54 protein-coding genes and 6 pseudogenes (2 of these 60 only partly in view) are annotated in these 55,258 nt (G+C 62.8%); 31 read left to right on the plus strand and 29 right to left on the minus strand.

What is annotated here, in order from left to right:
* On the minus strand, window positions 1-224 hold the 5' end (the start) of the coding sequence (locus tag ACF8MI_RS26455; protein WP_060497050.1) for a sorbosone dehydrogenase family protein. 1,069 nt of this gene lie to the left of the window's left edge; 224 of the gene's 1,293 nt are visible here — the first part of the coding sequence; it begins with the start codon at window positions 222-224; its stop codon lies off the left edge, out of view.
* The gene (locus ACF8MI_RS26460) at window positions 221-649 is read right to left on the minus strand and encodes a DUF2231 domain-containing protein (RefSeq protein WP_200929419.1); all 429 of its coding nucleotides are present in this window, start codon (window positions 647-649) and stop codon (window positions 221-223) included. The genes ACF8MI_RS26455 and ACF8MI_RS26460 overlap by 4 nt, the downstream gene beginning before the upstream one ends.
* Window positions 650-811: 162 nt before the next feature.
* Here ACF8MI_RS26460 and ACF8MI_RS26465 point away from each other — a divergent pair, with 162 nt between their 5' ends.
* Window positions 812-1,111 carry a hypothetical protein gene (locus ACF8MI_RS26465; protein ID WP_082426311.1) on the plus strand — a complete coding sequence of 100 codons (300 nt, stop codon included), beginning with the start codon at window positions 812-814 and terminating at the stop codon, window positions 1,109-1,111.
* A 348-nt stretch (window positions 1,112-1,459) separates the two neighbouring features.
* On the opposite strand, the pseudogene ACF8MI_RS26470 reads toward ACF8MI_RS26465, so the two are convergent.
* Window positions 1,460-1,651: pseudogene (locus ACF8MI_RS26470) on the minus strand (SAM-dependent methyltransferase); the annotation flags it as partial.
* Between the two features lie 99 nt (window positions 1,652-1,750).
* Window positions 1,751-3,937 (minus strand): OsmC domain/YcaO domain-containing protein, encoded by a 2,187-nt coding sequence (locus ACF8MI_RS26475; RefSeq protein ID WP_060497052.1) that lies wholly within the window; start codon window positions 3,935-3,937, stop codon window positions 1,751-1,753.
* Between the two features lie 244 nt (window positions 3,938-4,181).
* Here ACF8MI_RS26475 and ACF8MI_RS26480 point away from each other — a divergent pair, with 244 nt between their 5' ends.
* The 4 genes from ACF8MI_RS26480 to ACF8MI_RS26495 are packed head-to-tail and all read left to right on the plus strand — an operon-like array spanning window position 4,182 to window position 9,283.
* Window positions 4,182-4,637, plus strand: a complete 456-nt coding sequence (locus ACF8MI_RS26480) for a (2Fe-2S)-binding protein (RefSeq protein ID WP_060497053.1) — start codon at window positions 4,182-4,184, stop codon at window positions 4,635-4,637.
* Window positions 4,637-6,886: a molybdopterin cofactor-binding domain-containing protein gene (locus ACF8MI_RS26485; RefSeq protein ID WP_200929420.1), complete on the plus strand. Its 2,250-nt coding sequence runs from the start codon at window positions 4,637-4,639 to the stop codon at window positions 6,884-6,886. Before ACF8MI_RS26480 ends, ACF8MI_RS26485 begins: the two co-directional genes overlap by 1 nt.
* An 18-nt stretch (window positions 6,887-6,904) precedes the next feature.
* Entirely contained in the window at window positions 6,905-8,248 is a 1,344-nt protein-coding gene (locus ACF8MI_RS26490) for a cytochrome c (protein WP_060497055.1), read from the plus strand.
* 12 nt (window positions 8,249-8,260) lie between these two features.
* The gene (locus ACF8MI_RS26495) at window positions 8,261-9,283 is read left to right on the plus strand and encodes an XdhC family protein (protein ID WP_200929422.1); all 1,023 of its coding nucleotides are present in this window, start codon (window positions 8,261-8,263) and stop codon (window positions 9,281-9,283) included.
* Here ACF8MI_RS26495 and ACF8MI_RS26500 read toward each other — a convergent pair whose 3' ends face one another.
* From ACF8MI_RS26500 to ACF8MI_RS26515, 4 genes are all read right to left on the minus strand, one after another.
* Complete coding sequence (locus tag ACF8MI_RS26500; RefSeq protein ID WP_060497057.1) at window positions 9,284-10,072, minus strand: ABC transporter substrate-binding protein; 789 nt, start codon at window positions 10,070-10,072, stop codon at window positions 9,284-9,286.
* A 182-nt stretch (window positions 10,073-10,254) separates the two neighbouring features.
* Window positions 10,255-10,896 carry a LysE family translocator gene (locus tag ACF8MI_RS26505; RefSeq protein WP_104834588.1) on the minus strand — a complete coding sequence of 214 codons (642 nt, stop codon included), beginning with the start codon at window positions 10,894-10,896 and terminating at the stop codon, window positions 10,255-10,257.
* A 51-nt stretch (window positions 10,897-10,947) separates the two neighbouring features.
* On the minus strand, window positions 10,948-11,148 hold the full coding sequence (locus ACF8MI_RS26510; protein WP_060497059.1) for a DUF1289 domain-containing protein: 201 nt from the start codon (window positions 11,146-11,148) through the stop codon (window positions 10,948-10,950).
* Between the two features lie 8 nt (window positions 11,149-11,156).
* Entirely contained in the window at window positions 11,157-11,474 is a 318-nt protein-coding gene (locus ACF8MI_RS26515; RefSeq protein ID WP_060497060.1) for a hypothetical protein, read from the minus strand.
* A 316-nt stretch (window positions 11,475-11,790) separates the two neighbouring features.
* On the opposite strand from ACF8MI_RS26515, the gene ACF8MI_RS26520 reads away from it, so the two are divergent.
* Complete coding sequence (locus tag ACF8MI_RS26520) at window positions 11,791-13,539, plus strand: BCCT family transporter (protein ID WP_104834587.1); 1,749 nt, start codon at window positions 11,791-11,793, stop codon at window positions 13,537-13,539.
* 68 nt (window positions 13,540-13,607) lie between these two features.
* Here the strand turns inward: ACF8MI_RS26520 and ACF8MI_RS26525 are convergent.
* The 3 genes and pseudogenes from ACF8MI_RS26525 to ACF8MI_RS26535 all read right to left on the minus strand — a co-directional run.
* Window positions 13,608-13,838 (minus strand): annotated as a pseudogene (locus ACF8MI_RS26525) (winged helix-turn-helix domain-containing protein); the annotation flags it as partial.
* 42 nt (window positions 13,839-13,880) lie between these two features.
* On the minus strand, window positions 13,881-14,207 hold the full coding sequence (locus ACF8MI_RS26530; protein ID WP_223623905.1) for a hypothetical protein: 327 nt from the start codon (window positions 14,205-14,207) through the stop codon (window positions 13,881-13,883).
* A 100-nt stretch (window positions 14,208-14,307) separates the two neighbouring features.
* Complete coding sequence (locus tag ACF8MI_RS26535) at window positions 14,308-15,660, minus strand: OprD family porin (protein ID WP_200929423.1); 1,353 nt, start codon at window positions 15,658-15,660, stop codon at window positions 14,308-14,310.
* A gap of 270 nt (window positions 15,661-15,930) precedes the next feature.
* Between ACF8MI_RS26535 and ACF8MI_RS26540 the strand changes: the two genes are divergently transcribed.
* Window positions 15,931-16,581, plus strand: coding sequence for a TIGR04211 family SH3 domain-containing protein (locus ACF8MI_RS26540; protein WP_060497064.1), 651 nt, complete (start codon window positions 15,931-15,933; stop codon window positions 16,579-16,581).
* Window positions 16,582-16,642: 61 nt separating this feature from the next.
* Here the strand turns inward: ACF8MI_RS26540 and ACF8MI_RS26545 are convergent, their stop codons facing one another.
* Window positions 16,643-16,915, minus strand: a complete 273-nt coding sequence (locus tag ACF8MI_RS26545) for a hypothetical protein (RefSeq protein WP_060497065.1) — start codon at window positions 16,913-16,915, stop codon at window positions 16,643-16,645.
* 118 nt (window positions 16,916-17,033) lie between these two features.
* Window positions 17,034-17,162, minus strand: a pseudogene (locus ACF8MI_RS26550) (LysR family transcriptional regulator); the annotation flags it as partial.
* On the opposite strand from ACF8MI_RS26550, the pseudogene ACF8MI_RS26555 reads away from it, so the two are divergent.
* Together ACF8MI_RS26555 and ACF8MI_RS26560 are read left to right on the plus strand one after the other, a co-directional pair.
* Window positions 17,102-17,873 (plus strand): annotated as a pseudogene (locus ACF8MI_RS26555) (SDR family NAD(P)-dependent oxidoreductase). The pseudogenes ACF8MI_RS26550 and ACF8MI_RS26555 sit on opposite strands and share 61 nt — an antisense overlap.
* Before the next feature lie 18 nt (window positions 17,874-17,891).
* The gene (locus ACF8MI_RS26560) at window positions 17,892-18,086 is read left to right on the plus strand and encodes a 2-hydroxymuconate tautomerase family protein (protein ID WP_200929424.1); all 195 of its coding nucleotides are present in this window, start codon (window positions 17,892-17,894) and stop codon (window positions 18,084-18,086) included.
* A gap of 24 nt (window positions 18,087-18,110) precedes the next feature.
* Here ACF8MI_RS26560 and ACF8MI_RS26565 read toward each other — a convergent pair whose 3' ends face one another.
* The gene (locus ACF8MI_RS26565) at window positions 18,111-18,992 is read right to left on the minus strand and encodes a LysR family transcriptional regulator (protein ID WP_200929425.1); all 882 of its coding nucleotides are present in this window, start codon (window positions 18,990-18,992) and stop codon (window positions 18,111-18,113) included.
* Between the two features lie 116 nt (window positions 18,993-19,108).
* On the opposite strand from ACF8MI_RS26565, the gene argC reads away from it, so the two are divergent.
* Both argC and ACF8MI_RS26575 read left to right on the plus strand, forming a co-directional pair.
* Complete coding sequence (gene argC / locus ACF8MI_RS26570; protein ID WP_104834584.1) at window positions 19,109-20,050, plus strand: N-acetyl-gamma-glutamyl-phosphate reductase; 942 nt, start codon at window positions 19,109-19,111, stop codon at window positions 20,048-20,050.
* 81 nt (window positions 20,051-20,131) lie between these two features.
* Window positions 20,132-20,818 carry a GNAT family N-acetyltransferase gene (locus ACF8MI_RS26575; protein ID WP_104834583.1) on the plus strand — a complete coding sequence of 229 codons (687 nt, stop codon included), beginning with the start codon at window positions 20,132-20,134 and terminating at the stop codon, window positions 20,816-20,818.
* Window positions 20,819-20,923: 105 nt separating this feature from the next.
* Here the strand turns inward: ACF8MI_RS26575 and ACF8MI_RS26580 are convergent, their stop codons facing one another.
* The 5 genes from ACF8MI_RS26580 to ACF8MI_RS26600 all read right to left on the minus strand — a co-directional run bounded on the left by ACF8MI_RS26580 (window position 20,924) and on the right by ACF8MI_RS26600 (window position 25,413).
* Entirely contained in the window at window positions 20,924-21,679 is a 756-nt protein-coding gene (locus ACF8MI_RS26580; RefSeq protein WP_060497070.1) for an ABC transporter permease, read from the minus strand.
* Window positions 21,679-22,884, minus strand: coding sequence for an ABC transporter substrate-binding protein (locus tag ACF8MI_RS26585; protein ID WP_200929426.1), 1,206 nt, complete (start codon window positions 22,882-22,884; stop codon window positions 21,679-21,681). The genes ACF8MI_RS26580 and ACF8MI_RS26585 overlap by 1 nt, the downstream gene beginning before the upstream one ends.
* The gene (locus tag ACF8MI_RS26590) at window positions 22,871-23,692 is read right to left on the minus strand and encodes an ABC transporter ATP-binding protein (RefSeq protein ID WP_060497072.1); all 822 of its coding nucleotides are present in this window, start codon (window positions 23,690-23,692) and stop codon (window positions 22,871-22,873) included. The genes ACF8MI_RS26585 and ACF8MI_RS26590 overlap by 14 nt, the downstream gene beginning before the upstream one ends.
* Window positions 23,689-24,753, minus strand: a complete 1,065-nt coding sequence (locus ACF8MI_RS26595) for an acyl-CoA dehydrogenase family protein (protein ID WP_060497073.1) — start codon at window positions 24,751-24,753, stop codon at window positions 23,689-23,691. Before ACF8MI_RS26595 ends, ACF8MI_RS26590 begins: the two co-directional genes overlap by 4 nt.
* A 99-nt stretch (window positions 24,754-24,852) precedes the next feature.
* Window positions 24,853-25,413 (minus strand): carboxymuconolactone decarboxylase family protein, encoded by a 561-nt coding sequence (locus ACF8MI_RS26600; RefSeq protein ID WP_060497074.1) that lies wholly within the window; start codon window positions 25,411-25,413, stop codon window positions 24,853-24,855.
* A gap of 102 nt (window positions 25,414-25,515) precedes the next feature.
* On the opposite strand from ACF8MI_RS26600, the gene ACF8MI_RS26605 reads away from it, so the two are divergent.
* The gene (locus ACF8MI_RS26605; protein ID WP_060497075.1) at window positions 25,516-26,427 is read left to right on the plus strand and encodes an AraC family transcriptional regulator; all 912 of its coding nucleotides are present in this window, start codon (window positions 25,516-25,518) and stop codon (window positions 26,425-26,427) included.
* Between the two features lie 56 nt (window positions 26,428-26,483).
* Here ACF8MI_RS26605 and ACF8MI_RS26610 read toward each other — a convergent pair whose 3' ends face one another.
* Window positions 26,484-27,023, minus strand: coding sequence for an Rrf2 family transcriptional regulator (locus ACF8MI_RS26610; protein WP_200929427.1), 540 nt, complete (start codon window positions 27,021-27,023; stop codon window positions 26,484-26,486).
* A 257-nt stretch (window positions 27,024-27,280) separates the two neighbouring features.
* Between ACF8MI_RS26610 and ACF8MI_RS26615 the strand changes: the two genes are divergently transcribed.
* The gene (locus ACF8MI_RS26615; RefSeq protein WP_060497077.1) at window positions 27,281-28,477 is read left to right on the plus strand and encodes an NAD(P)/FAD-dependent oxidoreductase; all 1,197 of its coding nucleotides are present in this window, start codon (window positions 27,281-27,283) and stop codon (window positions 28,475-28,477) included.
* 232 nt (window positions 28,478-28,709) lie between these two features.
* Complete coding sequence (locus ACF8MI_RS26620) at window positions 28,710-30,335, plus strand: methyl-accepting chemotaxis protein (RefSeq protein WP_156868185.1); 1,626 nt, start codon at window positions 28,710-28,712, stop codon at window positions 30,333-30,335.
* A gap of 52 nt (window positions 30,336-30,387) precedes the next feature.
* Here ACF8MI_RS26620 and ACF8MI_RS26625 read toward each other — a convergent pair whose 3' ends face one another.
* Window positions 30,388-31,794: a cytosine permease gene (locus ACF8MI_RS26625; RefSeq protein ID WP_104834580.1), complete on the minus strand. Its 1,407-nt coding sequence runs from the start codon at window positions 31,792-31,794 to the stop codon at window positions 30,388-30,390.
* 316 nt (window positions 31,795-32,110) lie between these two features.
* Between ACF8MI_RS26625 and ACF8MI_RS26630 the strand changes: the two genes are divergently transcribed.
* The 10 genes from ACF8MI_RS26630 (at window position 32,111) to ACF8MI_RS26675 (ending at window position 41,669) form a co-directional block, all read left to right on the plus strand.
* Complete coding sequence (locus ACF8MI_RS26630; RefSeq protein WP_060497080.1) at window positions 32,111-32,596, plus strand: flavin reductase family protein; 486 nt, start codon at window positions 32,111-32,113, stop codon at window positions 32,594-32,596.
* A 75-nt stretch (window positions 32,597-32,671) separates the two neighbouring features.
* Window positions 32,672-33,712 carry an LLM class flavin-dependent oxidoreductase gene (locus ACF8MI_RS26635; RefSeq protein WP_060497081.1) on the plus strand — a complete coding sequence of 347 codons (1,041 nt, stop codon included), beginning with the start codon at window positions 32,672-32,674 and terminating at the stop codon, window positions 33,710-33,712.
* 282 nt (window positions 33,713-33,994) lie between these two features.
* A complete protein-coding gene (locus ACF8MI_RS26640; RefSeq protein ID WP_003256068.1) occupies window positions 33,995-34,591 on the plus strand; it encodes an amino acid synthesis family protein in 597 nt (198 codons plus the stop codon).
* A 69-nt stretch (window positions 34,592-34,660) separates the two neighbouring features.
* A complete protein-coding gene (locus ACF8MI_RS26645) occupies window positions 34,661-35,494 on the plus strand; it encodes an alpha/beta fold hydrolase (RefSeq protein ID WP_060497082.1) in 834 nt (277 codons plus the stop codon).
* On the plus strand, window positions 35,491-36,972 hold the full coding sequence (locus ACF8MI_RS26650) for an aldehyde dehydrogenase (protein WP_060497083.1): 1,482 nt from the start codon (window positions 35,491-35,493) through the stop codon (window positions 36,970-36,972). The genes ACF8MI_RS26645 and ACF8MI_RS26650 overlap by 4 nt, the downstream gene beginning before the upstream one ends.
* A gap of 12 nt (window positions 36,973-36,984) precedes the next feature.
* Window positions 36,985-37,470 carry a flavin reductase family protein gene (locus ACF8MI_RS26655; protein WP_392518113.1) on the plus strand — a complete coding sequence of 162 codons (486 nt, stop codon included), beginning with the start codon at window positions 36,985-36,987 and terminating at the stop codon, window positions 37,468-37,470.
* A 115-nt stretch (window positions 37,471-37,585) separates the two neighbouring features.
* The gene (locus ACF8MI_RS26660; RefSeq protein WP_200929428.1) at window positions 37,586-37,975 is read left to right on the plus strand and encodes a carboxymuconolactone decarboxylase family protein; all 390 of its coding nucleotides are present in this window, start codon (window positions 37,586-37,588) and stop codon (window positions 37,973-37,975) included.
* Window positions 37,976-38,063: 88 nt separating this feature from the next.
* On the plus strand, window positions 38,064-38,816 hold the full coding sequence (locus ACF8MI_RS26665) for a GntR family transcriptional regulator (protein ID WP_003256074.1): 753 nt from the start codon (window positions 38,064-38,066) through the stop codon (window positions 38,814-38,816).
* 2 nt (window positions 38,817-38,818) lie between these two features.
* Complete coding sequence (locus tag ACF8MI_RS26670) at window positions 38,819-39,382, plus strand: NUDIX hydrolase (protein WP_060497086.1); 564 nt, start codon at window positions 38,819-38,821, stop codon at window positions 39,380-39,382.
* 103 nt (window positions 39,383-39,485) lie between these two features.
* The gene (locus tag ACF8MI_RS26675; protein ID WP_104834578.1) at window positions 39,486-41,669 is read left to right on the plus strand and encodes a GAF domain-containing protein; all 2,184 of its coding nucleotides are present in this window, start codon (window positions 39,486-39,488) and stop codon (window positions 41,667-41,669) included.
* A gap of 22 nt (window positions 41,670-41,691) precedes the next feature.
* Here ACF8MI_RS26675 and ACF8MI_RS26680 read toward each other — a convergent pair whose 3' ends face one another.
* Window positions 41,692-42,324 carry a LysE family translocator gene (locus ACF8MI_RS26680; protein WP_104834577.1) on the minus strand — a complete coding sequence of 211 codons (633 nt, stop codon included), beginning with the start codon at window positions 42,322-42,324 and terminating at the stop codon, window positions 41,692-41,694.
* Window positions 42,325-42,390: 66 nt separating this feature from the next.
* Window positions 42,391-43,005 (minus strand): LysE family translocator, encoded by a 615-nt coding sequence (locus ACF8MI_RS26685; RefSeq protein ID WP_060497089.1) that lies wholly within the window; start codon window positions 43,003-43,005, stop codon window positions 42,391-42,393.
* A gap of 112 nt (window positions 43,006-43,117) precedes the next feature.
* Here ACF8MI_RS26685 and ACF8MI_RS26690 point away from each other — a divergent pair, with 112 nt between their 5' ends.
* Both ACF8MI_RS26690 and ACF8MI_RS26695 read left to right on the plus strand, forming a co-directional pair.
* Entirely contained in the window at window positions 43,118-43,570 is a 453-nt protein-coding gene (locus ACF8MI_RS26690) for an Lrp/AsnC family transcriptional regulator (RefSeq protein WP_060497090.1), read from the plus strand.
* A gap of 414 nt (window positions 43,571-43,984) precedes the next feature.
* Window positions 43,985-45,397 (plus strand): cytosine permease, encoded by a 1,413-nt coding sequence (locus tag ACF8MI_RS26695; protein ID WP_060497091.1) that lies wholly within the window; start codon window positions 43,985-43,987, stop codon window positions 45,395-45,397.
* A 64-nt stretch (window positions 45,398-45,461) separates the two neighbouring features.
* Here ACF8MI_RS26695 and ACF8MI_RS26700 read toward each other — a convergent pair whose 3' ends face one another.
* From ACF8MI_RS26700 to glnT, 5 genes are all read right to left on the minus strand, one after another.
* Entirely contained in the window at window positions 45,462-46,763 is a 1,302-nt protein-coding gene (locus ACF8MI_RS26700) for an ammonium transporter (RefSeq protein ID WP_019097855.1), read from the minus strand.
* A gap of 57 nt (window positions 46,764-46,820) precedes the next feature.
* Complete coding sequence (locus ACF8MI_RS26705) at window positions 46,821-48,146, minus strand: FMN-binding glutamate synthase family protein (protein WP_060497092.1); 1,326 nt, start codon at window positions 48,144-48,146, stop codon at window positions 46,821-46,823.
* A gap of 15 nt (window positions 48,147-48,161) precedes the next feature.
* A complete protein-coding gene (locus tag ACF8MI_RS26710) occupies window positions 48,162-48,836 on the minus strand; it encodes a protein glxC (protein ID WP_200929429.1) in 675 nt (224 codons plus the stop codon).
* Window positions 48,837-48,863: 27 nt separating this feature from the next.
* On the minus strand, window positions 48,864-49,769 hold the full coding sequence (locus tag ACF8MI_RS26715) for a glutamine amidotransferase family protein (protein ID WP_060497094.1): 906 nt from the start codon (window positions 49,767-49,769) through the stop codon (window positions 48,864-48,866).
* Between the two features lie 128 nt (window positions 49,770-49,897).
* Window positions 49,898-51,232, minus strand: coding sequence for a type III glutamate--ammonia ligase (glnT, locus tag ACF8MI_RS26720; RefSeq protein WP_019097857.1), 1,335 nt, complete (start codon window positions 51,230-51,232; stop codon window positions 49,898-49,900).
* Window positions 51,233-51,579: 347 nt separating this feature from the next.
* Here glnT and ACF8MI_RS26725 point away from each other — a divergent pair, with 347 nt between their 5' ends.
* The 3 genes and pseudogenes from ACF8MI_RS26725 to ACF8MI_RS26735 all read left to right on the plus strand — a co-directional run.
* Complete coding sequence (locus ACF8MI_RS26725; protein ID WP_060497095.1) at window positions 51,580-52,173, plus strand: cupin domain-containing protein; 594 nt, start codon at window positions 51,580-51,582, stop codon at window positions 52,171-52,173.
* A gap of 77 nt (window positions 52,174-52,250) precedes the next feature.
* Window positions 52,251-52,570 (plus strand): annotated as a pseudogene (locus tag ACF8MI_RS26730) (EamA family transporter); the annotation flags it as partial.
* Window positions 52,534-52,802: pseudogene (locus tag ACF8MI_RS26735) on the plus strand (aldo/keto reductase); the annotation flags it as partial. The pseudogenes ACF8MI_RS26730 and ACF8MI_RS26735, both read left to right, overlap by 37 nt.
* Here the strand turns inward: ACF8MI_RS26735 and ACF8MI_RS26740 are convergent.
* Entirely contained in the window at window positions 52,771-53,676 is a 906-nt protein-coding gene (locus ACF8MI_RS26740) for a LysR family transcriptional regulator (protein WP_060497097.1), read from the minus strand. The pseudogene ACF8MI_RS26735 and the gene ACF8MI_RS26740 sit on opposite strands and share 32 nt — an antisense overlap.
* A 111-nt stretch (window positions 53,677-53,787) precedes the next feature.
* Between ACF8MI_RS26740 and ACF8MI_RS26745 the strand changes: the two genes are divergently transcribed.
* Window positions 53,788-54,849 (plus strand): YeiH family protein, encoded by a 1,062-nt coding sequence (locus tag ACF8MI_RS26745; RefSeq protein ID WP_060497098.1) that lies wholly within the window; start codon window positions 53,788-53,790, stop codon window positions 54,847-54,849.
* A 148-nt stretch (window positions 54,850-54,997) separates the two neighbouring features.
* Window positions 54,998-55,258: the 5' portion of a nucleotide 5'-monophosphate nucleosidase PpnN gene (gene ppnN, locus ACF8MI_RS26750; protein WP_060497099.1), read on the plus strand. The gene runs 1,113 nt beyond the window's last position; 261 of the gene's 1,374 nt are visible here — the first part of the coding sequence; it begins with the start codon at window positions 54,998-55,000; its stop codon lies beyond the right edge, outside the window.

Genomic DNA, 55,258 nt, shown 5'->3' on the forward strand with positions numbered 1-55,258 from the left:
TTCAGGTCGGTAGCGATGGCCGTGATGCTGAAGCCTTCCGGCACAGTCGGTTTCTGCTCACCCCAGGCAACCGGCCGAGCAATCCTCATGCTTGGCAGCAAGCTGCGCTCGGGGGCTGGCAGCTTCGGGTCCGGGCCCAGCGCCTGGGTCGCCTCACCATCGCCGCCGCACGCACTCAACAACAAAGCCACGCCCAACAGGCTCAACGCATGCAAAGGCTTCATGCTGCACCTCCTGAGCGCAAGTTGCTCAAGCCGGTCCAGGCAGCGATTACCGCGAGCACCGTGACGATTGCCGACAGCACCAGCCCGGATGGCATCACCGCCCAAGCATCCTTGGCATGTTCAAAGGCATTGATCAGGCCGAGTACCCAGGTCATCAGCAACAGCACGAAGTACAGCGTCGGTCGCCCACTTTTGCGCGCTGCCCGGATCAGATTGGCCAGCGCGAATAAAAGTGCCAGCCCGCAGAACACCAGCCCACCGGCGATCAACCAGGCGGCGAAGTTGCTCCATTGGATCTGGTAGCTGTTCAGGTAGGCGATGTCGCTTAGCAATGCGCCGAGAAACAGCGGCGCACTGCCGGCCAGCAGCAAGGCGTGAAGCGGGCTGGGTGTAAAACGATAGAGGGTTTGGTCAGGTGTGGTCACAGTGCCTCCTTTTCATTCAGTGACCCAAGGACTGATGGGCTATTGCCACCAGGCACGCACAGGTTGCGCTAAGCAAAGGAGCCCTGTGGCGGCGCGATAGTTCACCGTTTCGCTGGAATGAAATATCCTGCAAGGTATTTGGCACCTGCCCCAGGAGCAGACATGTTTAGCAAAATCAAAGACGCGCACGCCCCCTTTGCACTGACCACCCTGCTCGCCTTTTGCCTGGCACTCACTGCTGGCTGCTCCAGCAAAAACAGCCAGGCACGCTATACAGCTTCTACCGTAGGCTCAAACTGCTTTGCCAAAGCGGTCCCCTCAGCCGGAGAAGGCGGTTTGGCGTGGGGGAATACCCTGAACATTGCCCGCCAGAAGTCGTTGAACAACTGCGTGCGCTATGCCACCCGGTCAGGAGGCACGCCTAGAACGTGTCAAGTGGTGATGGCCAAGTGCAAAAATTAAGAGTTTATGCACTACCAATAAAAACGGAACCTTACTACAAGTATAACCAAGCTGTCCTACTGCATTAAACACCACAACTATCAGACTCAAAACCCGACAACATACTCTTACACTTCCCGCCTCGACGCTCCTGCCTTAATCAAGGCAATGTCCTGCACTTGAAGATCAGCTGAAGATTCATTCACCACACTTCATTGATCAAGAAAGTTTCATTCTCCAACCAACTGCCTTTCTGGGCCGTGCTGTTCCCTTACAACTTGACCGTCGCCATCTGTTGGTACTTCATCTGCAAGCTCTTCAATGTCCGCGCGGCACCGCCACCCGCCGAGGCTTTTGAAAGTGTGCCGGCTAACGCCCGCGAATGATCAGCACCTCAAGGTATGCGCTGGGTACCACCAACGATGAAGGCCCTCCCACATTACTCTCATCCAGCAACTGAGTAAGGTCTCGCTCCAAAGCACTGGGCTTCTCCGTATCCAGCGAAGCAAACGCCTTGTGCATCGGCCCATACCAGGTACGAAACACCTCAATGAAATGCGCCATGTGTAGCCAAGCAGTTGGGGCTGCTACGCAGCCCCAAGGCTTAACTGACTGGCACCACGGCGAACCCGCTTACACGGTGTCTATGGGAGCGCTTACTCAGGCGAACCTGGCCCGGGCTGCGTGCAGTTTCTTGTAGCTTTCGATCAAGCGCAGGTGGCGATCAAGGCCTTCGAGCTTCATGCTGGTCGGGGTCAGGCCATGGAAGCGTACGCTGCCGTCCACCGAACCCAGCACCGCGTCCATGCGCGCGTTGCCGAACATGCGGCGGAAGTTGGGCTCGTAGTCGTCCATTTCCAGCTCATCATCCAGCACTACTTCCAGCACCACGTTCAGGGCCTGGTAGAACAGCCCGCGCTCGACAGTGTTGTCGTTGAACTGCAGGAACGCCTCGACCAATTCCTTGGCCTCCTCGAAGCGTTGCACTGCCAGGCAGATCAGCAGCTTCAGTTCCAGAATGGTCAGCTGGCCCCACACCGTATTTTCGTCGAACTCCACGCCAATCAGCGTGGTGATGGTGGTGTAGTCATCCACATCGCAGTTGTCCAGGCGCTTGAGCAGCAGCTTCAGGGGGCGGCTTTCAAGGTTGTGCAGGTTGAGGATGTCGGCGCGGAACGACAAGGCGCGGTTGGTGTTGTCCCAGATCAGGTCCTCGACCGGGTAGATTTCCGAGTAGCCCGGCACCAGGATGCGGCAGGCGGTGGCGCCCAGGTTGTCGTAAACCGCCATGTACACTTCCTTGCCCAGGTCTTCGAGGATGCCGAACAGGGTTGCGGCCTCTTGAATATTGGAATCCTCGCCGTGGCCCGAGAAGTCCCACTCGACGAACTCGAAGTCGGCCTTGGCACTGAAGAAGCGCCACGACACCACGCCGCTGGAGTCGATGAAGTGCTCGACGAAGTTGTTCGGCTCGGTCAGGGCGTGGCTTTCGAAGGTCGGCTGCGGCAGGTCGTTCAGGCCTTCGAAGCTGCGGCCCTGCAGCAGTTCGGTAAGGCTGCGCTCCAGTGCCACTTCCAGGCTTGGGTGGGCGCCAAACGAGGCGAATACGCCACCGGTGCGCGGGTTCATCAGGGTCACGCACATGACCGGGAATTCGCCACCGAGCGACGCATCCTTGACCAGCACCGGGAAGCCCTGCTCTTCCAGGCCCTGAATGCCGGCAACGATGGCCGGGTACTTGGCCAGTACGTCCTGCGGCACATCCGGCAGGCACAGCTCGCCTTCGAGGATTTCGCGCTTGACCGCACGCTCGAAGATTTCCGACAGGCACTGCACCTGTGCCTCAGCGAGGGTGTTGCCAGCGCTCATGCCGTTGCTGAGGAACAGGTTTTCGATCAGGTTGGACGGGAAGTACACCACCTGCTCGTCCGATTGACGCACGAACGGCAGCGAGCAGATGCCGCGCGCCGTGTTGCCCGAGTTGGTGTCGTACAGGTGCGAGCCGCGCAGCTCACCGTCGGGGTTGTAGATTGCCAAGCAGTGCTCGTCGAGGATCTCGGCGGGCAGCGCATCGCGTGGGCCAGGCTTGAACCACTGCTCGTTCGGGTAATGCACGAACGGCGCGTTGGCCAGGTCCTCGCCCCAGAACTGGTCGTTATAGAAGAAGTTGCAGTTCAGGCGCTCGATGAACTCACCCAGCGCCGATGCCAGCGCGGCTTCCTTGGTGGCACCCTTGCCGTTGGTGAAGCACATCGGTGACTGCGCATCACGCACATGCAACGACCACACGTTGGGCACGATATTGCGCCACGAAGCGATCTCGATCTTCATCCCCAACCCGGCCAGGATGCCCGACATGTTGGCGATGGTCTGCTCCAGCGGCAGGTCCTTGCCAGGGATGTAGGTGGTGCTGTCCGACACCGGCATCAGCAGGCCCTGGGCATCGGCGTCAAGGTTGTCGACCACTTCGATCACGAACTCGGGGCCGGTCTGTACCACCTTCTTGACGGTGCAGCGGTCGATCGAGCGCAGGATGCCCTGGCGGTCCTTCTCGGAAATGTCTTCGGGCAGCTCGACCTGGATCTTGAAGATCTGGTTGTAGCGGTTTTCCGGGTCGACGATGTTGTTTTGCGACAGGCGAATGTTTTCGGTCGGGATGTCGCGGGTCTGGCAGTACAGCTTGACGAAGTAAGCCGCGCACAAGGCCGAAGACGCCAGGAAGTAATCGAACGGGCCTGGGGCCGAACCATCACCCTTGTAGCGGATCGGTTGGTCGGCGATCACCGTGAAGTCGTCGAACTTGGCTTCGAGACGGAGATTGTCGAGAAAATTGACCTTGATTTCCATGCGGGTTTACCGTGATTTAAGCGTGCAAAACGAAAGTGGCCGGCATTATCCGGGTTTTCAGCCTGGAAGTCCTGTTTACCTCGTCGCTTGCGCATTCCACCGGATTGCTTGCCTGATCCTCTGGACCTGCCCCCGCCACCAGACCAGCGGTCATGTCCCTGTGCTAGCGTTTCTTCTCTGGGGAACAACGTATTCCCCGCCCAGAAAAACACAGCGACAGCAACCGATGATTGGCAGGTGAACCATGGAACTACGCATCAACCAGAAGACCTACCAGGTCGAGGTGGACGCCGATACGCCCCTGCTGTGGGTAATCCGCGACGACCTGGGGCTGACCGGCACCAAGTATGGCTGCGGCCTGGCCCAGTGCGGCGCCTGTTCGGTGCTGGTGGACGGCAACGTGGTACGCGCCTGTGTCACCCCGGTGGCCGGCGTGGTCGGGCGCGAAGTGACGACCATCGAGGCGGTCGAAGCCGATGCCGTTGGCAAACGGGTGGTCGCGGCCTGGGTCGAGCACCAGGTGGCCCAGTGCGGCTACTGCCAGTCCGGCCAGGTGATGGCGGCCACGGCGCTGCTCAAGCACACCCCTAAGCCCAGTGACGCGCAGATCGACGCGGCCATGGTCAACCTGTGCCGCTGCGGCACCTACAACGCCATTCATGCTGCCGTGCATGCGCTGGCCCAAGGGGAGCAGGCCTGATGAACACGCCAGTCGATACACCGGCCGAACTCCTCAAACTGCAAATGGGCGAAACCGTCAACGTGTCACGTCGGCGCTTTCTTGCCGGCACGGCCGTTGGGGCCCTGGTGCTGGGTTTCGGGCTGCCCATGGGGTCGGCACGCGTACAGGCGGCGACTATAGGCGCCCCGCAACGCGGCACCCAAGTGCCCGCGTTTCTGGAAATTCGCCCGGATGGCACGGTGCGCCTGCTCAGCCCCTTCATGGAAGGCGGGCAAGGGCCCTTCACCGCCATGGCGCAGATCGTAGGTGAAGAGCTGGATGTCGACCCTGCCCATTTCGTGGTCGACAGCGCCCCACCGGGCGAAGCCTATGTCGTCATGGAAAACGGTATGCGCATCACGGGCGGCAGCATGTCGGTGCGAATGAGCTACCCGACCATGCGCCGCCTGGGTGCCCTCGCCCGGGCCATGCTGCTGCAGGCGGGCGCCCAGCAGCTGGGTGTACGGGTCGATGAGCTCTCCACCACGCCGGGTAACGTAGTACATACCACGACAGGCCGTTCCATCCCCTATGGCGAACTTGCCAGCCGCGCCATGGACCTGCCAGTACCCGACCCGGACAGCGTCAAATTGCGCGACCCCAGCCAGTTTCGCTGGATCGGCAAGCCGGTGCGTCGCCTGGACGCCTACGACAAGTCCACCGGCAAGGCGCAGTACTGCATCGACATCAAGGTCGACGGCATGCTCCACGCCGCCGTGCAGCACGCGCCACGCCTGGGCATGACGGTGGGCAGCCTGCGCAACGAAGAGCAGGTCAAGGCCATGCAGGGTGTGCATTCCGTGCATCAGTTACCGGGTGCTGTCGCCGTGGTCGCCGAACGCTGGTGGCATGCCAAACGCGCGGTGGAGGCTATTCAGGTGGACTGGCAAGAGGCGACCGCCGACACCAAGGTGCGGGCGATGCCGGCAGACTTCTCCAGCGATGGCTGGCGCGAGCACCTGGCCACGGTCGAGGGCCCGGCACGTGATGAGGAGAACGAGGGCGATATCACGGGTGCCTTGAGCAATGCCAAGACCAAGGTCGAGGCCAGCTACCACAACCAGTACCTGAACCATGCCCAGCTGGAACCGCCCTCAGCCCTCGCCCGCTTCAACGCGGACGGCACCCTGGACGTGTGGCTGCCCAACCAGGCACCGGACATGTTCCGCGACGACATTGCCAAGCGTACAGGCCTGGAGGCTGCGCAGATCAACCTGCACTCGCCACTGCTGGGCGGCTTCTTTGGCCGCCACTTCCTGTACGACTCGGCCAACCCCTACCCGCAGGCCATTGCCCTGGCCAAGGCGGTTGGCCGGCCGGTGAAGCTTATCTGGAGCCGCGAAGAGGAATTCCTGCGCGATGTACTGCGCCCGGTCGCCGTGGTGAAATTCCGCGCCGGCCTGGATGCCGACGGCATGCCGGTGGCCCTCGAAGCGGTAAGCGCCACCGAAGGCCCGACCGAGGCCCTGGCCGGCAAGCAAGGTGAAAAGATCGACCCGACCGCGCTTGAAGGGCTGTCGGGCAAGGCCTACGCCATCGCCAACAAGCGCATCGCGCAGATCTACGTAAAAGGCCCGGCCATGCTCGGCTACTGGCGTTCGGTGGGTAACTCGCTGAACGACTTCTTCTACGAGTCGTTCCTCGACGAACTGGCCGACAAAGGCGGCAAGGACCCGTTCGAACTGCGCCTGCACCTGCTGCGCGACAACCCACGCCTGACCAACCTGCTGAACGCGGTCGCCGACCTGTCCGGTGGCTGGAAGCGCGGCCCTTTCACCGCCGAGGATGGCAGCAAGCGAGCACGCGGCGTGGCCATGGCCTCGCCATTTGGCTCGGAGGCGGCAGTCATCGCCGAGGTGTCGATCGAGAACGGGCAGGTGAAGGTGCACGACATCTGGCAGGCCATCGACCCGGGCAGCATCGTCAACCCGGCAATCATCGAGCATCAGGTGCACGGCGCCGTCGCCCTGGGCCTGTCGCAGACGCTGGTGGAAGAGGCGGTATACGTGGATGGCAAACCACGAGCGCGCAATTACGACCTGTACCCGATCCTGCCGCCTTCACGCATGGCCCGGGTGCATGTGCGCATTGTCGAAAGCGGGGCGAAGATGGGCGGCATTGGCGAGCCTCCGTTACCGGCCGTAGCCCCGGCAGTGGCCAACGCCGTCGCGCAACTGACTGGCCAGCGCGTGCGCAGCCTGCCAATGAGCCGCCACACCTTCAGCTGACCGCACAAGGACCGCTCCATGACCCATCGTTTCGCAAGAACCGCTGGCTGGCTGGCGCTGCCGTGCCTGGTCGCGGCAGGCCTGATGGCCTGGTATGTCACCCGTGAGCCTGCCTCGCCGTTCGTCGATGCACAGGCCAGTGCCGCCGACCCGGCGCTGGTCAGCCGTGGCGAGTACGTGGCCCGACTCAGCGACTGCGTGGCTTGCCACAGCCTGCCGGACGGCAAACCGTTCGCCGGCGGGCTGGAAATGGCCACCCCGCTGGGGGCCATCCACGCCACTAACATTACCCCTGATCGCGACAACGGTATCGGCAGCTACAGCCTCGCCGACTTCGACCGCGCCGTGCGCCAGGGTGTCGCGCCCGGCGGCCGGCGGCTGTACCCGGCCATGCCCTACCCGTCCTACGCCAAGCTCAGTGACGACGATGTAAAGGCGCTGTACGCATTCTTCATGCACGGCGTGCAACCGGCCCGGCAGGCCAACCTGGCCAGCGACATCCCCTGGCCGCTGAACCTGCGCTGGCCCATTGCCCTGTGGAATGGCCTGTTCGCAGCCACCACGCCTTACGCCGACAAGGCCGGGCAGGATGCGCTGTGGAACCGGGGGGCCTACATCGTTCAGGGCCCCGGTCACTGTGGCAGTTGCCACACGCCCCGTGGCCTGGCCTTCAACGAAAAGGCGCTGGATGACAGCGGCAAACCATTCCTGGCGGGCGCCCTGCTCGATGGCTGGTACGCACCGAGCCTGCGTGCCGACCACAACACAGGACTGGGGCGCTGGCGCGAAGACGAGATTGCGCAATTTCTCAAAACCGGCCGCAACCGCCATGCCGTCGTGTTCGGCTCGATGACCGAGGCGTTCAACAATTCCACGCAGTTCATGAGCGACGATGACTTGGCGGCCATCGCCCACTACCTGAAATCGCTTCCCGGCGACCCGCAGCGCGACGGGGCGCCGTGGCAGTACGTGGCCGAGTCGGCAGCAACACAGCTCGACAGCCCGGGCGCACATACCTACGTGACCCGCTGCGCCTCGTGCCACGGGCTGGAAGGCAAAGGCCAGGACCAATGGATGCCGCCTTTGGCGGGGGCAACCTCGGCACTGGCAAAAGAAGACGCTTCGGCGATCAACATTACCTTGAACGGTTCGCAGCGGGTGGTGACGGCGGGGTTGCCTGATGCCTACCGCATGCCGGCGTTCCGGGAGCAACTGAATGACCAGGAGATTGCCGATGTGCTGAGCTTCGTGCGCACGGCCTGGGGTAACCTGGGCGGTGCCGTGAATGCACAGGCGGTGGGCACGTTGCGTGGGCACACCGACCCGGCCAGCAGCAGCCCGATCATTTTACATATGCGCTGAACGGGAGCCTCCATGGAAAGCATCGACCTGCTGGTGCTGCGCACCACCCGAGACTGGCTCGCCGCCGGGCACCGCGTCCTGCTGGCCACGGTCGCCCGCACCTGGGGCTCCTCCCCGCGCCCGGTGGGCTCAATGATGGCCTTGCGCAGTGACGGCCGGGTGGTCGGCAGTGTCTCCGGTGGCTGTATCGAGGATGACCTCATTCACCGTTACACCACCGCCTACGGCGGCCCCGGCATGCCCAATGGCCTGCCCCAACTGGTGCGTTACGGCGTCAGCGCCGATGAGGCACACCGTTTCGGCCTGCCCTGTGGCGGCACACTGGAGCTTGTGCTGGAGTTCGCAACGCCGCTGCAGCACCTCGAACGACTGCTGGCCTGCCTCGATATGGGCAGCCTGGTCCGCCGCGGGCTCAACCTGCACAACGGTGATATCAGCCTGACCCCTACCAGCACGCCTGACCTGTTCAGCTTCGATGGCCACCACATGCTCAGCACCCTTGGCCCGGGCTACCGTTTACTGCTGATCGGTGGTGGCGCACTGGCCGAGTACCTGGCCACCATGGCCCTGTTCAATGGTTTCAACGTTTCGCTGTGCGACCCACGCCCTGAGTACACCGCAGGCTGGAACGTGCCCGGCGTCAACCTGCTGGCCGGCATGCCCGACGACGTGGTCCGCGCCTTCGCGCCGGACCTGCGCAGCGCCATCGTCGCCGTCAGCCACGACCCCAAGCTGGATGATCTGGCCCTGCTCGAAGCCTTGCACAGCCCGGCGTTCTACATTGGCGCCATCGGCTCGCGTCGCAACAGCCAGCTGCGCCGTGAACGCCTGATCGAGCACTTCGGTGAAAGCGAGGCGTCGCTGCAACGCTTGCATGGCCCGATTGGCATCTACATCGGCAGCAAGACACCGGCCGAGATCGCCGTCAGCGTCATGGCCGAAATTCTCGCAGCGAAGAACGACGTCACCCTGCCTGGTGCGGTCAACGTGACCCGGGCCAAGCACGCACGGGAGGCCGCGTACCTTCCTCGCTGATCACTGCCACCGCTCCAGGTTCTGCTGCAACAACTGCTGCGGCAATGCCCCGGCCACGATCTTTTCCATTTCCCGCGCCAGCGCTTCACGCAAATGCGGCCGATTGCAGGACGAATCATGCGAAAGCGCCAGGTACAGCCCTTCGCTGGAGATCGGCGGTTCCAGCACCTGCACAGTGCTGGCAATACCCAAGGTGCGCGCCAGTGCCATGCCGGGGTACTGCTCGTACACGACATAGTCGCTGCGTTTGTGCATGAGTTTTTCGAATGCCTGCCTGGCGCTGGGTACCGCTTCGAGGATGAGGTTGGCCCTGGCAAAGTCGTCGAACTGCTGACCGTGGCTGTTGTTGACCAAGGTCCCACCCTTGCGACCTTTCAGGTCTGCCCATTGGTGGTAGGCAAAGGCATGGTCCTGGCGTACCCAGACCACGCTGGGCGTGTGCAGAAATGGCGGGGTGATGAAGTCCATCTGTTGCTGCCGGGCCTGGGTCATGAAGTACCCGGCCATCAAGTCGATCCGGCCGGTGCGCACCTCTTCCTGGGCGCGCGGCCATGGCCCGCCGTAAATCACCTCGATCTCCAGCCCCAACTGCTTGCCCAAGTACTTGAGCAGGTCAGCGTTGGCACCGATCAGTTGCTGGGGGTTTTGCGGGTCGCGCCACAGGTACGGGGGGTATTCCGGGTTGCCGGTGGCGGTCAACCGCCGGCAAGGCTCTTCCGCTACCGCAGCCAACGGCAGCAGCAGGCACGACAACAGGAGCAAGGCGTGGCGAAAGCAACGCTCGATCATCTACAACCCTCGGCACAAGTTACATCCGGTGACCCGGCGTGGTGGCCAAAGGCTGCCACATCCTGTGATCAACTGCAGCATTCATCTTTGCGGGCTGTAGACAGTCTGGACCCTGTGGGAAAAGTAGATGGGCCTTTCATCGGCTAACGATGAAACGGGTTGTCGGTTACCCTCTCCGGCACTCAGGCGCCCTGACGACGCATCGCCAGGATCGCCGCACCAAACCCGATGAAGGTGGTGCCCACCACCCGGCTCACCCAGCGCGACAGCGACGGCCGGGTCAGCACGCCTTTCGCCCGTGCAGCCAGCGCGGCATACAAGCTCAGCGAAACCAGCGACAACGCCACGAAAATACCGGTCAAGGCCAGGAATTGCGGCAACAGTGCGGCCCGTTGGTCGATGAACTGCGGGAACAGCGCCGTGAAGAACATGGTCGCCTTGGGGTTGGTCACTGCGGTAAGGAACGCCGACTTGTAGAGTTTCAGCGGCGAGGGGCGAACCTTGGCCGCCCCCTCGGCCGTAGCCTGCGCCAGCATCGGGCCTTTTTTCAGCAACTGCCGCACACCCAGGTAGAACAGGTAGCCCGCCCCCAGGATTTTCACGGCATTGAACAGCACTTCAGAACTGGCCAGCAGCGCGCCCAGGCCCAGCATGGCGGCTGCCGACAGGCAGAACAGGCCCGAGCCATTGCCCAGCGACGACCAGATCGTGCTGCGCTGGCCATGGGCCAGGCTGTTGTTGATGGCCATGAGGGTGGCGGGGCCGGGGCTGGCGATAGCGATGGCGGCAACCAGGGTAAACGCTAACAGCGAGTGAACATCCATTTTCAGGCTCTTCAGGCAAATCAGGAAAGGCCCTGTACAGGGCGCGAGGGTTCAGTCGGCATTCTGCCGCTTGGCTGCCTTCTTGACGATAGCCTTCATCCGCGTCGCCGCGCGTTGCACGGTGGCCATCTTTTCCGGCCGTTTCATGCCCCGCCACTTGCGGATTTCGTCACGGGTGCGGCCACAGCTCACGCACAGCTCGCTGTTGAGCTGGCATAACGAAACGCAGGGGTTGTCGATGTCTCTGGCCATGCCACCACTCAGCCAGGCAGTTCTGCCCGCGCACGCTCGGCAGCGCTGTGGAACACCTTGCGCACTTCCTCGGCCTTGACCTTGGTCACCGACCTGGCAGCCAGCAGCTCATCAACCACCCGGATGCACTGGCCCAGGGCGGTGTCCAGTTGCTTGGCGTCAGACGCGTCAGCGATATCACCCAGATAGGGAGCGATGAGGTACACGTAACGGTCCTGCAGCTTCAGCGCTGCCAGCGCGTCGAGGGCTTTCTGGAACCGATCGGCAGCGGCAGGGCTCATGCTCAGTTTATCGAAATGAATCAGGCTCACACGATCAGTGGCCATTTTGACGAATCTCCGTTTCCTGGTACGGCCAGGCCCGCAAGCAGCAGCGCTTCTACGGTGCTCGGATGAGCGGGCCCGGGTAATGCCCATCAGGGTACCAGAACCCGAGGCAGAAAGGGCTATTGCCCCCAGAACTAAAAGTATTTGCCAAGTCGCGTAAGGGACGCCCCAGGGCGTTATCGGGACAGGGGCCGCCTTTTCCCGCGCAGGATAATCGCGCCAGCATTCCACCCCGCCGAGGCCGTCATCGAACTCGGTAGCCCACACAACAACAAGCCTGCTCGCGCAGGTAAGCCACAAAGGGGCCTCATCATTCATGGCAAAGGAACACATCACCGAAACGCTCGACCTTGGCGTGACGGACCCCTCGAAAACCGCAGAAGCCCGCCAGGACCGGCATTTCGAGGGCAAACTCGACGGCGTCGTGTTTGGTTTCACCAGCCTCCTGGCAATCGCGTTCGTGCTCTGGGGCTTCCTCAACCAGGCCAGCCTCGCCAGCAGCGCTTCCAGCGCGCAGTCCTGGGTCATTCTCAACTTTGGCTGGTTCTTCGTACTCACATCCACCTTGTTCGTGGTGTTCGTGCTGTGGCTGGCCGCCAGCCGTTATGGCCGGGTGCCACTGGGGCGTGATGGCGAACAGCCTGAATTCCGCACGGTGTCCTGGGTGGCCATGATGTTCAGCGCCGGCATGGGCATCGGCCTGATGTTCTTCGGCGTGGCCGAGCCGCTGTCGCACTATGTGTCGCCGCCGCCGGGCTCGGCCACCGGGCAGACAAGTGAAGCGATGCAGGTGGCCATGGCCACCACCTTGTTCCACTGGACCCTGCACCCTTGGGCCATGTACGCCATCGTCGGCCTGGTGATTGCCTATGGCACCTTCCGCCGTGGCCGCTCACAGCTGATTTCCGCTGCCTTCCGCCCGTTGATCGGCAAGCATGCCAACGGCCCGCTAGGGCGCATGATCGACATGATGGCAATTTTCGCCACGCTGTTCGGCTCGGCCGCCTCATTGGGCCTTGGGGCCCTGCAGATTGCCGGCGGCCTGGAGTACAACGGCTGGATCGAGAGCCCCGGCAAGCTGTTCTACATCTCGATCATCACCCTGCTGACCATTGCCTTCGTCACCTCGGCGGTGTCGGGCATCGGCAAGGGCATTCAGTGGCTGTCCAACACCAACATGGTGCTGGCACTGGTGCTGGCAGTGTTCGTGTTCATGGTCGGCCCGACCTTGCTGATGCTCAACCTGCTGCCGACCTCGCTTGGCATCTACATCAAGATGCTGCCGGAGATGATGGCCCGTACCAACGCCAGCGGCGGTGAGCAAATGAACAGCTGGCTGGCCGGCTGGACCGTGTTCTACTGGGCCTGGTGGATTTCCTGGACACCGTTCGTGGGCATGTTCATCGCACGCATCAGCCGCGGCCGCACCATTCGCCAGTTCGTTACCGGTGTACTGCTGGTGCCCAGCCTGGTCAGCCTGGTGTGGTTCACCATTTTTGGCGGTGCGGCCATCGATGCCGTACGCGAAGGCGCGTTCCAGCTGGCCAATGGCGCTGTCAACAGCAACCACGCGCTGTACCAGTTGCTGGACAGCTATCCACTGGCCTCAGCGACCTCGGTGCTGGTGATGATCCTGGTGGGCATCTTCTTCGTTTCGGGTGCCGACGCCGCCTCGCTGGTGATGGGCACACTCTCGGAACATGGCACCACCGCGCCCTCGCGGCGCACGGTGATTTTCTGGGGCGCGCTGACCGGTACCGTGGCGGCGATCATGCTGGCGATTGGCGACCCGCGGGACCCGGGCGAGGCGCTGACGGGGTTGCAGAACCTGACCATCGTCGTGGCCTTGCCCTTTGTGGTGGTGATGGTGCTGCTGTGCCTGGCCCTGTACCGCGACCTGCGTAAAGACCCGATGATGCTGCGCCACCTGCGCGGTAACGAGCTGATCGAGAAGGCCGTGCTGTATGGCGCGGTGAAGCATGGCGAGGAGTTCTACATCGTGGTGCAGGAGAAGAAGGCTTCGGTGAAAGTGGCGACAGCGCCGAGCGAAGTCTCTGAAACCTGACTTTTCAAGTCTGCGCGGCCCCTTGTGACCTGCTCCTCCAGGGGACCGCGCAGACTTTCAGATGCTGACTATTCAAATTCCAGGCTGTAGCCCACCCCATAAACCGACCGAATCGGGTCATGCCCCGGCGTCACCGCAGTCAGCTTGCGCCGCAGGTTCTTCAAATGGCTGTCCACCGTGCGGTCAGCCACCACCCGGTGGTGCTGGTAGAACAGGTCGCCATCGCTGAGCACCCGTGGCCCAGACTCCTGAAACCAGGGGTTGGTGCGTGGTCCGGAACTGAGAATGCGGGTTTCGATCCATTCACCGCCACGGCGAATGTTGCCGCTGTGCAGCGCTGCTCAGACATCGTTTGCGGTAGCCCCCGCGCGCATCGCCTGGCGCATCTCGGCAACCGAGGCCTCGCACGAGGCCACCGCACAACGCATGGCCAGGATTTCATCGGGCCCCTTGATCAGCCGGGCGAACTCGGTGACTTCCTGGCCGTTGTGTACCTGCACGCCCAAAGCGTCGAGGGCACGCAGGCCGGCCACTTCGATACGGTCCAAGGCCAGGCGGCGGTTGTTGCCAGCGTGGGTGCGCAGCAAGTCGTCGACCTGGGCGCAGAAGCTCCGGGCGTGCCGCCCGCGCAGCTCGCGATGCGCCGCGCGGGCAGCGCTCGATCTCACAGGCGCTGGAACACCCAAGGCAACAACAAAAAAAGCGCCCCATACGGAGCGCCAAAACATCCACCCAAACCAAAGGAGCTGTAACGCTACCCAGGTGAATTCACAGGATCGACAACGGGTACTCCACGATCAGCCGCACTTCGTCCAGGTCCGACTCGAACGCCGTGGCGCGGGTGGTGGCCTGACGTACGCGCAGTGACAAGTCCTTGGCTGCGCCGGTCTGCACCACGTACTTGACCTCGATGTCACGCTCCCAGCGCTTCTGGTCAGTCAGCGGGTTGCCGCCAGCATCGCGGCGCATATAGAAGGTGTTGGCATTGGAGTAGTCGGCATCGGTGCCTTTACCGTAGCGCGTCATGAACGACAGCCCGGGAATACCGTAAGCGGCCATGTTCAGGTCGTAACGCCACATCCACGAACGCTCCTTGGGCGAGTTGAAGTCGCTGTACTGGATGGAGTTGTCCAGGAAGATCGAGTCGGACTGGCGCAGGTAGTCGAAGTCGTCGTCACCGTTGTTGCGCTGGTGAGTCAGGGCCAGGGTGTGGGCACCAAAGCGCACGCCCAGCTTGGCGCTCCAGATGTCGTTGTCGAATGCGCCCAGGCGCTGCTGCCCCTCGTCAACCGCCTTGTAATAGTTGAAGCCGCCAATCAGGGCCAGATCATCACTCAGCGGGTAGCTGAGGCTGGTGCCGGCGTAGTACTGGTTCCACACATCTTTGAGGCGGCTGCTGAACAGGCTGACGCTGACATGCTCATTGAGCGTGTAGTCACCCCCGCCGTAGGCGATCCACGGCGAATCGACCGGGCCGCCGTAGAAGGCCACGAAGTTCTCCCGCATATCGCTGGACACCGGCTGGCTCATGGCATGCAGGCGCCCGGCCTGCAGGGTGAGGTCCTTGATGCTGGTGTTCTCCAGGGTCACGCCACGGAAGCTTTCCGGCAGCAGCCGTGAATCGCCGGCGGCCACTACCGGGTTGGCCGGGAACACATCGCCCACTTTCAGAACGGTGTCGAACAGGCGCACCTTGGCTGCGCCACCCACCTTGGTGTATTCGTCGCGGGCCTGGCCGTCATGATCGACCGGCAGCACGTCGAACGAGCTGCGCCCGCCGTTGCGGCCGCCTCCGGTGTCCAGTTTTAGGCCGAGCATGGCGAACGCATCCAGGCCGAAGCCGACAGTGCCCTGGGTAAAACCTGACTCGAAACGGGCAATGACGGCGTGGGCCCAGGCTTCGGAATAGCCGTTGTCGGCTGCTTTGTCCGTGTTGTGTGTAGGGGCTGCGGAGTCGCGGTTGTCGCGGTTGTCGCGGTTGAAATAGAAATTGCGGTTGAGCACGTTCAACGTGCTGCCTTCGATAAAACCTTCTGCGGCGTCGTCCGCCGCCATGGCCAGGTTGCCGACGCCGGAAAGCGCCAGGCACGCAGCCAGTTTCAGGGGTGATCTGCAGGTCATCCGATGCTCCTTGAACGTCGTCTTTATAATTGTGTCGGCGGCCCGAGATTGACGGCCGACAGATAACGCCAAGGTGATCGGCGCATTACAATTGCGTCATCGTCGAGGAAGCGCTCTGGGTAGGGTTCTGCAACATCCTGCAGACATTTCCGACATCAGGTAGTGAACCTGCTGACAAAAAAGCGGTCTTTCGCTGACGGTCAACTCACCGACCGGTTCATCGGCCCAGTCACCGGGCCTACTTTTGTCCTGTTTCAGCGAAGACCCAACATGCCCGATTTCCGCCCAACCGCTTCCGCCCTCCCTGCCCTGCGCGGCGGCCTGATTGCCGCTCTGGTGGCCCTCGCCCTGCCAGCGCACGCCGAAGAGCCCGCCAGCGACGCACGCTGGGTCAGCGACAGCCTGAGCACCTACGTGCGCAGCGGCCCGACCGATGGCCACCGCATTGTTGGAACCCTCAAATCCGGGCAGAAGCTGACCCTGCTCGGCAGTCAGGGCAATTACAGCCAGGTGCGCGGACAGAACGGCGATGTGGTGTGGATCCTCAGCAACGACCTGCAGGCCGTGCCGGGGCAGAACGAACGCCTGCCGCAGCTCGATGCCCAGGTCGCGGAGCTGACCGGGCAGCTGAAGACCATCGACGACAGCTGGAAGAGCCGCGTGCAGGGCATGCAGGAAACCCTGGATTCACGCAAGAAGCTGAACGACGAACTGGAGGCGCGCAACAAGGCACTGAGCGAGCAGCTTGACCAGAGCCAGTCGGACCTGCGCGATACCCAGGCACGCCTGGGTGACGAGAACAAACAGGTGATGATGCGCTACATGGTGTATGGCGGCAGCATTGCCGGGGCGGGGTTGCTGGCGGGGCTGATTTTGCCGGCGCTGACCCGGGGGCGGAAGAAGAACGACCGCTGGTTCTGACAGTGGGGCCATGCTGCACTGGCCTCTTCGCGGGTTCACCCGCGAAGAGGCCGGAGAAGGCTTACTTGCTACGCGCCTTGTTATAGATGGTCTTGGCTTGGTCCGCCGAGGCCTGGCACTGGGTATAGTCCTTCTTGCTCTGAGCATCCTTGGCATTTTGCATGTGGACTTTGAAGTCATGGGCCATGCCGCCATGCATCGCTTGGCCACTGGCCTTGTGGAAATCCTCAAGTTCCTTGATCTTGGCTGCACAGTTGCCCGCAGGGTCTGCGTGCACAGCAAAACTGAGGACGGAAGCAATCACCAGCAGAGGTATGCATTTCGTGGATTTCATGGAGCGTTCTCCTGGAAAACCATAGGGTTCGTCGAGGCCGGTTCGGCTCGACGCAGCCAAAAGCATAGTAGGCCCGTGCCTGCCCCGCACCCCGTCAGCCCAGCGGTCGCCCGGCTTAAGCCGGCATCAAGCCGCCGCCATGGCGCACCAGCGTTGCCGTGGCAAGGAAATCGCCCAGGCAGGTGAATGCGCCTTGGGTTTCGATCTGGATGTGGCGGCCATCCTGTCGAAAACTCCACGGTGGGCGTCACCGGAGCCTCCAGCGGCCTAGGGTTCGCCCTGGCCGAGGCGTCCTCGAACGCAGCGACAACGTGGTCGGCAACGCCCGTAGCCAGGCGCGCCTGGACCAGGCCGCTGCGCGTCTAGGCAACCCTTCGCGGTTTATCGGCGTGGCGAGCGACATTGCCGAGCCCACTACGGCGCAGCAGCTGTTCGCCACTGCCCTGCAAATGTTTGGCGGCGTGGACATCCTGATCAACAACGCCGGCATCTTCATTGCCAAACCCTTTGCCAAATGCAGCGAAGCCGATGTTGACGCACTGGTCGGCACCAACCTCAAAGGCTTTTTCTACCCGGCGCAGGAAGCGGCGCGGGTCATGGCCAGGCAAGGGTATGGGCAAATCATCGCGATCACCGCGTCCATTGCACTGCAACCGGACACCCGCGTGCCGGCCCTGCTGCCGGTACTGGTCAAGGGCGGCCTGAACCAGGCAGTCAAAGGCCTGGCGCTGGAACTGGCGGCCAGCGGTGTGCAGGTGAATGCCGTGGCGCCGGGGATCATCGCCCCCCCCCCCTGCATGGCGACAATGTGCCGGGGATGGGCGCGTTGTCGCCCAGTGGCCGCACCGGCTCGCCCCAGGATGTGGTGGACGCCGTGCTGTACCTGGTCGATTCACGTTTTGTCAGCGGCGTCATCCTGCCTGTGGATGGCGGCAGTACCGCTGGCACCTGGCACTGACTTGAGGAGCGTTCAACCATGCCTTGTGTACATATTCGCGTAACTGACGAAGGGGTTACTTCCGAGCACAAGCGCCAGCTTATCGAGGGAACGCCCCACCTGCTGAATGATGTGCTGGGCAAGCCGCCAGCCAGTACCTTTGTGGTGATCGAAGAGGTGCCGACCGATAACTGGGGGGTGGGCGGCGAGACGGTGACCGTGGTGCGGGCATGAGAGCGAGGGTAAAGCCGGCAATCGCTACTGCCGCAACCGCTCCAATGCCTGCAACACATACGCCGTGGCCCGCTCAATCTGGCCTTCCCGGCAGGCAATACCCAACTGCCTCCACAACCCGGGCCGCAGTGGCCGGCGTGCAACGCGCCGGTCCAGCTCGGCCGCCTCGCCCTCCTGCGGCAATAACGTCGCCCCGTACCCGGCGCCGACCAGGCTCTTGATCGCATCGTTGTAATTCAGCTCGATCCGAGGCTCGGGGTACAACCCCGCTGCCGCAAACCACTCCCCTGTCACTCGCGAGAGCTGGGTACTGCTGTCATTGAGGATCAACGCCCTTTGCGCCAGCCAGGCCGGGGTGACCCTGGCCGGTGGCTGCCAGTCGACCGGCACGTAGGCCAGGATCGGATCGCGCCGCCAGGGCGTCACTGTCAGCCCTTTGCCGGCGACTTGCGGCAAAGCCACAAGGCCGATATCCAGCGCGCCTTCACGCAAACGCGCCAGCGATGCCTGGGACGTCAGCACCTGAACCTGCACGTCGATCCCCGGGTGCTCCACGCGCAGGTGCTCCAGCGCCTGTGGCAACAAGTGAGCGATGGCACCGGTGGAGGCGCCCAGGCGCACCCGGCCAGTCAGCCCCTCGACCTGTCGGCGTACTTCGTCCAGCGCCAGGTCGGCGTCGGCCAGCAAGCGCCGGGCGCGGGCCAGCAGTGTGTCGCCAATGGCCGTTGGGCGCACCTGGCCGCGGGCACGGCTAAGTAACGGGGCACCGATACGTGACTCCAGTTCAGCCACATGCAGGCTGATGGTGGGCGGTGCCAGGTTGAGCTGGCGGGCGGCCTCGGCGAAGGAGCCAAGGTCACTGATAACCACCAGGGTGCGCAGGCGGTCGAGGCTGATTTCACGCATGGTCTGTGCTGGCCTTTTCATTCATGAAACATGAACATCAGCATCATGATATTCAAATTTCCATTAACTCAGCCACAGGCGAGCATAGGTCATCCCAACCCTACCGGACCCTGACCATGCACACCCCTGTTGTTTTCATCGATGGCGACCAAGGCACCACCGGCCTGCAGATCCATGCACGCCTGCACGGCCGCAGCGACCTGCGCCTGCTCACCCTCCCCGAAGCCGAGCGTAAAGACCCGCAATGCCGCCGCGAGGCCATCAACAGCGCTGACATCGCCCTGTTGTGCCTGCCCGACGACGCCGCCCGTGAGGCCGTGGCGGCGATCCATAACCCGCAGGTGCGGGTGATCGACGCCAGCTCGGCGCATCGCACCACACCGGGCTGGGTCTATGGCCTGCCGGAACTCGACGAGCAGCAAGCCGAGCGCATTGCCCTAAGCAAACGCGTCAGCAACCCAGGCTGTTACCCTACCGGCGCCATTGCCCTGCTGCGCCCGCTGGTCAAGGCCGGGTTACTACCCGCCGACTACCCGCTGGGCATCCATGCCATTTCCGGCTACTCCGGCGGAGGCCGGACGGCGGTCGAGCGCCACGAACACCCCGGCGCGAGCAAGGCACCGACCCTGCAACTGTATGGGCTGGAACTGGCGCACAAGCACGTACCCGAAATTCAGCAGCACGCCGGGCTGTCAGCACGGCCGGTGTTCATGCCCGGCTATGGGGCCTACCGCCAGGGCATCGTGTTGAGCATCCCGCTGCAACTGCGCCTGCTACCCGGCCAGGTCAGCGCTGACCAGCTGCAGGCCTGCCTGGAACAGCACTACCAGGGCGCCCGCCACGTACAGGTGATGCCGCTGCACCAACAAGGCGCAGCAGCCAACCTTGACCCCGAAGCATTGAACGACAGCAACGACCTGCGCCTGGCACTGTACGCCAACCCCGAGCATGGCCAGGTATTGCTCACTGCGGTGTTCGATAACCTGGGCAAAGGTGCCTCGGGTGCTGCGGTGCAAAACCTCGACCTGATGCTCGGTGCATTAAAGGCACAAGGCTGACACGGCAAAACCGGTTAGACTGTACAACCCGCGTCTACACTGCGTGGGCTGTATTCACACCCGCCGGAGCCTGCCCCCCCGATGTTCATCCTGAGCCGCCTCGACAGCGTGCCGCCCGAGTCTTTCCAGAACCAGATCCGCGAACTGGTGATCCACAATGTCGGTGAATTGAGCAGTGTTGCCATCGCCGCCGACAACCCGCTGTACCCGCTGTACCAGTACGGCGTTGGTATGGAAGTGCACCAGTACCTGCAAGCGCTGGACGGCACCCGCGGCCTGGCCGTGGCGCTAACCCTGGCGCTGGATGCCGAAGCGCCGGACCAGTTGCTTGGCTTTGCCCTGTCGCTGCCGGCCGAGGACGATGAGCAAGCATGCTCATTGGCATTTCTTGCCGTGCGCGACAGCCACCGCCGCCAGGGCATCGCACGCGCCTTGCTGGGCGACCTGCAGGCACGCCATGCCTGTGTGGAACTGAATGCCTTTGCCAATCAGGTGCCTTGGTTTGAGGCGATGGGCATGCAAGTGGTGGCCGCCAATGGGCCGCAGGTGCTCATGAGCAGTACCGGGCTGGCCAGTGGCGCATTGATCGGGCGGTTGGACATTGCGCCGATTTATCAGACGGCAGAAGTGCTGCAGATTCATACCTACCTGCTTAACCAGAAGGGTGAGGATGCGATGATCGAAGCCGAACAGATGCGCGATGAGCGGCTGGATGAATTGACCGTTCAGGCTCAGGAGTGTGTACGTCAGCGCAAGATGGTGCATTGATCTGAAGACCTCTTCGCGGGCAAGCCCGCTCCCACAGGTATTTGAATTCAAAGACAACGCTATACCTGTGAGCGGGTTCACCCGCGAAAAGGCCCCACTGGCCCCTCAGCCATGCACCCAGCGTCGATGCAGCCCTCGCGCCAAGGCATCCAGCACAAACCCCAACACGCCAATCAGCAGCACCATCGCCATCAGCTCGGAATACGCCAGCCGGTCACGCGTATCGAGGATGAAATACCCCAACCCCGCACTCACCCCAAGCATTTCGCACGGCACCAGCACGATCCACAGAATGCCAATGGCCAGCCGCACGCCGGTCAGCACATGGCCGATCACCCCCGGCACGATCACCTTGCACAACGTCTCCCAACGCGTGGCACTCAGGCTGCGGCTCAGTTGCAACCAGCGGGGGTCCAGCTGCCTGACCCCGGCCGCCGTGTTCAGCAAAATCGGCCACAACGCGGCGAACGCCAGCAAGAAGTAGATAGGCTGGTCACCCACGCCCATCAACATCACCACCACCGGCATCCACGACAGCGGCGATATCATGCGCAGGAACTGAAACGCCGGGGTGGTTGCCGCCTCCAGGTGCCGGTAACTGCCAACCAGCAGGCCCAACGGCACGCCGATGAGCAGTGCCAGCAACAGCCCGACCAGGATGCGCTTGAGGCTGACCCAGATATGCCCGTAGACCTCACCCTGCCCCAGCAACTCGAACAGGCTGTCCAGGGTTGCCGCCGGAGAAAAGCGCGCCGACAGCCCGTCAGCCTGGCCGAACACGGCAACGCCAGCCCACCAAAGCAACAACAAACCCAGCAATCCGGCCAGGCCAAGGCCGGCATGTACGACATGCGTTCGCATCAGACCGCAAACTCCTCGCTACGCTCGAAGTTGTCGGCAATGCCGAACACCGACGGGCCACCCACCGCAGCGATGGCATTGCGTACGAATCGGTCGTCGACCAGGTCGCGGGCAGTCTGCGCCGGATCAAGGCCGGCAAGAAACGCATTGTCGCCTTCGATCAGGGTGGTTTTCAGGCGTTTGACAAGTTCCTCGGTGTAGCTGGGGAACGGATACGGCTGGAAGTCGATGCGCTTTTCGTCCCACTGCTGATGCCGAATGGCACCGCTGGCAAGGTAGACGGCGCGGTCCTCGGCGGCCGGGGCCAGCACCTTGGTCAGCACGGCAGGCTCATGCGGGGTGTACTTGTTGGGGCCGGCCTTGGACAGCAAGGCAGCGGCTTCGGCGCGGTGGTCGCGGGTCCAGTGCTGAGCCTTGACAATGGCGTTGACAACCTTCTGCGACCACTCCGGGCGGTTGTTCAGATCATGCTCATGCATGAACACCACGCAGCACGCGTGGTTGCGCCACACATCGCCAGTAAAACGCTGTACGCGGCCAACCTTGAGGTTCTCGGCCAGGGCGTTGAACGGCTCGGCGACGATGTAGCCGGCAATGCGCTTGCTGGCCAAAGCGGGCGGCATGTCGGAGGGTGGCAGCACCAGCAGGTTGACTTCGGTGGCAGTGAACTGGGCGTTGGCCGGCTTCGACACTGGCGTCAGGCCGTTGTCGTTGAGCATCTGCTGCAGCACCACGTTATGGATCGAGTACCAGAACGGGATGGCCACCGTCTTGCCACCGAGCTGTTTCATATCGGTGATGTCCGGGGCCACGGTCAGGCCCGAACCGCCCACGTGGTTCCACGCCACGACCTTGGCCGGCACCTTGCTGCCGTAACGCGCCCACACCGTCATCGGCGACAGCAAATGGATGACGTTGACCTGGCCAGAAATGAACGCCTCGATCACCTGTGCCCAACTGCGTAACAACACCGGGCGCTCGGCCTTGATACCTTCGGCCTCGAACAGGCCATTGTTGTGCGCCACCAGCAATGGCGTGGCGTCGGTGATCGGCAGGTAGCCGATGCGCACCGGCGCATCCGGCTCGGCGGCAGCGCGCGCCTGCAAGCTCGACAGCAATGGCAGCGCACCCGCCGCCGTAAGCAGGGCGCCAAGCTTGAGAAAATCGCGACGCGAAGAAGAGGAACAGCAGTCATCCATGCACATGGACAGCCTCCGAGGGCAACGGGGTTGGGGTAGGTTCTACGGTGCGGCTTGCCCGCCGAAGGGTTTTGAGGATTTCGATACGCAAGGCACCCAATTCTTCAACCCGCTGCGCGCGTGGTTGCGGCAGGTCGATGTGCCATTGGCCGAGGATGTGCGCTGGGTGGTTGCCCAGTAGCAGAACCCGGTCGGACAGCAGCAGCGCTTCGTCGATATCGTGGGTGATCAGCACCGCCGCCGTGTTGTGGGTGGCGATCAGTTGCAGCAGCAGTTGCTGCATGTCGGCCCGGGTCACTTCATCCAGCGCGCCGAAGGGTTCGTCCAGCAACAGCACTTCGGGCTGGCGGGCCAGGCAACGGGCCAGCGCCGTGCGCTGGGCCATGCCGCCGGACAACTGCGCCGGGTACTGGCCACGGGCGTGGGCCAGGCCCACGGCGGCAATCGCATGGTCGATACGCGCGCGCCGCTCGGCAGCATCCAGCTTCGGCTGGCGGGCGAAGTCCAGGCCAAAGGCAACATTCTTCTCCAGGCTCAGCCAGGGCAGCAGGCTCGGGTCCTGAAAGGCCACTGCCAGCCGTGGGTGCGGCCCCTGCAAGGGTTGGCCGCGCAAGGTCACACTGCCGCCACGGGGCTGCTGCAGCCCTGCCAGCACCCGCAGCAGGCTGGACTTGCCGACGCCACTGGGGCCAAGAATGCTCACCACCTCGCCCGGGGCCAATTGCAGGTCAAACTGCGCCAGCACTTGCTGCCAGCCACCCTCACCCGGGTAGCCCAGGCTGATATCGCAGGCTTCGAGCAACACGTGGCTCATGCGGCGCCCGCCTGGCGTTGCAGTTCGGCACGCAATTGCACCAGGCTGGGGGTAACGATCGGCACGAAGGCCGATTCGCGCCAGCGGCGGGCAAAGCCTTCGCCATATTCGCTGAGATAGGCCTTGCCACCGCTGGCCTGCAACTCCAGTTGCACGGCATCGGCGGCACTTTCAGCCAGGGTGATGCGCAACTTGAACAACGCCGCTGGCTGCTGCTGGAAGCGGCCATCGAGCAACCCCTGCTTGAGCTCGCTCACGGTGTTCTCCAGGCGCTCACTCAGTACCTGACGGGCTTCATCGAGGAACGAGGCACGCCCATGCAGATGCGCCTGCACCTCTTCCAGCGCCCGTCGCGCCAAGCCGATGGCCATCCCGCATTGCAATGCCAGGAAAGCCGGGCGTACCCGCGGCAGGAATTCGCGGGCGTTCTCGTGCAGCAACCAGTCACGCGCCAGCGGCACCTGGTGGAAAGCCAGCGCCGCCGTGTTGCTCGATTGCAGCCCCATCAGTTGCAAGTCATCGGAGCGCTGGAGGCCCTGGGCGTCTGATGGTATGGCGAGCACGAACGGCGTACCGCCGGCTTCGTCTTCGATGGCCGCCGCTACCACGAAGCCGCTCTTGCGCAGGTTGGTCACCCAGTGCAAGCGCCCTTCCAGGTGCCAGCCATCAGCTACCGGCCGGCCACGCACCTGCAGCGCTTCGATGCCGGACAGGAACTTCATGGCGTTGGACAGCCCGGTGGCACCCGCCAGTTCGCCCGTCAACAGGCGCGGCAGCAAGCGCTCACGCAATGGCTGGTTGGGGCTGTGTAACAGGTATTCAATAAAGGCACGCTGGCCCCAGCAGACGAAGGCTGAAGCCAACGAACGGCTGGCAATCGCGGCGATGGCCTCGACGGCGTCGGTCACCTGCCCGCCCGTGCCACCCAAGGCCGGGTCGACACCAATGCGCAGCAGCTGTGATTCGGCGATCTGTGCCAGCACCTGTTGCGGTTCGCACAGGCCCCGGTCGATGGCCTCGGCATTGGCATCCAGCCAGTGACGAAATGCGCAATCTTGCATGGTCTTGCTCCTTTGGGAACGCCGGGGCCGCCTTGCGGCCCATTCGCGGCACAAGGCCGCTTCTACAACGACCGCATCAAGGCCGCTATCACAGGTGAGTTACGCAGAAGGCTGCCAACGGTATTTGCCAAGCTCTTCATTGAGCGGCGTCTGGGCGAAAACATTAGCAAAGTTGCACAGGGTTGCGAGGCTCACGCCCAGAATCACCTCCAGTGCGTTGCCTTCGCTGAACCCGGCTGCGCGGAAGGCCTGGTAGGTGGCCTCGCTGACATTGCCACGGGTGGCGATCACTTCGCGGGCAAACGCGGCCAGGGTTTCGTAACGGGCGTCGGGCAGTTCGCCACGGGCGCGCAGGGCATCGACCACGTCCTGCGGCAGCTTGGCCTTGTTCAGTGCCACGGCGGTGTGGCCAGCCACACAAAAGTCGCAGCCGTGCTGGGTAGCGGCAATCAGTTGCACCACTTCACGCTCGGCCAGGCTCAGCTCGGACTTGCCGTTGAGCGCCGAAACGGTCACGTAGGTTTCCAGCGCCGCCGGGGCGTTGGCCAGCACACCCAGCAGGTTGGGGATGAAGCCTGAGTTTTTCTGGGCATTCTCGAGGAATGGACGGGCCGCTTCCGGGGCGCTCTGCAGGGTGTGTAAAGTAATGCGGGAGGACATGGAGTGGTCTCCTTTGATGGTGGTCACTACAGTCTGTTGGTTATAAGAATTACCCTCCATATTCATCAGTCGCCTTTCCTTGCTCCTGAGTGTTTGTATTAGATGATTTCGTCCAGCCACCTTGTCGATTGGTTATTAGAGGGCCTGGAGCTCGATGCCAGCCTGTTTCATGTCGGGCGCTACTGTGGCGGCTGGCACGCCAGCACCCAAGGCATGGGCCGCGCCAGCTTCCACCTGGTGGTGCAAGGGTATTGCTGGCTGCACCTCGACGGCGAAGCGCAACCGGTGCGCCTGGAAAAGGGCGATGCAGTATTCCTGTTACGCGACCTTGCCTATCGCTTGTCCAGCGACCACGACCCGGCCGACGCCTGTGCCCAACCGCGCCAGGCCATGCAGGCGCTGGACAGTGAGGCCAGTGACGGCGTAGGGCTGGTCTGCGGCTTCTTCCACTTTCAGTCCGGCCTGTCATCGCTGATTGTCGAGGGCCTGGCTGACTGGATCTTGCTGCACGCCGAAGACCCCGCCGGCAGTGCGGCGCGGGCGCTGTTCGAGCTGATTCTGGAAGAGTGCCGACGTACCGCAGGCCCGTCGCAGGCGTTGCTGGAGCGGCTGACGCACCTGTTGTTCCTGTACGTGCTGCGCCAGCAGGTCATTGCCGGGCAGTCACTGGGCGGGCTGGTCGCCCTCGCCCGCCAGCCGGCGTTTGCCGGTTTGCTGGAGCAATTGATCGAGCAACCGGGGCAGGCCTGGACACTGGAAAGCATGGCTGCCTGCACCGGCTTGTCACGCTCGGCATTTTTCAAGCGCTTCAATGAGCTGGCCGGGCAATCGCCGGGGCAGGTGCTGTTGGCTTTGCGTATGCGCCATGCCCGCCAGTTACTGCGGGCGGGGAATACCGTGGAGCAAGTAGGCGCGCAGGTGGGGTATCAGTCGGTGGCGGCATTTACCCGGGCGTTTGCCAAGGCGGTGGGGGTGCAGCCAGGCGCTTATCGACGGCAGCATGAAGGGCGCTGACCTGTACTGGCCTCTTCGCGGGCTCACCCGCGAAGAGGCCAGTACAGGCACCACATTCAGACTTGGCTGACAGGTATATCCCCGCCACCTTTACCTTCGCGCCGCTCTCCCATCCAGCTGTTCACCTGCTGCCCGAACTCGGCCGACGCCTTGCGCCCGAACCGCCGGGCCAAGTCAAGAATGGTCTGCTGCGCCAGCGCTTCCTCCATGCGCTTCTGCGCCCCCAGCATCACCGCGTGGATCGCACAGGTGCCCTCGGTCGCCCAGCCAGGTGGCGAGCCGTCGAACAGGCTGCAGCGCTCACGCACCTCGCGACAGTCGAAAATCTTCTTCGGCCCGTCGATGGCATTGACGATATCCAGCACCGTGATTTCGTCCGACGGCCGCGCCAGCCGGAAACCGCCGCGTACGCCCTCGGTAGCCGCCACCAACCCGGCACGGGCCAGTTTGGTGAAAACTTTGGCCAGGTACTCCTGAGGCACACCCTGCAACTCCGCCAGGTCGCGCACGCTGGACTCGCGTGAATCGCCACGTTCGTCCACCAGGAACAGCAGGCAATGGATGCCATATTCGACGCCAGCACTGTAGAGCGACATGTCAATCTCCGACCAATATTGTCGCAAATAATACGCCGAACGCATTGGATGGGCAAAGCAGACAGTTGCCGCCTGTCGGTTCAGCCCACACCTCTGAGCCTGCAAATACAGCCATCTGATCCCTTTTCAGGCGGCGCGAGGCACCGGCGTGCTCGAAAAAAGACTTGCCGGGAGAAACTACGACCAATACAGTCGTAGTTATTCGAGCGGCATCCACCCGTCCTCGAAGCCCTCTTCGAACCTTGCGGAGCATCTACATGAAATCGAACATCCTCATCATCGGTGCCGGCTTTGCCGGTGTCTGGAGCGCCCTGAGCGCCGCTCGCCTGCTCGACCAGGCCCAGCGCGACGACCTGAGCATCAGCGTGCTCGCCCCGCAAGCAGAACTGCGTATTCGTCCGCGCTTCTACGAAGCCAACGCGCATACCTTGAAGGCCCCCGTGGGTGAGTTGTTCGAAGCCGTTGGCGTGCGCTTCATCACTGGCAACGCCGAGGCCATCGATGCCGATGCACGCAGCGTCAGCTACATCGACAGCCACGGCCAGCGCCAGCAGATCGCCTACGACCGCCTGATCCTCGCCGCCGGCAGCCAGGTAGCGCGCCCAGCAGTCCCGGGCCTGGCCGAGCACACGTTCGATGTCGACCAGATGGAATCGGCTGTTCGCCTGGAGCAGCACCTGACGGGTCTGGGGGCCCTGCCCGCTTCACCTGCCCGCAACACCGTGGTGGTCTGTGGCGGTGGTTTCACCGGTATCGAAACCGCCACCGAAATGCCCGCCCGACTGCGTGCCATCCTGGGTGACGATGTACGGGTGCTGCTGGTTGACCGTGGTGTCAGCATTGGCGCAGCATTGGGTGCTGGCATCAAGCCGTCGATCGTTGCGGCCTCGGAACAGGCCGGGGTCGAATGGCTGACCGATACCTCGGTGGTGGCTGTGGATGCAGGCGGCGTCACCCTCGACAACGGCGAATACATCGCCAGCAGCACCGTAATCTGGACCGTCGGTGTCAAGGCCAGCCCGCTGACCGCACAGGTTGCCGGCGAGCGTGACAACTTCGGCCGGCTCAAGGTCGATGACCACCTGAAAGTGGTGGGCCAGCAGCACATCTACGCCACCGGTGATACCGCCTGGGCCGCTGTCGATGAAATCGGCAACCACGCCCTGATGACCTGCCAGCACGCCATTCCCATGGGTCGCCACAGCGGCAACAACGCCATGGCTGACCTGCTTGGGGTTGCACCGGTGGTCTACCGCCAACCGAAGTACGTCACCTGCCTTGACCTGGGTGAATGGGGCGCGGCTTACAGCGAAGGCTGGGAGCGCGAACTGAAGCTGCAAGGCCAGGAAGGCAAGGACCTCAAGCGCCAGATCAACTCGGTATGGATCTACCCGCCCGCGGCTGATCGTGCCGTGGCCTTGGCTGCTGCCGACCCGATGATTGCGATCGTTTGACAGCAAGATCCTGACAAAACCGTCAATAAACGACGGTTTTGTCAATTATCTCGTTACATTGTTGGACTGTTCAACAATGATGGCCATATGGCATCATTCAAACCAAAAAAGTATTCAAGAGGGTGAGGCAACACTACTAATCCGCAGCGCATCAAGAGCCTGGCGCCCTACCGGTGACCCGGCTTTCCGACCAAGCTCCTGAGGCCTGCACGCCACCGTCAAGGAGCATTCCATGCAGTTACGGAATATGAAGATCGGCATTCGCGCTGCCAGCGTATTTGCCCTGTTGGGCATCCTGGTCCTGTTCATGGGCCTTATCGCACTCTATGAAACCCGCGAGATGGACAAGGCCACCGACGAGATCCGTGTCACCTGGATGCCCGCCGTGGTAGCCCTGGGTGACATCAGCAGCAACCTGGGCCGCGCACGGGCTTTCACCTTGCGCGCCGCACTGGACGACAACCCCGCCGAGCGCGCACGCAACCTGCAACTGCTCGAAGGCATCAACGCCGAGCTCAAAGGCGGGTTGAAAGACTACGCCGACACCATCATCGCGGCCGACGAGCGCGCCCTGTTCAACACCTTCACTGACGCACACCAAGAGTACCTCGACCTGCAGGTAAAAGTGCTGCAGGACATTGCCGCAGGCCGCATGGACGATGCCAAGCAGCAGATCAGCGGCCCCCTCACGCAGCGCGCCGACACCATGATGAAGGCCATGACCGCCCTGCTCGGCTATAACAGCAAGGGTGCCGAAGACGCCTCGCAGCGCAGCAGCGATGTGGCCGACGACGCGTTCACCGCCATCATCACCTCGTTACTGGTCATCATGCTTGCCCTGGCCGCCATTGCCACCGTGCTCACCCGCAGCATCGTGGTACCACTGGCCGATGCCGTGGCTGTTGCCGAACGCGTGGCAACCGGCGACCTCACCCGGGAAATTCGCGTGACCGGTCGCGACGAGCCAGCCTTGCTCTTACGCGCTCTGGCCCGTATGCAGGAAAGCCTGCGCGATACCCTGCGCAAGATCGCCGCGTCGTCCGACCAGCTGGCCTCGGCTTCGGAAGAGCTGCACACCGTGACCGAAGACACCAGCCGCGGCCTGCACCAGCAGAGCGCGGAAATTGACCAGGCGGCCACCGCCGTCAACCAGATGACCGCCGCCGTCGAAGAGGTCGCGAACAATGCGGTCAGCACGGCCGATGCTTCCAAGGGCGCCGACCAGACCACCCGCGATGGCCGCGACCGGGTCAATCAGGCACTGGCATCCATTCAGCATCTGGTGGCTGACGTAACGGGTACCTCGGCCGAAATCGAGCAACTGGCCAGCAATGCCAACGAGATCAGCCGCGTGCTGGATGTGATTGGCGCGATTGCCGGGCAAACCAACCTGCTGGCGCTGAACGCCGCTATCGAAGCAGCCCGCGCAGGCGAGGCGGGCCGCGGCTTTGCGGTGGTGGCAGATGAGGTTCGCGCCCTCGCCCACCGTACCCAACAGTCGACGGCGGAGATCGAGCAGATGATCGCCGGTATCCAGAACGGTACCGAGCGGGCGGTGACAGCGATGCACAGCAGCCAGGGGCGTGCCACCAGCACACTGGATGTGGCGCAAGGTGCTGGTCAGGCGCTGGAAGTGATTGCCGAGGCGATTGCGTCGATCAACCAGCGCAACCTGGTGATTGCCAGTGCTTCGGAGGAGCAGGCGCAGGTGGCCCGAGAGGTTGATCGCAACCTGGTGAACATTCGTGATCTGGCGATGCAGACGTCGGCGGGAGCGAACCAGACCAGTGCGGCGGCGCAGGATCTGTCGCGGTTGGCGGTGGACTTGAACGGCATGGTCGCGCAGTTCAAGGTTTGACCTGAAACAACAGGGGCTGCGTTGCAGCCCCATTTACAGCAAAAGTCATCTATCAGTCGTTGACACTCACAACCCGCCCCGACTCCTCGGCAGCCTTGCCGCGCGTCGCCAGGCAGTAATACAACGGCACCGTGACGATCAACCCGAACAACCAGGACAAGTCCGCCCCTTCGACAATGTTGGAATACGGCCCCACATACAGCGACGTATTGGCAAACGGCAGTTGCACCAGAATCCCGCACGCATAGGCAATGATCGCGTGGTGATTGAAGCGGCCATAGATACCGCCATCAGCACTGAAGATCGACGCAATGTCGTACTGCCCCTTCTTGATCAGGTAGAAGTCGATCAGGTTGATCGAAGCCCACGGCACCAGCACCAGCAGCAGCGCCAGGATCAGGCCGATAAAGTGGCCAATGAAATCCGCCGAGGCGTTCAGGGCAACCATCCCGCAGCCCACCAGAATCACCGATGCCAGGATCACCCGCACCTTGATGCTCGGCGTCCAATCGGCCATGAAGGTCTGGATCGCGGTGACGATCGACAACACCGCGCCATACAGGTTGAGGGCGTTGTGGCTGATGATGTTGAGCAGGAACAGCACCATCAGAATCGGGCCCAGCCAGCCGGTGGCCTGTTTCACCGCATCCATGGCGTCGGTGCCTTCCGGCACGCACAGCACCGCCACCGCTCCAAAGCTGAAGCACAGGATGGTGCCCAGGGTGGCGCCGAAGTACGTGGCCCAGAATGGCTTGGCGATGCCTACTTCACGCGGCAGGTAGCGCGAGTAGTCGGAGGTGTATGGCGAGAAGCTGATCTGCCAGATGGTGCCCAATGACACGGTGGCGATGAAGCCCGACAGGTTGAATGCACCACGGCTGAAGAAGTCGGCCGGCAGGTCTTGGGCGAACATCATGATGAAGCCGGCCAGCAGCGCCGAACCCATCACCCAGGTGCCGATACGGTTCAGAATATGAATGAAGCGATAACCGATCACGCCAATGGCAGTGGCGCTGAGGGCACCGATCACGATCGCGCCCGGCATCGGCACGCTTGGGGTGATGCCATGGATGGTCTTACCCGCCAGGACGATGTTGGAAATGAAGAAGCCGACATAGATCAGCGCGGTGAAGAACACGATCAGCAAGGCGCCGTAGCGGCCGAACTGGCCACGGCTCTGCACCATCTGTGGAATGCCCAGCTGCGGTCCCTGCGCAGAGGCCAGGGCGATGACCACGCCGCCGACCAGATGGCCCAGCACAATGGCAATCAGCCCCCATAACAGATTGAGGTGGAATACCTGAACCACCATGGCGCCGGTGACGATAGGCAGTGGCGCAATGTTGGTACTGAACCAGAGGGTGAACAGGTCGCGCGCCTTCCCGTGGCGCTCGGCAGGTGGAACGTAATCGACCGTGTGATTCTCGACAAACTGGTGTTGCGACGACGGTTGGGACATAGGATTCAGCTCGAAAGGTCGTTTTTATCGTTGTAAGGAAACCGCATCCAGGGCGGCCTCTCAGCTGCGGACCATATTATGGTATTCCAAACTTTTGACAACACTGATCCGCAGGAAAAAACGCCCGCTGATCTGCTCGCAAAACCCCTGCGACAAACCGCCTCACCGCTCAAAGCCGCTATTTTCGTGGCTTAGAGCCGTTCATCGTGAAAAATCAGGGTTGAAAATTCCGCTTGCAAAATAGGTATTACGGTATACCATCAGACACATCAACGATAAAAACCGCGGACCACCGCAGCCTTTAGAGGTACACGAGATGATCGACGCAACCGTCTACAAGCACGTCCTGGGCTCCTTCCCGTCCGGCGTTACCGTCATCACCACCCTGGACGACGACGGCTCGGTTGTCGGCTTGACCGCCAGCGCTTTCTCTTCCCTGTCGATGGACCCGCCACTGGTACTGTTCTGCCCCAACTACACCTCCGACTCCTACCCTGTGCTGATCAAGCAGAAACGCTTCGCCATTCACCTGCTCTCGGGTGAACAGCAGGCTGAAGCCTATGCGTTCGCCAAAAAGGGCAAGGACAAGGCCAGTGGCATCGAGTGGACCCTGAGCGAACTGGGCAACCCCATCCTGGCCGGCGCCACCGCTGTTATCGAATGCGAACTGTGGCGTGAATATGAAGGTGGCGACCACGCCATCATGGTCGGCAAGGTGCACAACCTGATCGTCCCTGCAGAAGCGCCACGGCCGATGGTGTACTGCCGCGGCAAGATGGCCAGCCTGCCGGCCTTTGCCTGAAGCCTATTCTGAATCGAGCCCCCTGGCGCCTCCCCTGCCCGGCGCCAGCCCCTTTCAAGCGTTGAGGAAAGCCCCATGAAATTTTCGTTGTTCGTGCACATGGAACGTTGGGATGAACAGGTCAGCCACCGTCAGCTGTTCGAAGACCTGACCGAACTGACCCTGATGGCCGAAGACGGCGGTTTCAGCACCGTGTGGATTGGCGAACACCACGCCATGGAATACACCATTTCGCCAAGCCCGATGCCGCTGCTGGCCTACCTGGCCGCACGCACCGACAAGATCCGCCTGGGCGCCGGCACCATCATCGCGCCGTTCTGGAACCCGATCCGCGTGGCGGGCGAATGTGCCCTGCTCGACGTGATCAGCAACGGGCGCATGGAAGTGGGCCTGGCCCGTGGCGCCTACCAGTTCGAATTCGACCGCATGGCCAACGGCATGCCGGCCACCGACGGCGGCAAGGCGCTGCGCGAAATGGTCCCGGTAGTGCGCAAGCTGTGGGAAGGCGACTACGCCCACGACGGCGAAGTTTACAAGTTCCCCACTTCCACCAGCGTACCGAAGCCATTCAACGCCACCCCGCCGATGTGGATCGCCGCCCGCGACCCGGACTCGCACAACTTCGCCGTGGCCAACGGCTGCAACGTCATGGTCACCCCGCTGATGAAGGGTGACGAAGAAGTGCTGGACCTGAAGAACAAGTTCCAGGCCGCCTTGGACAACAACCCGGATGTGCCGCGCCCGCAACTGATGGTGCTGCGCCACACCCATGTGCACAGCCCGGCCGAGCCGGAAGGCTGGAAGGTCGGCGCCCAGGCCATCTCGCGCTTCTACCGCACCTTCGACGCCTGGTTCGGCAACAAGACCACCCCGGTCAACGGCTTCCTGGAGCCAAGCCCGGAGTCTAAGTTCGCCGAAGTGCCGGCGTTCGAGCTGGAGAACATCCGCAAGAACACCATGATCGGCACCCCGGAAGAGATCATTGCGCGCATCAAGTACTACCAGGCGCTCGGTGTCGACGAGTTCAGCTTCTGGTGCGACAACAGCCTGCCCCACGCCGAGAAGAAGAAGTCGCTGGAGCTGTTCATCAAGGAAGTGGTGCCGGCGTTCGCCTGAATTCCCATTGCCTGAACCATTGCGGGACGCGCCCGCTCACGTGGGCCCCTGCGGCCTGCATGAGCGGGCTTTTTTATGAAATCTGCGCAAGGCAGGAAGACTGTGCGATCCCTGTGGGAGCGGGCTTGCCCGCGAAGAGGCCAGTACAGACACGACAAGAATCAAGGCATCACGCCACCTTTCGTCTCCCAGCAAGAGAAATTTCTAGCCTCCTCTTGCACAACAAATATTATGGTATACCATCAGACAACAAGAGCTGATAACCCTCACCAGGAGCCACCCATGAGTTTCGAAATCCGCAAGATCGTCACCTACTCCGAAGAGACCCGCATCGAAGGCGGCAAGGCCACCGACAAGCCGGTGACCATGGTCGGCCTGGCCGTCGTGATCAAGAACCCATGGGCCGGTCGCGGTTTCGTTGAAGATCTGAAGCCGGAAATCCGCGCCAACTGCTCGGAGCTGGGTGCCCTGATGGTCGAGCGCCTGACTGCCGCCATCGGCGGTGCCGACAAGATCGAAGCCTACGGTAAAGCTGCAGTAGTGGGCGCCGATGGCGAAATCGAGCACGCCTCGGCGGTGATCCACACCCTGCGCTTCGGCAACCACTATCGCGAAGCGGTACAGGCCAAGAGCTACCTGAGCTTCACCAACAAACGTGGCGGCCCAGGCACCTCGATCCAGATCCCGATGATGCAGAAGGACGACGAAGGCCTGCGTTCGCACTACATCACCCTGGAAATGCAGATCGAAGACGCCCCGCGTGCCGATGAAATCGTCGTGGTCCTCGGCGCTGCCGACGGCGGCCGCCTGCACCCGCGCATCGGCAACCGCTACATCGACCTGGAAGAACTGGCTGCCGAAAAAGCCAACGCTCAATAACAACAACCAAAACGGGGCCGGGGCGTGGCGTGCTTACCCGCCGCGCCCGACCTTCAAGGAGCGCCCTCCATGATTCAGCCTGTCGCTGAACACACCCCAGCCGGCACCAGCTACCTGTCCGTCGGCCAGGGCCAACCCGTGGTATTGATCCACGGCGTGGGCCTGAACAAGGAAATGTGGGGCGGTCAGATCGTTGGCCTGGCCAACGACTACCGCGTCATCGCCTACGACATGCTCGGCCACGGCCAAAGCGCCCTGCCGGCTGCCGACATCGGCCTGGAAGGCTACGCCGCCCAGCTCGCCGAACTGCTCGACCACCTGCAAATCACACAAGCGACCGTGATCGGCTTCTCCATGGGCGGCCTGGTTGCCCGTGCATTTGCCCTGAACTACCCGCAACGCCTGGCAGCACTGGTGGTACTCAACAGCGTGTTCAACCGCACCCCCGAGCAGAGTGCCGGCGTTATCGCCCGCGCCGCCCAGGCGGCGCAGCTGGGCCCCGACGCCAACGTCGACGCCGCCCTGGACCGCTGGTTCAGCCGTGAATACAAGGCTGCCAACCCGGCACAGGTCGCCGCCATTCGCCAGGTACTGGCGAGCAACGACCCGCAGGGCTATCACACCACCTATTCGCTGTTCGCCACCCAGGACATGTACCGCGCCGACGACCTGGGCAGCATCCAGGTGCCGACGCTGATCGCCACCGGCGAACTCGACTCGGGCTCTACCCCGGCCATGACCCGCCAGCTCGCCGCCAGCATTCCGGGTGCGCACAGTGTGGTCCTCGCCGAGCAACGGCATATGATGCCGGTAGAAGCCCCGCGTGAAGTCAACAAGATGCTGCTGGACTTCCTCGCGCAAGCCCGCACCCTCACCGAATCCGCCAAGGGGATTGTTGCATGACCCTCGTTCGTTTCCAGATGTGCATCGACGGCCAATGGCGCGATGCCCAGAGCGGCAAGACCTTCGACAGCCTCAACCCGGCCACCGCTCAGGCCTGGGCGCAACTGCCCGATGCCGATGAAGCCGACGTCGAACTGGCGGTGCAGGCCGCCCAGCGTGCCTTCGACAGCAAGGAATGGCGCAGCATCACCGCCACTGCGCGCGGCAAGCTGCTGCGTCGCCTGGGCGACCTGATTGCCGAAAACAAGGAGCACCTGGCACAGCTGGAAAGCCGCGACAACGGCAAGCTGATCCGCGAAACCCGCGGCCAGGTGGGCTACCTGCCAGAGTTCTTCCACTACACCGCGGGCCTTGCCGACAAGCTCGAAGGCGGCACCCTGCCGCTGGACAAGCCCGACCTGTTCGCCTACACAGTGCACGAGCCGATTGGCGTAGTGGCCGGCATCATCCCGTGGAACAGCCCGCTGTACCTCACCGCGATCAAGCTGGCCCCGGCCCTGGCCGCCGGCAACACCATCGTGCTCAAACCGTCCGAGCACGCCTCGGCGACCATCCTCGAACTGGCCCGCCTGGCCCTTGAGGCCGGTTTCCCGGCCGGTGTGGTCAACGTGGTCACCGGTTACGGCCCAAGCACCGGCGCGGCGCTGACCCGCCACCCGCTGGTGCGCAAGATCGCCTTCACCGGCGGCGCCGCCACCGCGCGCCACGTTGTGCGCAGCAGTGCCGAAAACTTCGCCAAGCTGTCGCTGGAGCTGGGCGGCAAGTCGCCAAACATCATCTTTGCCGACGCCGACCTGGACAGCGCCATCAACGGCGCTGTGGCCGGCATCTATGCAGCCTCCGGGCAAAGCTGCGTGGCCGGTTCGCGCCTGCTGGTACAGGACGAGATCTTCGACGAGTTCGTCGAACGCCTGATTGCCCGTGCCAAGCGCATTCGCATCGGCAACCCGCAGGACGACGCCAGCGAAATGGGCCCTATGGCCACCGCCCAGCAACTGGCCGTGGTCGAAGGCCTGGTCGCTGCGGCCAAGGCCGAAGGTGCCAAGCTGCACATGGGCGGCAAGCGTGCTGAAGTCGAAGGTCAAGGCTGGTTCTACGAGCCGACCTTGTTCGAGTGCGACAGCAACGCGATGACCATCATGCAGGAAGAGGTGTTCGGCCCGGTTGCCGCGGTGATCCGCTTCAAGACCGAGGAGGAGGCACTGGAAATCGCCAACGACTCGCAGTTCGGCCTGGCCGCCGGCATCTGGACCCGCGACCTGGGCCGTGCCCACCGCCTGGCCCGCGACGTGCGCTCGGGGATTATCTGGGTCAACACCTACCGCGCCGTGTCGGCCATGGCACCGATCGGCGGCTTCAAGAACAGCGGCTACGGCCGCGAGAGCGGCATCGATTCGGTGCTGGCCTATACCGAGCTGAAGACCGTGTGGATCAACCTGTCCACCGCGCCGATGCCCGACCCGTTCGTGATGCGTTAAGAGGAACACGAGATGATCGAACCCGGCATCTACAAAGACGTGATGGGCTCCTTCCCGTCCGGCGTCACGGTAGTCACCACGCTGGACGCCGACGGCGCCATCGTCGGCATCACCGCCAGCGCCTTCAGCGCGCTGTCGATCGACCCGGCGCTGGTGCTGTTCTGCCCCAACTACGCCTCCGACACCTACCCGATCCTGCGCGACAGCAAGCAGTTCGCGATTCACCTGCTGTCCGTCGAGCAAACGGCCGAAGCCTATGCCTTCGCCGGTAAAGGCAAGGACAAGGCCAAAGGCATCGACTGGCACCTGAGTGAGCTGGGCAACCCGCTGCTGACCAAGGCTACGGCGATCATCGAGTGCGAACTGTGGCGCGAGTATGACGGCGGGGACCATGCGATCATCGTGGGCGCCGTGAAAAACCTGGTGCTGCCCGAGCAGCCAGTAACGCCGATGGTGTACCACAAAGGCAAGCTGGGCGCCCTGCCGCCCTTGGGCTGATCTTGGAATCGCCGGCGATGGGCCGCACAGCGGCCCCCGTTTCACCCCTTTTAAGGGGCCGCGCTAATCGTCTCCCCCTCGGTTGCGGCCCCTGTTTTCTTCCGGAGTACTGCACATGAGCAACGAAAAGTACGAGAAAGGCTTGCAGATCCGCACCCAGGTGCTGGGCGAGGACTACGTCAACCGCTCGATCCAGAACGCCGACGCGTTCACCCAGCCGTTGCAGGAACTGGTCACAGAATACTGCTGGGGCCACGTCTGGGGCCGCGAAGGCTTGTCGCTCAAAGAGCGCAGCATGATAAACTTGGCCATGATTTCCGCACTCAACCGGCCCCACGAACTCAAGCTGCACATTCGGGGCGCACTGCGCAATGGCCTGAGCCGTGAACAGATTCGCGAAATCCTGCTCCAGGTCGGCATTTACTGCGGCGTACCCGCGGCGGTGGAGAGCTTCCGCCTGGCCCGTGAAGCGTTTGCCGAAGCCGATGCGGAGCCAACCCGTTAACAACGGGCTGTTCGAACCACTGCATGGAAAGCCTCGGTTCGGGGCGTTCCGCGATGTTGGCGCAACAGCCTCATAAAGAGCGCACCTGATGAAACGCCAGCCACTCGACGACAGCTTCAAGGTCAACCGCAACCCCGTTACCCTGCGCGAAATCGTGCTCGACAAGCTGCGCGCCGCGATCATGAACTTCCACCTGCTGCCAGGCGACCGCCTGGTCGAGCGCGACCTCTGCGACCGCCTTGGGGTCAGCCGTACCTCGGTACGCGAAGCGCTGCGACACCTGGAATCCGAAGGCCTAGTGGAATTCGCCGACGCCAAGGGCCCGCGCGTCGCCATTATCACCCTGGAAGATGCCCGCGACATCTACGAGCTGCGTTGCGTGCTCGAAGGCCTGATCGTGCAGTTGTTCACCCTCAACGCCAAAGCCAAGGACATCCGTGCCCTGGAACGTGCGCTGGAGGTCAACCGCGAGGCCCTCGAAGAAGGCGAACTGCAACAGGTGCTGGACTCGGTTCAAGGTTTCTACGATGTGCTGCTGGAAGGTTCCGGCAACCAGGTGGCGGCCCAGCAGCTGCGCCAGTTGCAGGCGCGCATCAGCTACCTGCGTGCTACATCTGTGTCGCAGGAAAACCGCCGGGGCGCCAGCAACCGCGAAATGGAAAAGATCGTCGAGGCGATCAAGGGTGGCGACCCGCTGGTGGCTCACCAGGCCTCGGTCGACCACGTCCGCGCTGCCGCCAAGGTAGCCCTGGACTACCTGCGCCAGAAGCAGGATGACAACGCCAAGGTACGCGACATTGTCGAGCCCCTGGCCCTGAAGGAACCCCGTATAGGTCGCTGATCATGCCCAACGCCCCGCGCTACTGCCCGCACTGCACCACGGAACTGGCCCGGGGCGTTCCCACAGGCGATACCCACGAACGCCTGCACTGTACCGGCTGCGGCTACATCCACTACGTCAACCCGAAGATCATCGCCGGCTGCATCATCGAGCGCGATGGCAAGTACCTGCTGTGCCAGCGCGCCATCCCCCCGCGCCCGGGCACCTGGACCTTGCCGGCTGGTTTCATGGAGGCCGGCGAAACCACCGAGCAGGCGGCGCTGCGCGAGGTGTGGGAAGAAAGCGGCGTACGTGCCGACATCGTTTCGCCTTACTCGATTTTCAGCGTGCCGAAAATCAGCGAGGTGTACATCATCTTCCGCGCCATCGCCATCGAAGAAACCGGGCAGTACGGGGCAGAAACGCTGTCGTACAAGTTCTTCGAACCGGATGAGATTCCGTGGGACGAGATCTACTACCCGGCGATCCGGCAGATACTGGAGCGCTACATCCTTGAGCGGCAGGCAGGGGTTTACGGTATTTACATGGGCAACGATGACTCTGGCAAGGTGCACTTCATTCGCTAGCCCGTACCGGCGAAGCGGCCGGCACAAGCCTGCACAAACCCCTCGCCAATCGCCTATTCTCGGTGCACCCTAAAGGCTTTATGCAAACGGACCGGCAGAGCACATGGCAAAATGGCTAGACGGCGGCGGACTGATGGCCGAACGCATCCGCAACCACGACTGGGCCGCCACGCCTCTGGGCCCGCTCGAACACTGGCCAGACGCTCTGAAAACCACCCTGGCCCTGTGCCTGGCATCGCGCTTTCCACAGGCCGTGCTGTGGGGCCCGGACCTGCTCACCCTGCACAATGACGCCTTCACCCCGATTCTCGGGCGCAAGCCCCTGGCGTTGGGCATCCCCTTCCGCGACGTGTGGCAGGAAGCCTGGGCGGACATCGGCAGGATGGCCGACCGCGCGTTGGCTGGCGAGGCGGTGTACATAGAAGACTTTCCGCTGACGATTAACCGCAACGGCGGCCCGGAACGCGCCTATTTCACCTTCTGCTACAGCCCCATCCGTGACCATGACGGCACGGTGTTGGGCATGCTCGACACCGTGACCGAAACCACGGCCAGCGTGATCGCCAACCAGCGCCTCAACTTCCTTGACCAACTCGGCCGCGCCGTGGCCGAAGCCACAGCCTCGGACCAGATACTGGCCACCACAACGCGTATGCTGGTGGAACACCTGGGGCTGTCCAGCTGCGCCTATGCGGTGATGGACCCGGACGAAGACGGCTTTACCATCTGCGGTGACTCAGTAGCCCACGGCGCGCCACGGCTGGTGGGCCAGTACCAGTTGCACGACTTCGGTCGCCTGGCGTTCAGCCGCCTGCGCAGCGGCCTGCCCCTGGTGATCAACGACAACCTCAGTGAACTGGCTGCCGATGAGGCAGCCACCTTTCAGGCCATCGGCATCACTGCCACCATCTGCATGCCACTGATGAAAGGCGGTCGCCTGACCGCATTGATGGCCATCCATGACTGCGTGCCGCGCGAATGGACCGATTACGAACTGGCTTTGCTCAGTGAAGTCACCGAACGCTCCTGGGCCCACATCCAGCGGGTACAAGCCAATGCCAAAGTGCGCGAAGCCATGGCGGCGCTCGAAGCACTCAATGCCACCCTCGAACATCGCGTCGAAGAGCGCACTACCCAGTTACTGCACACCGAAGCCGTGCTGCGCCAGACCCAAAAGCTTGAAGCCATCGGCCAACTGACTGGTGGTGTTGCCCACGACTTCAACAATTTGCTGACCATCATCCGCTCCTCGCTGCATTTTCTGCAGCGCCCAAGCCTCGATGAAAAGCGCCGCGAACGCTACCTCAAGACCATGTCCGACACGGTCGACCGCGGTGCCAAGCTGACGGGGCAGTTGCTGGCCTTTGCCAGGCGCCAGGCCCTCAGCCCTCAGGTGTTCGAAGCCGGGCCACGGCTGGAAGCCATGGCCGACATGCTCGACACCGCCACCGGTGCGCGCATCCAGGTGGAGCTGCAGTTGCCAGAGGCGCCTTGCCACATCCGCGCCGACCTCAGCCAACTGGAAACTGCGGTGATCAACCTGATGCTCAATGGCCGTGACGCCATTGCAGGTGAAGGCACTTTGCAACTGCGCTTGCTGGCTGACCAGCGCCTGCCTGCCTTGCGTGGCCAGCCTGTGCAGGCAGGCACATTTGCGGCGATTTCGGTGAGTGACGGCGGTGTGGGCATTGCCGCCGAACTGCTGGAGCGTATCTTCGACCCGTTCTTCACCACCAAGGCGCCAGGCGAAGGCACCGGTCTCGGGCTTTCGCAGGTGTTCGGCTTTGCCAAGCAGTCGGGCGGGGATGTGCAGGTGCACAGCACCCCGGGTCAGGGCACCACGTTCACCCTTTATTTGCCTCAGGAGGCGCCGCCAGCGGCTCCGACGGCAGACACCATGGCCAGCCCACAGGCTCAGGCGCAAGGTGAGCAGCGGCGAATACTGGTAGTGGAAGACAACCCCGACCTTGGTAACTTCACTGCACAAATCCTTGAGGACCATGGTTACCAGATCAGCTATGCGCGTTCGGCCGAAGATGCCTTGGCCCAGTTGGCGGGGCCTGCAGGCCATTTCGATGCGGTATTTTCCGATGTGGTGATGCCCGGCATGGGGGGGCTGGCACTGGCCCGTGAACTGCGGCGTCAGCGGCCGCAATTGCCTGTTATCCTCACCTCGGGCTACAGCGAGTCGATTGCTGAGGGCGGGCACCAGGGCTTTGCCTTTCTGGCAAAGCCCTACTCGGCAGAACAGGTGTTTCAGATACTCGGGAAGGTGCTGGGCAGCTGAACCCGACAGCTCGCCTGACGGCTCAGCGACGCCCTTCAGCCAGCATGCGCACGGCCAGGCCCGCCAGCACAGTGCCCATCAACCAGCGCTGAACCTGCTGCCACAACGGTCGACCGGCCAGGAATACCGCAATGGAACCGGCCATGATCGCGATCAATGCATTGACCGAGACGCTGATGGCGATCTGCGTCGAGCCCAGCACCAGTGACTGCACCAGCACACTGCCGTGGCCGGGTTCGATGAACTGCGGCATCAGCGACAGGTACATGACGGCGATCTTGGGGTTCAGCAGGCTGGTGGCAAAACCCATGGTAAACAGCCGGCGCGGGCTGTCCGCCGGCAGGTCCTTGACCTGGAACGGGGAGCGACCACCCGGGCGCAGCGCTTGCCAGGCCAGGTACAGCAGATACAGCGCGCCACCAATGCGCAGTGCATCGTAGGCAAAAGGCACAGCCATCACCAGGGCGGTGATGCCCAGAGCAGCGCAGAACATGTAGATGACGAAACCCAGCGCTACGCCGCCAAGGGAAATCAAGCCGGCCTTGCGCCCCTGGCAGATCGAGCGGGAAATCAGGTAGATCATGTTCGGCCCCGGGGTCAGCACCATGCCGAGGCAGATCAGGGCAAACGTTAACAGTTGTGTGGCTTCGGGCATGGAGCACGTCCTGGTTGTGCTGTGAAAGGCTACGAGTTTATCTGAAGCCTTTTGAAACCGGTGAACTCAGTTGATCTGCCCCGCGATCAAGCCCAAGGCCACCGTGATCATCGCCACCCCCGACACCCGCCCGACCAGCCTGGCCGCCCCCGGCCGGGTGCTCAGCACCGCCTTGGCGCCATAGCCGACCAACGAATAGATCACCAGCGAGCTGCACAGGTGCACCAGGCCCAGCAGCAGGATCTGCAACGGCACCGGCCAGCTTGACTGCGGGTCGGTGAACTGCGGCAACAGGGCCAGGAACAGCAGGAACACTTTCGGGTTCAACCCGCTGACGCAAAAACCCTTCAACGCCCAGCGCGAGCCCGACTCCCCCTCACCGCCCTGCCCGGCCTCGGGCAATGCCGGGCTCAGCAACAGGTTGCCGCCCAGCCACAGCAGGTAGCTGCACCCTGCCAGGGTCAGCAAGGTCAGCGCCAACGGGTGGCCGGCCAGCAGGCTGCCAACACCTGCCGCTACCACCAAGGTGGCCAGGAAATGCCCCGACAGCATGCCCACCACCGCCGGCATCACCCAGCGCCCGCGCATGCCCGCCGAAATGGCGTAGGCCCAGTCTGCCCCCGGGGTAATCACGAACAGCATCGACACGGCCCAGAATGCCGTCAGAACACTGATAGCCACTTGAATCTTCCTTTTTCCACTGCTTAGGGATGCCGAAAGATTACGGATTCCGTCCGGGGATTTTCTTTCGTATATTTCCCCTCAGGGTTCAATTACTGGAAGATCCTTCTCAATGGATAGGACTGATCGAAAGATTCTTGCCGAACTACAAAAAGACGGTCGCCTCTCGGTGACCGAATTGGCCGATCGGGTGGGGCTCAGCCTGTCGCCCTGCCATCGGCGCCTGAAGGCACTGGAGGAATGCGGGGCGATCCTGGGGTATCACGCCCGCCTGGCGCCGAGCGCACTGGGGCTCAACTTCGCCGCGCTGGTGTTCGTGACCCTGCGGGAGGTCACCCGCCAGCCGGTGGCGGACTTTGAAGCGGCACTGGCCGAGATCCCGCAGATTGTCGAAGCACAGCGGCTGTTTGGTGACCCGGACTACCTGCTGCACGTAGTGGCCAAGGACTTGCCGGCGTTTCAAAAGCTGTATGACGAGAAGCTGACCAGCATTCCCAATGTGAAGCGCTTGAGCTCGACACTGGTGATGAAAGAGGTGATTCAGGATCGGTTGTTGCCGATGTAGCTGTTTTCTCCTGTTCTGGCCTCTTCGCGGGCAAGCCCGCTCCCACAAGTACAACGCAGCTTTCAGAAGCTGTGGTAATCCTGTGGGACCGGGCTTGCCCGCGAAGAGGCCGGCACAAGCTACCTTTTCTTCTGCCCTGAAAACGCGCATGGCGCACCAGCACAGTCCATCGCAAACGACCCACCAAACCGCGAACCCCTCTACTTCCAGCCCTCCCGCCAACTGGCACCCTCCTTGCTACCGTCACCCGCTTAAGCTTTTGTCAGCCTTAGGTTTTTTAAGGTTTATGGGTACATATTTACTAATTTCTCGTTATCCCCGCGCCCCGCATCATCGCTCCAACAAGAACGCGTCGCCCTTCGCCGGCACGCCCCCGGGCAGTTCCCGATGCCCTACCTTGCCTTGGAGTCAGTCATGACCAGTGCAGCCAATTCGGCACCCCTCATAGAAAAACACACGATCGGCTACGTACCGCCGGAAGACCGCCATGGAAAGGTAAGGGATCTGTTCACACTGTGGTTCGGCGGCAACATCGCGCCGCTGCCCATCGTTACCGGCGCGCTGGGCGTGCAGTTGTTTCACCTGAACTTGGTGTGGGGCATCATCGCCATCCTGGTCGGCCACCTGGTTGGCGGTGTGTTGATGGCACTGCACTCGGCCCAGGGCCCGCAAATGGGCATCCCGCAGATGATCCAGAGCCGCGCCCAGTTCGGTACCCTTGGCGCGCTGCTGGTGGTGGTGATCGCCGGCGTCATGTACATCGGTTTCTTCGCCTCCAACATCGTGCTCGCCGGCAAGTCGCTGCATGGTGTGGTCGACGCCGTGCCGGTACCGGTAGGCATCCTCATCGGTGCGCTGGGCTCGGGCATCATCGGCATCATTGGCTACCGCTTCATCCATGTGCTCAACCGTATCGGCACCTGGGTGCTGGGCATCGGCATCGTGGTCGGTTTCGGCTACATCTTCACCCATGTGCAAAGCGACGACTTCCTCACCCGCGGCGGCTTCAACCTGGCCGGCTGGCTGGCCACCGTGTCGCTCGCGGCGCTGTGGCAGATCGCCTTTGCGCCCTATGTGTCGGACTACTCGCGCTACCTGCCGGCGGATGTGAAAGTCAGCTCGACCTTCTGGACCACCTACCTGGGCTCGGCCCTGGGCTCGAGCCTGTCGTTCATCTTCGGCGCCGTGGCGGTGCTGGCGATCCCGGCCGGCATGGATACCATGGACGCGGTCAAGCTGGCCACCGGTACCTTGGGCCCGATCATGCTGGTGCTGTTCCTGCTCAGTGTCATCAGCCACAACGCCCTCAACCTGTATGGTGCCGTGCTGTCGATCATCACCCTGGTGCAAACCTTCGCCTACCGCTGGATCCCGACCGCCAAGAGCCGCGCGGTGCTTTCGCTGATCGTGCTGTCGGCCTGCTGCGTGGTGGCGGTGTTCGCCTCGGCAGACTTCATCGGCCACTTCGTCGACATGGTGCTGGTGCTGTTGGTGGTGCTGGTGCCATGGACGGCGATCAACCTGATCGACTTCTACGCGATTCACAAGGGCGACTACGACATCCAGTCGATCTTCCAGGTCGATGGCGGCATCTACGGCCGTTACAACCCGCAGGCGCTGATCGCCTATGCCGTGGGCATCGTGGTGCAGATCCCGTTCATGAACACGCCGCTGTATGTCGGGCCGATTTCCGAGCACATCAACGGGGCTGACCTGTCGTGGCTGGTGGGCTTGGCGGTTACCTCGCCGCTGTACTGGTGGCTGGCTTCGCGTGACAGTGCCTACCGTCGTCGGCAGATGAGTGCCAAGTTGGCCATGGGGCACTGATTCAACCTGTACCGGCCTCTTCGCCGGCGTGCCCGCGAAGAGGCCGGTACAGACAACACATCAGTCAGAGGTTATACGCCCGCTCATTATGCTCCGCCAGGTCCAGCCCCTGCTCTTCCTCTTCCCGACTGGCCCGCAGGCCCACGGTCAGCTTGATGGCCCCAAGAATCGCCCAGCTCACCACGAAGCAATAGACGAAGGTGAACGCCACCCCCTTCAACTGCACCAGCGCCTGCCCTATAGGCGATACGCCCTCCACATAACCTCCCAACGCCGGTGCAGCAAACACCCCGGTCAGAATCGCACCGACCATCCCGCCCACGCCATGCAGCCCGAACACGTCCAGGCTGTCGTCATACCCCAATGCCTGTTTCAGTCGGGTCACGGCAAAGAAACAGATGGCCCCGGTCAACAGGCCAATCACTACAGCCCCCAAAGGCCCGACAAACGCACAGGCCGGGGTAATCCCCACCAAACCAGCCAGCGCGCCGGACGCCGCACCGAGGGCAGTCGGTCGACCATGCATCACCTTCTCGGTCAGCAACCAGCCGACAATCCCGGCGCAGGCCGCCACCATGGTCGCCAGCATCACCACCCCTGCTCCTTCGTTGGCCGCCAACCCCGACCCCACGTTGAAGCCAAACCAGCCCACCCACAACAACCCGGCACCCACTAGGGTAAAACCGAGGTTGTGGGGCGGCATGGCCACCTGCGGATAGCCCTTGCGCTTGCCCAGCATCAACGCCGCCGCCAAGGCAGCGACGCCGGAGTTGATATGCACCGCCGTGCCGCCGGCAAAATCCAGCACGCCCCAGTTGACCATCAGCGCCCCCGGCCCGCCCCACACCATATGGGCGATCGGCGCATACACCAGCACGAACCAGGCCCCCATGAACAGCAACGAAGCACTGAACTTCATGCGCTCGGCAAAACCACCGGCAATCAGCGCCGGGGTGATGATGGCGAACGTCAGCTGGAACACCGCGAACACACCTTCCGGGATCGTGCCCACCAGGCTGTCGTGGCCGATGTTCAGCATCAGCGCCTTGTCCAGGCCACCGATGAAGCTGTTGAAGGTCAACTGCCCCTCGACCATCCCCGTGGTGTCGACCACCAGGCTGTAGCCAAACAGCACCCAAAGGATGCCGATCACACCCGCTACGGCAAACAGTTGGGTGAACACCGAAAGGAAGTTCTTCGCCCGTACCATGCCACCGTAGAACAGCGCCAGGCCGGGTATGCACATCATCAGCACGAACATCGCGGCGCAGATCATCCAGGCGGTGTTGCCGGTGTCCAGGGTGGGTTCTGCGGCGTAGGCCAGCGGTGTCAGCGCGAACAGCACAACAGCAAGGGCAAGCTTCATGGAGTCACTCCTGTGCAATGAAAACCGCCGGCTGGCAGCCGGCGGTGTCGGGGGAGATCAGTACTGCGCCTGGCCCGGTACCCACGCAGTCCCCGCCAGCGGCACCCGTGCCATCGCTGCCGCTTCCACGGTCAACGCCACCAGGTCCTCCGGGTCCAGGTTGTGCAGGTGCGACTTGCCACACGCCCGCGCCATGGTCTGCGCCTCCAGCACCAGCACACGCAGGTAGTTGGCCAACCGACGCCCGGCCTCTTCCGGGTTCAGGCGCTTGGCCAGTTCCGGGTCCTGGGTGGTGATGCCGGCCGGGTCACGACCGTTCTGCCAGTCGTCATAGAAGCCGGCCGCCGAGCCAATCTTCTTCAGTTCGCTGTCCAGTCGCGGGTGGTTGTCGCCCAGGGCGATCAGCGCCGCCGTACCAATGGCCACCGCATCAGCGCCCAGTGCCATGGCCTTGGCCACATCGGCACCGTTGCGAATGCCACCCGATACAATCAGCTGCACCTTGCGGTGCATGCCCATTTCCTGAAGTGCCTGCACGGCCTGCGGGATGGCCGGCAGAATCGGGATGCCGACGTGCTCAATGAACACCTCCTGGGTCGCTGCAGTACCGCCCTGCATGCCGTCGAGCACGATCACATCGGCACCGGCCTTCACTGCCAGCTTGACGTCGTAGTACGGGCGGCTGGCGCCGATCTTCACGTAGATCGGTTTTTCCCAGTCGGTGATCTCGCGGATCTCGGCAATCTTGATCGCCAGGTCGTCCGGCCCGGTCCAGTCGGGGTGGCGGCAGGCACTGCGCTGATCGACGCCGATCGGCAGGGTCCGCATGCCGGCAACGCGCTCGGTTACCTTCATGCCCAACAGCATCCCGCCACCGCCCGGCTTGGCGCCCTGGCCGAGGACGATCTCGATAGCATCGGCCTTGCGCAGATCATCCGGGTTCATGCCATAGCGCGACGGCAGGTACTGGTACACCAGATACTGCGACTGACCGCGTTCTTCCGGGGTCATACCGCCGTCGCCGGTGGTGGTGCTGGTGCCAGCGATGGTCGCACCACGGCCCAGCGCTTCCTTGGCATTGGCCGACAGCGCGCCGAAGCTCATGCCGGCGATGGTCACCGGGATTTTCAGGTGGATCGGCTTTTTCGCAAACCGGTTGCCCAGCACCACATCGGTGCCGCACTTCTCGCGGTAGCCTTCCAGCGGGTAGCGCGACACGCTGGCACCCAGCAGCAGCAGGTCGTCGAAGTGCGGTACACGGCGCTTGGTGCCGCCACCGCGAATGTCGTAGATGCCGGTTTCGGCAGCACGCTGAATTTCCTGGATGGTCAGGCGATCGAAGGTGGCCGACTCACGCAGTACCGGGGGGAATTGTTCGCTCATGGGAATGCTCCTGGATCAGTACGCGCTGGCGTTGTCGACTTTGAAGTTGTACAGCTGGCGGGCCGAGCCGTAGCGTTTGAAATCGGCGGCCTTGTGGTCCAGGCCTGCCTTGTTCAGCAGCTCCTGCAACGCTGTAAGGTGCTCGGCGCGCATTTCTTTTTCGATGCAGTCCGAGCCCAACGACTGCACCGAGCCTTTGACGTAAATCTGCACCTCGTACAGCGAGTCGCCCAACGCATCGCCGGCATCACCACACACCACCAGGCGCCCGGCCTGGCCCATGAAGCAGCTCATGTGGCCGATGCTGCCGCCCACCACGATGTCCACGCCTTTCATGGAAATGCCGCAACGGGCACCGGCATCACCCTCAATCACCAGCAGCCCGCCATGGGCGGTGGCACCAGCGGCCTGGGAGGCACTGCCCTTGACCCGCACCGAGCCAGACATCATGTTTTCGGCCACGCCCACGCCCACGTTGCCATGCACCGTCACGCTGGCTTGCTGATTCATGCCGGCACAGTAGTAGCCCGCGTGGCCTTCGATATCCACCGCCACGGCGGCGTTGATGCCCACGGCCAGGTTGTGTTTGCCATCGGAGTGAGTCACCCGCCATTCGTGGTCCTGCACCTCGCCGTGCAGGGACTGGTTGAGCACGCGCACCGAAGTGCTGGAAAGGTCGATCGTTTTCATAAGGTTCTCCAGAGGTTCGGTGGCAGGTCAGGCGCTTTCGCGCTCCCAGACGTACAGGGTGGCCGGAGCCGGCTCCCAGACCTTGGCATGCTCAATGCCCGGCAGGCTGGCCAGGGCCTGGTATTCCGAGGCCATCGCCACGTAGTCGTCGGTTTCGGCCAGCACCGCCGGCTTGCAGGCAATCGGGTCGCGGATCACGGCAAAGCCGTTGCGGGTGCCGATGGCGAAGGTGAAGAAACCGTCCAGGTCTTCCAGCGCGCCATCCAGGGCCTGGGCCAGGGTATCGCCCTGCTGCAGGCGCCAGGTCAGGTAGCCGGCGGCCACTTCGGTGTCGTTATCGGTTTCGAAGCTGATACCTTCGCGCTTCAGTTCCTGGCGCAGGCGGAAGTGGTTGGACAGCGAGCCGTTGTGCACCAGGCACAGGTCGGCACCGGTGGAAAACGGGTGGCTGCCTTCCATGGTCACGGCGCTTTCGGTGGCCATGCGGGTATGGCCAATGATGTGGCTGCCCTTCATACCGGCCAGGCCGAAACGGCTGGAGATTTCCGCTGGCAGGCCCATGCCCTTGAGGATTTCGATGCTCTGCCCGGCGCTCATGATGCGCACGTCCGGGGCCAGTTCGCTCAGCGCCTGGCGGGCAGCCGATTCGCTGGTATGCACCTTGAGTACCGCCGCGCTGGCGTTCTGGAACCCGTCCAGCGAGCAGCCCAGGCGCCCCTCCAGCTGGCCCATCAGGGTTGTCCAGGGGTAGTCGATATCCGTGGCTTGCAGGGTCAACTTGACCCAGCCATCCGCCACTTCGTCGCCGTAGATGGCAAAGCCTGCGCTGTCCGGGCCACGGTCGGTCATGGCTTCGAGCATGGGTTCGAAGAGTTTGCCAAGCTGGGCCTCCAGCTCGGGCTTTTTCAGGTACAGACCTACGATTCCACACATAAAAGAGCCTCACTACGTTCGGCAGCAAGCTGTAAGGGGCAAGCTGCAAGTTGTCCGTAATAGAACGGGATAGTTATGTTCACCGCGCACTGGCTTTCTATTGCAGCTTGCGGCTTATAGCTTGCAGCTCAGAAAAACTCGGTGTAACGCTGGATTTCCCAGTCGGAGACATGGCGGCAGTACTCCACCCACTCCATGCGCTTGAGCTTGATGAACTCGTCGACGATCTCAGCGCCCAACACCTCGCGGAACAACGGGTCGGCTTCGAGCGCGTCGGCGGCTTCCTTCAGCGATTGCGGCAGGGTCTTGATGCCGCGTGCGGCAATTTCTTCAAGGCTGAGGTTGTAAAGGTTCTCGTTGCACATCTCGCCCGGCTCCAACTGGCGGTCGATGCCATCGAGACCCGCGGCGATGATCGCGGCGGTAACCAGGTACGGGTTGCAACCGGCGTCCGGCAGGCGGAACTCCAGGCGGCCATACGGGATGCGCACCATCGCCGAGCGGTTGTTGGCCCCCCATGCGACAAAGGCCGGGGCCCACGTCGAACCCGACAAGGAACGGCCGACCACCAGGCGCTTGTAGGAGTTGACCGTCGGTGCCGCGAAGGCACACAACGCCGGGCCATGGGCCAGGAGCCCTGCGGCAAAGTGGTAGGCCAGCTTCGACAGGCCCATGCCACTGCTGTCGGACGCGTCGTGGAAGAGGTTCTTGTTGGTGCTGCTGGCCAGCGACAGGTGGAAGTGCATGCCATTGCCGGCGCGCTTGGGGTCGGGCTTGGGCATGAACGAGCAGATCATCCCCAGGTCGTTGGCGATTTCACCGGCGGCCATGCGGAAGAAGGTGAAGCGGTCGGCCGACTCCATGGCGTCGCTGTAGGTGTAGTTGATCTCGAACTGGCCGTTGGCGTCTTCGTGATCAATCTGGTAGATGTCGAAGCCTACCGGTTGCAGTGCCTCGGTCAGGCGCTCGAGAAACAGCCGCGAGCGCGACAGGCCCTTGTAGTCGTAGCACGGCTTGTCGAGGTTGTCGGAGGCATCCACCAGTTGCAGCTTGCCGCCTTCGTCACGGCGGAACAGGCTGAATTCCGGTTCCAGACCGGTGTTCAAGGTCCAGCCCTTGTCGGCCAGGCGTTGCACCTGTTGTTGCAACACATAGCGGCTGTCGTAAGGCCAGGGCTGGCCGTTGACATGCCCCACGCACACCACCCGGCCATAACCCGGCTGCCACGGTACCGGGATCAAGGTGGAAAGGTCGCCACGGGCCATGAAGTCCGGGCCGTGCGGCTCCATGCCCATGCCGCAGATGGCGAACCCGGCAAAGCCGGCGCCCTCCTCGGCCACCATCTTCAGGCCCGAGACCGGCACCGATTTGGTCTTCGCCGAGCCATGGATATCGACGAACTGCGCCAGCACGTACTTGATGCCATGCTGGTCGAGGGTGCGCTGGGTTTCTGCTGGCAACATGGGTTGAACACTCCTGGGTAAGGGGCAATGATTCCGCATAAGAAACTTACTTTCCCCACAGGAATGCAATGCGCTTGCCAAGTTTGTCCGGGGGGTGGCCTTTGGGGATCAGTGCGGGCCTCTTCGCGGGCAAGCCCGCTCCCACAGTGGATTCGACGCAAAGCCTTGTGGGAGCAGCTTGCCCACGAAGAAGCCCGTACAAACATCACAAAACCCAAGCAGGTTTTTCTGTTCTATTTATGGGAAACTTGTTTTCACCCGAGGAAAGAAGCAGCCAACGCAGCTGCTTTTCGCACTTTCCCAGTGCGAAATCTTTATTCTTGAACTGAAACCGTGCAGGACATTCGATGTCGACCGAAACCGAACCGCGCCTTCGCCTGGAGCAGTACCTGGGCCTCCAGATCAAGCGCCAGCGCCAGGCCCAGTCCCTCAAGCTCGCCGACGTGGCGCGCATCGCCGGCATCAGCCAGGGCATGTTGAGCAAGATAGAGAATGCCCAGGTGTCCACCAGCCTCGACACCCTCAGTCGCCTGTGCGACGTCCTGGGCATGCCGATGGCCAAGCTGTTCAGCCAGTATGACCAACCCGACGGCAATGCCTTGCTGGTGAAGGCCGGCGAAGGGCTGGAGGTGGTGCGCCGCGGCACCGAGAAGGGCCACACCTACCACTTGCTCAATCACGCCAGGGGGCCGAAAAAGAACTTCGAGGCGTACATGGTGAGCATGGACGACGCCAGCGAAGAGTTCCCGACCTTCGCCCACCCGGGCACCGAATTCCTCCACTTGCTGGAGGGCGAGCTGGTGTACCGCCATGGCAACCAGCTCTATCACATGCATGCCGGCGACAGCCTGACCTTCGACGGTGAAACCCCGCATGGCCCCGAACAGCTGGTGCAGGTGCCCATCCGCCTGTTGTCAATCATGAACTACGGCGGAGAGTGACGCGGCGTAGCAAGGCAACTGCGGATATCGCGATCAGGCAAGCACACGTCACCCGCAAGATGGTTACCGCCGGCCTGGTGTTGGTGGTACCGACTTTCGACCTGCTGGGCAGCACCCGCCTGGCAGGCAGCGACTGGGTCGACCTGGCCTTGCTGGGTGTGTTCTGCACCGGGTTGTCGCAGTTTCTGTTCGTCAAGAGCCTGGAGTCCGCATTGCCGGCATGATCATCGCGCTGGAGCCGGTGTGCGCGATTATCGGGGCATGGTGGTTGTTTGGTGACCAACCGAGCCTGCGCATGGCTGCGGGTGCTGCGCTGATCGTGCTGGCGACTTTTCTGAAACTGATATTTTTACTAGGTCAGTCATTGCTTACTCAACGTTGCAATCTGGCCTGTTGACGAGAAGCATGAGCCGCGAGCGAATTGCACAACTGCCCGATGACGACTGGCGAAAAACGCGCAGCGCGGATTTCCAGGAACCTCGCCTAAGCAAGAACCTCGCTTTGGTAGAAGTCATGGCAGATATCGGTGCAGGCACGGGGTCGGTGCGGCGGCTGTAGCGATCGCTTGGGTTCTGCGTAATCCCGCAGTATCCGGAACTATCGTAGCCGCACGCCGCCCCAACCAACTTGCCTGCCAACACACAACTCAAGAAACCGCGCGGCCGCCCGTGACGGGGCAGCTGCATGGGGCACCAGAATGGAAAACCGACGCACCAGCGCCTGCGGCGTAACCTGCAGCCGGTGCAGCGCCCCATCTTCATGGCGAATGGACATCGCCGACACAAAGCCAACCCCCATCCCGGCCCGCACCGCCTCCTTCACCCCTTCCACCCCGGCAATCTCCAGCGCCACGCGCATCGCCACCCCCTCACGGGCAAACGCCCGCTCGACGATTTGCCGCACACCCGAGCCGCTTTCGCGCAGCACCAACGGGCAGGCGCCCAGTGACGCCAGGGTCTGCTGATCACTGCCAGCCAAGGGGTGGCCACGCGGCACGATGGCCACGATCTCGTCCTCACGCCACGCCGTCACTTCCGTGCCCAGCGGTAGCTCCTGTCCTGGCGGGCCTTCGATCAAGGCGATATCGACACTGTCCAGGGCGGCAACAACTTCCGCCGTGTTGCCTTGTGAAGTGGTGACCAGTACGTCTGGATAGCGCCCGTGAAAATCGGCAATCAGGTAAGGCAACAGGTAGCTGGCCGGCGTGGTGCTGGCACCGATGCGCAAGGTCCCGCGCTCCAGCCCGCGCATGGCTTCACGCAGCCCCTGCGCCTGACGAAAGGTTTCACGCAGGCGCTCGGCATGGGCGAGCAGTTGCTCGCCAGCCGCCGTCAACCGCACACCACGGCCGGCACGTTGGTAGAGCGGCTCGCCAAACGCCTCCTGCAACAGCTTGAGCTGGCCGGACACAGCCGGCTGCGACAAATGCAGGGCCTGGGCCGCATGGCTGATGTTGCCATGCTCGGCAACGGTGGCGAACGTTATCAGCTGTTCCGGGGTCATGGATGAAAAATATCAGCTATTCGGATATTTGCCATCCTAAATTACGATTTTTTATAAGTTTATAACCAGATTAACGTAGGCCTTGTCGAAACACCTTTCCGGAGGACTCACATGGCCACGGTTCCGTCCAACCCTGCTTTTGCACCTACCCTCTCTACCCGAGGGCGGCTCAATGGCATCCTGTTCGTCGCGTTGTTCGCGCTCGCGGTCACTCAGCTGGCCGCCATGCCCGCCATCGCCAACCTGGGCATCAGCCCGCTGATCGTCGGCATTGTCGCCGGTGCGCTGTATGGCAACGCGCTGCGTGACGGCGTACCGGCTAGCTGGGCGGCGGGTATCAACTTTTCTGCGCGCGGCCTGTTGCGCATCGCCGTGGCCTTCTTTGGCCTGCGCGTCAGCCTGCAGGAGATCGCCGAAGTCGGCTGGTCGGGGCTGATCGTGTCGCTGCTGGTGGTATCCAGCACGCTGCTGATCGGCCTGTGGTGCGGCATGAAACTGTTCAAGCTGGACCGCGACACCGCCTTGCTGACGGCCGCCGGTAGCGCCATCTGCGGCGCCGCTGCGGTGCTGGCCTTCGAATCGGCACTGCGCAGTGCCCCGCACAAGAGCGCCATGGCAGTCGGTAGCGTGGTGCTGTTCGGCACCTTGTCGATGTTCCTGTACCCACTGGCCATCAACGCCGGCTGGCTGCACCTCGACACGATGGGCGCAGGGTTGTTCCTGGGCGGCACTATTCATGAAGTGGCCCAGGTAGTTGGCGCCGCCAGTAACGTAAGCCCTGAAGCCACCCATATCGCAACCATCGTCAAGATGACCCGGGTAATGTTGCTGGTGCCGGTACTGCTGGTGGTAGGCCTGTGGATCAGCCGTACGCGCAAAGCCGGCCAGGCGCAGGGCAATGGGCGTATCGCCATGCCCTGGTTCGCCTTCGGCTTCCTCGCCCTGGTGTTGGTGAACTCGTTGCAGGTGCTGCCGGGTAGCGTGACCCAGGCGGTGAACAGCCTGGACACCTTTGCCCTGACCATGGCGATGACGGCGCTGGGGATGGAAACCCGCTTCAGCCAGATCCGCCAGGCTGGGCCAAAAGCGCTGGCGACCGGGGCAATTCTCAACCTGTGGCTGGTCGGGGGTGGTTTGGCGATTACACTCGGCGTGCAGAAGCTGTTGGGCTGACTTGAGACCGGGTTGGCTTCTTGGCGGGTAAAAACGCGAAGAAGCTAAGCCGGTCTCAAGCTTTTTCACCAGCCCTCTCGTTGCCGCCCACATTTCTCGGTATGGTGTTGCCAAAGAAGGATGTTTTACCCGCACAGGAAAGACTTAGATGCCTCAACGCAATGTCATCAATGCATCCGTCAGCCCCAAAGGCAGCCTGGAAACGCTGTCACAACGTGAAGTGCAGCAACTGAGTGAAGTCGGTACCGGTAGCCTTTACACCCTATTCCGCCAGTGCGCCCTGGCCATCCTCAACACCGGCGCCCACGTCGACAATGCCAAGACCATCCTCGAGGCCTACAAGGACTTCGAGGTAAAAATCCACCAACAGGACCGCGGGGTCCGCCTGGAGCTCCTGAATGCCCCGGCC

The sequence above is a fragment of the Pseudomonas sp. yb_9 genome (assembly GCF_043103635.1).
Taxonomy (GTDB): Bacteria; Pseudomonadota; Gammaproteobacteria; order Pseudomonadales; family Pseudomonadaceae; genus Aquipseudomonas; species Aquipseudomonas monteilii.

Coding starts and splice junctions, on each gene's coding strand:
- ACF8MI_RS26705 (WP_060497092.1), bottom strand. CDS start 48,146: ATGAGCGAACAATTCCCCCCGGTACTGCGTGAGTCGGCCACCTTCGAT.
- ACF8MI_RS26465 (WP_082426311.1), top strand. CDS start 812: ATGTTTAGCAAAATCAAAGACGCGCACGCCCCCTTTGCACTGACCACC.
- ACF8MI_RS26690 (WP_060497090.1), top strand. CDS start 43,118: ATGGATAGGACTGATCGAAAGATTCTTGCCGAACTACAAAAAGACGGT.
- ACF8MI_RS26610 (WP_200929427.1), bottom strand. CDS start 27,023: ATGTCGCTCTACAGTGCTGGCGTCGAATATGGCATCCATTGCCTGCTG.
- ACF8MI_RS26700 (WP_019097855.1), bottom strand. CDS start 46,763: ATGAAGCTTGCCCTTGCTGTTGTGCTGTTCGCGCTGACACCGCTGGCC.
- ACF8MI_RS26655 (WP_392518113.1), top strand. CDS start 36,985: ATGATCGAACCCGGCATCTACAAAGACGTGATGGGCTCCTTCCCGTCC.
- ACF8MI_RS26725 (WP_060497095.1), top strand. CDS start 51,580: ATGTCGACCGAAACCGAACCGCGCCTTCGCCTGGAGCAGTACCTGGGC.
- ACF8MI_RS26545 (WP_060497065.1), bottom strand. CDS start 16,915: ATGAAATCCACGAAATGCATACCTCTGCTGGTGATTGCTTCCGTCCTC.
- ACF8MI_RS26605 (WP_060497075.1), top strand. CDS start 25,516: ATGATTTCGTCCAGCCACCTTGTCGATTGGTTATTAGAGGGCCTGGAG.
- ACF8MI_RS26625 (WP_104834580.1), bottom strand. CDS start 31,794: ATGTCCCAACCGTCGTCGCAACACCAGTTTGTCGAGAATCACACGGTC.
- ACF8MI_RS26500 (WP_060497057.1), bottom strand. CDS start 10,072: ATGATCGAGCGTTGCTTTCGCCACGCCTTGCTCCTGTTGTCGTGCCTG.
- ACF8MI_RS26670 (WP_060497086.1), top strand. CDS start 38,819: ATGCCCAACGCCCCGCGCTACTGCCCGCACTGCACCACGGAACTGGCC.
- ACF8MI_RS26675 (WP_104834578.1), top strand. CDS start 39,486: ATGGCAAAATGGCTAGACGGCGGCGGACTGATGGCCGAACGCATCCGC.
- ACF8MI_RS26495 (WP_200929422.1), top strand. CDS start 8,261: ATGGAAAGCATCGACCTGCTGGTGCTGCGCACCACCCGAGACTGGCTC.
- ACF8MI_RS26615 (WP_060497077.1), top strand. CDS start 27,281: ATGAAATCGAACATCCTCATCATCGGTGCCGGCTTTGCCGGTGTCTGG.
- glnT (WP_019097857.1), bottom strand. CDS start 51,232: ATGTTGCCAGCAGAAACCCAGCGCACCCTCGACCAGCATGGCATCAAG.
- ACF8MI_RS26565 (WP_200929425.1), bottom strand. CDS start 18,992: ATGCGTGAAATCAGCCTCGACCGCCTGCGCACCCTGGTGGTTATCAGT.
- ACF8MI_RS26715 (WP_060497094.1), bottom strand. CDS start 49,769: ATGTGTGGAATCGTAGGTCTGTACCTGAAAAAGCCCGAGCTGGAGGCC.
- ACF8MI_RS26480 (WP_060497053.1), top strand. CDS start 4,182: ATGGAACTACGCATCAACCAGAAGACCTACCAGGTCGAGGTGGACGCC.
- ACF8MI_RS26695 (WP_060497091.1), top strand. CDS start 43,985: ATGACCAGTGCAGCCAATTCGGCACCCCTCATAGAAAAACACACGATC.
- ACF8MI_RS26650 (WP_060497083.1), top strand. CDS start 35,491: ATGACCCTCGTTCGTTTCCAGATGTGCATCGACGGCCAATGGCGCGAT.
- ACF8MI_RS26710 (WP_200929429.1), bottom strand. CDS start 48,836: ATGAAAACGATCGACCTTTCCAGCACTTCGGTGCGCGTGCTCAACCAG.
- ACF8MI_RS26490 (WP_060497055.1), top strand. CDS start 6,905: ATGACCCATCGTTTCGCAAGAACCGCTGGCTGGCTGGCGCTGCCGTGC.
- ACF8MI_RS26520 (WP_104834587.1), top strand. CDS start 11,791: ATGGCAAAGGAACACATCACCGAAACGCTCGACCTTGGCGTGACGGAC.
- ACF8MI_RS26660 (WP_200929428.1), top strand. CDS start 37,586: ATGAGCAACGAAAAGTACGAGAAAGGCTTGCAGATCCGCACCCAGGTG.
- ACF8MI_RS26560 (WP_200929424.1), top strand. CDS start 17,892: ATGCCTTGTGTACATATTCGCGTAACTGACGAAGGGGTTACTTCCGAG.
- ACF8MI_RS26505 (WP_104834588.1), bottom strand. CDS start 10,896: ATGGATGTTCACTCGCTGTTAGCGTTTACCCTGGTTGCCGCCATCGCT.
- ACF8MI_RS26745 (WP_060497098.1), top strand. CDS start 53,788: ATGGCCACGGTTCCGTCCAACCCTGCTTTTGCACCTACCCTCTCTACC.
- argC (WP_104834584.1), top strand. CDS start 19,109: ATGCACACCCCTGTTGTTTTCATCGATGGCGACCAAGGCACCACCGGC.
- ACF8MI_RS26665 (WP_003256074.1), top strand. CDS start 38,064: ATGAAACGCCAGCCACTCGACGACAGCTTCAAGGTCAACCGCAACCCC.
- ACF8MI_RS26515 (WP_060497060.1), bottom strand. CDS start 11,474: ATGGCCACTGATCGTGTGAGCCTGATTCATTTCGATAAACTGAGCATG.
- ACF8MI_RS26580 (WP_060497070.1), bottom strand. CDS start 21,679: ATGCGAACGCATGTCGTACATGCCGGCCTTGGCCTGGCCGGATTGCTG.
- ACF8MI_RS26595 (WP_060497073.1), bottom strand. CDS start 24,753: ATGCAAGATTGCGCATTTCGTCACTGGCTGGATGCCAATGCCGAGGCC.
- ACF8MI_RS26630 (WP_060497080.1), top strand. CDS start 32,111: ATGATCGACGCAACCGTCTACAAGCACGTCCTGGGCTCCTTCCCGTCC.
- ACF8MI_RS26585 (WP_200929426.1), bottom strand. CDS start 22,884: ATGTGCATGGATGACTGCTGTTCCTCTTCTTCGCGTCGCGATTTTCTC.
- ACF8MI_RS26590 (WP_060497072.1), bottom strand. CDS start 23,692: ATGAGCCACGTGTTGCTCGAAGCCTGCGATATCAGCCTGGGCTACCCG.
- ACF8MI_RS26620 (WP_156868185.1), top strand. CDS start 28,710: ATGCAGTTACGGAATATGAAGATCGGCATTCGCGCTGCCAGCGTATTT.
- ACF8MI_RS26600 (WP_060497074.1), bottom strand. CDS start 25,413: ATGTCCTCCCGCATTACTTTACACACCCTGCAGAGCGCCCCGGAAGCG.
- ACF8MI_RS26680 (WP_104834577.1), bottom strand. CDS start 42,324: ATGCCCGAAGCCACACAACTGTTAACGTTTGCCCTGATCTGCCTCGGC.
- ACF8MI_RS26540 (WP_060497064.1), top strand. CDS start 15,931: ATGCCCGATTTCCGCCCAACCGCTTCCGCCCTCCCTGCCCTGCGCGGC.
- ACF8MI_RS26645 (WP_060497082.1), top strand. CDS start 34,661: ATGATTCAGCCTGTCGCTGAACACACCCCAGCCGGCACCAGCTACCTG.
- ACF8MI_RS26475 (WP_060497052.1), bottom strand. CDS start 3,937: ATGGAAATCAAGGTCAATTTTCTCGACAATCTCCGTCTCGAAGCCAAG.
- ACF8MI_RS26740 (WP_060497097.1), bottom strand. CDS start 53,676: ATGACCCCGGAACAGCTGATAACGTTCGCCACCGTTGCCGAGCATGGC.
- ACF8MI_RS26485 (WP_200929420.1), top strand. CDS start 4,637: ATGAACACGCCAGTCGATACACCGGCCGAACTCCTCAAACTGCAAATG.
- ACF8MI_RS26575 (WP_104834583.1), top strand. CDS start 20,132: ATGTTCATCCTGAGCCGCCTCGACAGCGTGCCGCCCGAGTCTTTCCAG.
- ACF8MI_RS26535 (WP_200929423.1), bottom strand. CDS start 15,660: ATGACCTGCAGATCACCCCTGAAACTGGCTGCGTGCCTGGCGCTTTCC.
- ACF8MI_RS26635 (WP_060497081.1), top strand. CDS start 32,672: ATGAAATTTTCGTTGTTCGTGCACATGGAACGTTGGGATGAACAGGTC.
- ACF8MI_RS26640 (WP_003256068.1), top strand. CDS start 33,995: ATGAGTTTCGAAATCCGCAAGATCGTCACCTACTCCGAAGAGACCCGC.
- ACF8MI_RS26510 (WP_060497059.1), bottom strand. CDS start 11,148: ATGGCCAGAGACATCGACAACCCCTGCGTTTCGTTATGCCAGCTCAAC.